Consider the following 55,738-nt stretch of genomic DNA (forward strand, 5'->3'; position numbering starts at 1 on the left):
GCGCGCAAGGCGGCGCCCGTCAGGCGGGCATCGATCGCGCGGCTGATAGCGTAGCCGACGATCATGCGCGACCAGACATCGAGAATGATGGCGACGTAGACGAAGCGGATCGGTAGCGCGACATAGGTGATGTCGCCGACCCAGAGTTGGTTCGGACCGGTCGGAACGATGTCCTTTGCCAGATTGGGGAAGATCGGACTGTTGTGATTGCTGTCGGTCGTAGCGACGAACCGGCGTCTGACCTTCGGTTGCAGGCCGTGGTCGCGCATCAGGCGGCGGATCTTCTTGTGGTTCACCACAAAGCCTTGCTGACGCAGCGCCGCGCCCACGCGGCGATAGCCATAAAACTCGAATTCGTCGCAGATCGAGACCATCGTCTCGACGATAGCGGTATCATCGGCCGGTCATTCCGGGCGGTCATAAAAGCTGGAACGCGCCAGATCCATCAGCCGGCAGCCTTTGGCGACACTGAGACCACGGGGCCGGTGATGACGGACGTAATCCCGCTTTTCGGCCGCGGAGCGCTTTTCAGAGCCCCCTTTAGAAACTCCAGTTCCAGAGCCTGCTTGCCGACAAGTCGCTCAAGCGCGGCAATCCGCGCCTCATATTCCGTGATCAGAGTGGCCGAAGCCGTATCTTCATCGAAGCCGCCTGCCTCATACTTGCCAATCCAGACACGGATCGGAGTACGGGTGATATCGTGCCGTTTCGCCAAACTGTGCAGCGTCTCGCCCGACAGATATTCCTGCACGACCTGACGCTTGAACGTGATGCTGTAACTACGATGTCTTGCCACGGTTCTCTCTCCGAAAACCCGACAGCCATGGTCAATTCCTCAGGACGATCTGTCCACCCCTAGGGGCGCACTCCAAACCGAGGTCACTTTTGGGCGACATGCATTAGGTGCCTGTTCCGTCCCGATAGATCGTGACCGGGAAAACTCGATTAGCAGGCGGTCGCCAACGGCCGCGAAGGCTGGAATGTTGCATTCGTCTCATCGATGGGGAGCGAGCACGTGACGCCAGGAGCGGTCATCCCCATCAGTTTTCGAATGACCGCATTCGGGCCAAAGCGACAGGCAGTTTCTGGCGTTCTCCGATTTCCCAAACTCTGCTATCTTGCCCGCAGACTCCGGCCAACAAGCCACGCACCTCAAGAATTAATTTGAGTTAATTTATATATACGTTCTTTAAAGGACGTGTATTTTTCACAAATACACAATTTTACTAAATTTACTTCGACCTGCAGCGGGTTCCATCCTCTTTATTCATTGTGTGTGCTCCAAATATTCAATACGATCTCGGATCGAATGACGATTCCGTGGAACGATCTCGTTCTTTGCAACGTTGCTTTGAAAGCGGTCGCCGGACCTTGCGCCGAATGATTTGACCAGGTCGGACACCATGAGGAAGGATTTCTGATGAGCACGGTCTTAAACGCCAAAGGCATCCCTCTTCCCTACACCGGCGCTTCCACTCATTGGTTCTCGGCCACCGGGTCCGGGCCGGAACTGCATGGCACCTCCGGCAACGACTCCTTCTGGGGAGACGCCGGCGTCAATGTCACGATCTACGGTGGCGCCGGCGACGACTACTATCACCTCTATTCCACCAACAATAAGGTGGTTGAAGATCCCGGGGCAGGGATCGACACGATCGACACATGGATGAGCTACAAGCTCCCCGACAATTTCGAGAACCTCGTCGTTACCGGCGCCAATCGATATGCGTTCGGAAATGCGTTGGACAACATCATCAAGGGCGGATCGGGTCATCAGACGCTGGATGGCGGCAAGGGAAATGATGTCCTGATCGGCGGTGACGGCGCCGATACTTTCGCCATCTCTAAAGGAAATGGAAGTGATCTTATCTTCGATTTCGGTGCGACCGATGCGGTCCGCCTTAACGGGTATGACTTCACTTCGTTCGATGCCGTCCGTTCGCAGATGGTCCAGGTGGAATCGAACGTGATGCTGAACCTCGGATCCGACGAGATCCTGGTGTTCAAGAATACGACCATCGACAAGTTGCAGCCCACCCAGTTCGAACTTCCGATCGACAAGTCCGGCATGACTTTGTCCTTCTCCGACGATTTCAACACGCTGAGCCTTCGGGACGGGCAGGACGGCACCTGGAATTCCAATTTCTGGTGGGGAGCGCCGAACGGCAGCACGTTGAGCAGCAATGGCGAGTTGCAGTGGTATATCGACGCCAATTATGGCCCGACCAGTTCCGTCCACCCGTTCAGCGTTGAAAACGGCGTCCTCACCATCACCGCCGCGCAGGCGCCGGAGGACATCAAGCCTCTGATCAACAACTACGAATACACCTCGGGGATACTGACGACCCACGACACCTTCGCGCAAACCTACGGCTATTTCGAAATGCGGGCGGACCTGCCTGAAACGGCCGGAGCCTGGCCGGCCTTCTGGCTGCTTCCTGAAGACGGCTCGTGGCCGCCGGAGCTGGACGTTGTCGAAACGCGCGGCCAGGACCTGAACACGCTCTACATGACGGCGCATACCAATGAGACGGGAGCGCACACGAAGGTTTCGTCCACGGTGAACGTTGCGGACACCGGCGGTTTCCACACCTATGGCCTGCTCTGGACGAAGGATGAGCTCGTCTGGACCTACGATGGTGTAAAGGTCGCTCAAGCGGCGACGCCCGCCGACATGCACGATCCCATGTATATGCTGGCCGATCTCGCGGTGGGCGGCATTGCTGGCCAGCCTCCTGACCATCTGGCTACGCCGGCGGAGATGAAGATCGACTACATCCGCGCCTATACGCTGGACGACCTGCAGCACCACCCCTTGGACATCGCCGGCGACCATTCGGTCTAAGCGACGCCCTCATGTTGGGCCATAAGCTGTTAGGAGCGCGGGAATGATTGCACAGTCTGGTCTGCGGGCAGTCTTGAGGCGCGCCATCGCCGATGTCGGTGTTTTCTCGTTCCTCATCAACATCCTGCTATTGGTGATCCCCCTCTATCTCTTGCAGGTCTACGACCGCGTCCTGCCTTCCTCCAGCGTCGAGACGCTTCTTTACCTCTCTGCTATCGCGGTTCTCGCACTCGCCTTTCTCGGCCTCCTCGATGCGGTCCGCTCCGTTTACACGCAGCGCGTTGCAGCCACTGTCGATAACAGACTGGGCGCGAGGACATTCGCCGTCTCGCTTGAGGCTAAGTACGCCGGCGGAGCAGCCCTGTCTCCACTACGCGACCTTGCCTCGGTATGCGCCTTCATCAGGTCACGCGGCGCGGCGGTCTTGTTCGACCTGCCGTTTGCTCCGTTCTTCCTCGCCCTGCTGTACCTCATCCATCCTTTGCTGTTCTGGCTTACGCTGGCGGGATCTGCGCTGTTGCTTGCGCTGGTCGTGGCAAATCAGTTTGCCACCGGCAGGAATGACGCCTTGTCGGCGGAACGCTCGGCTGTTGCCAGCCTGTCGGAGCAGGCCTTCGCCCGGAATGCGGAGACGCTGCGTGCCATGGGCATGGTCCAAAACGCCGCGCGAGTGTGGGGAAGGCACGTGGCGGAGGCGCTAGTCCTTCATGACCGTTCGTCGATGGCCAACGCGATTTTCAGTGGAACGTCGCGAGCCGTACGCATGATGCTTCAGCTGGCGATACTCGGTGTCGGAGCATGGCTCGTGCTGCAAGGGAAGATGACGGCCGGCATGATCTTCGCGTCTTCCCTGGTGTCGTCCCGCGCGCTGCAGCCGCTCGACCAACTGATCGGGTCATGGCGGCAGATCGTCGACGCCAGACGATCGTGGAAGCGGTTAGACAAGGCGCTTTCCGCCCAGCCGGCACAAGCGCAAAAACTGACCTTGCCGGATCCGTCCGGCGAAATTGTCGTGCAGGGCCTGATCTTTGTCGCGCCGAATGCCACGCCCGGCGCCGAACCTATCATCAAGAGACTGAACTTCCACATCGGCGCCGGCGAAGCGGTTGCGATAATAGGTCCGAGCGGAGCCGGCAAGTCCACCCTGGCGAGATTGATTGTCGGTGCGATCCAGGCGACCAGCGGCTGCGTCAGGATCAACGGCTCCGATCTCAGAACCTGGGACGAGAAGCAGCTTGGCGGGCATATCGGATATCTCGCTCAGGAGGTGGAGCTCTTTCCCGGATCGATCGCGGAAAATGTCGCCCGCTTTGAACCCGATGCGAATGACGCCTCGATCGTCGAGGCAGCAAAGAATGCCCGGGCGCATGAGCTGATATTGGAGCAGCGAGACGGCTATCAGACCAGAATAGGTCCGTCGGACAGAGCACTGTCGGGCGGCGAACGCCAAAGGATCGGACTGGCGCGCGCTTTTTACGGCAATCCGCGTGTTCTCGTTCTGGATGAGCCCAGTACCCATCTCGACGGCAGCGGCGAAGCCGCGCTCGAAGAAGTGCTTGCCGCCGCGAAAGCGGCGGGCATTACGACAATCGCAATAACGCACCGCCCTTCGATCGCCGCGGCCTGCGACCGCGTGATGCTTCTGCGCGCTGGAGTGATCGAAACCTTCGGTCCAAGCGGCGACGTGATGCGGCAGCCGATCGCCGGCATCGGCCTTCCCCCACAGCGCAACACGGCGGTGACAGGGTCTTTTGCCACGACGATCCGCAGCACCCCTCATAGCGTCCGCTTTGGATCGTAGAAGATGACAGCGCAGAGCCTCGCCTGGGAAGGCACAGCACGCACCGACATCCGGCGGGTGGCATTCGCCGGATACGCGGCAATAGCGATATTGGTGGGTTGCTTTGGCTATTGGGCGGTCAGTGCACCGTTGTCCGGCGCGGTTATCACGCAAGGCACCATCTCGGCGACAGGCGGAAACATCCTCATCCAGCATCCTGAGGGCGGCATCATCCAAGAGTTGCTGGTCCATGAAGGTGATCGCGTGCAGCAGGCCCAGGATTTGATCCTGCTGGATAGAACAGCCGCGCAAGCCGAACTCAACCGGCTGACGAGACAGTCGATCGCGTTGAAGGCCAGCGCGTCGCGGCTGGAGGCGGAACGCGACGGGTTGGATCAGCTTGCCCCAATCACAGAGGCTGCGCCAGCACCGTTCCAGGACGATTTCGAGGCTCTGGTTCGAGAACAGCAGAAGGAATTCAACGCCAGGCTCGCCCGGTTTCGATCGGAACAATCGATCCTCGCGCAGCGAGTTGCCATGCATCGCCAGTCTGTTGTCGGGTTGCAGGCCCAGAAGCAGGCCATTCAGCAACAGGCCGAAGTCGTGAAGAAAGAACTCGGCATCAAGACCAATCTGTTGGACAAGGGCCTCACCAATCGCACTGAATATTCGCAGCTTTTGCGTAGCGAGGCCGATCTCGTCGGGCAGGGAGGGGCGCTGGAGGCAAATCTTGCGTCGGCCAACACCCAGATCGTCGAAGCCCGGGAGCAGATCGAGCGCCTGACCACGCAACGCGTGGAGGAAGCCCTGACGAAGCTCGATGAGGTACGTTCTTCGCTGGCTGACATTGACGAACAGATGCGGGCATCCGAGGCAGTGCTGCGGCGGACGACGATCAAGGCGCCGGCGGCGGGCATCGTGGTATCGTCCACCTACAATTCCAAGGGCAGCGTGATTGCCCCCGGCGAGAAGATCATGGAGATTCTGCCTACGGCATCGGGCTTGGTCGTCGATGCACGGTTGCCGCCGAAAGACATCGACCGGGTTCGTGTCGGCCAGCCTGCAAAACTGCGACTATCAGCGTTGAACATGCGGCTCACCCCTGAGATTTCAGCCATCGTGACACAGGTTTCCGCAGACCGGCTCGTCGATCAGGCTACGCATGAACCCTATTTCCGCGCCAAGCTGAAGATTGCCGCCAACCTGCCGCCCGACGTGAAAGCGGAGCAGCTTTACCCTGGAATGCCGGTCGAAGCGTTCATCAGCACTGGCGACCGGACTTTCTTCGAGTATCTCGCACGACCGATGCTTGATTCCTTCGCTCGCGCTTTCACGGAGCGGTAGATATTGCGGACCGCGCAATTTTGACCCTGGTCCTCACGCAACGCTCTTGCCGGCGCTCCCTCTCGCCTGCGCGCCGGGCGCGAAAATTTCCTGGTCGACGAAGGTCAGCGCGCGCATGGCGCAGCCTTCGCGGATCAGCGGCAGTTCGTTCGGTTCGGTGTCGAAGGAAATCGACTTTGAATGCTGGCCGCCGGCGGTCTGGGCAATCGCCTTGCGCAAAGCTGGCTCGATCAGGTCGAAGGCGGCCGCGCTGGCGCCAACCATGGCGACGGGGGCCGGATCGATCAGGGCGAACAGGCTGCCGAGACCGTAGCCGAGCGCTTCGCCCGCCTTGCGATAGGCCTCGCGCTCGGGCCCATCCCGTTCGCGGGCTGCGGTCGCCAGGGCGCGCATGTCGGCGTCGCTGACATCGGCGACGGGTTCCGCGTCCTCACCCAATTGCCTTGCATTGCGCCAGATGGCGTAGTTGCCGGCATAGGCCTCGACGCAGCCGCGCCGTCCGCAGCGGCAGAGCGCGCCGTTCGGCTGGTGGATCATGTGACCGAACTCGCCGCCCGAGGAGTGGGTGCCGGTGAACAGCTCGCCCTTCAACACCAGGCCCATGCCGATGCCGTGCGACAAGAGGATGGCGATGAAATCGTCGCGGTAGCGATCGGGATCGCGCCAGCGCAGCGCTATCGCCATCATGTTGCAGTCGTTCTCCACGGTGGCGGGGATGGCGAACTCATCTTCGAGTATGTCGGCGAAGGCGATGTCGGTGTGCGGCGTGATCGGCGACCACAGCATGGCGCGGGCACGGGTGTCGGTAATGCCCTGGATTGCCAGCGCGATGCGGGCGATGCTGCGCACGTCAAGGTCGGGGTCTTCGAGGCGGCGCCGCACGATGGCGACGCATTCGCCGATCAGCGCGTCGCGCGACATGGTCAGCGTGTCCAGCCGCCGCTGTTCCTCGGCGACCACCTGGCCGGCATAGTCGATGACGGCGACGGAGAGAAAATTCAGCGACAGCACCACGGTCATCACCGCCGCCGCTTCCGGATTGAGGCTGAGGCCGACCTGCGGCCGGCCGCGTTTGAGCGAGCCGGCCTCGCTTGGCTTGCTTTCGGTCAAGATGCCCTCACCGATCAGGTCGGAGGAGATCGCCGATATGGTCGAATGGCTGAGGCCCGTGGTCGCGGCGATCTCGGTTCGTGACGGCTGTCCGGCGCGGCGTACGGCCGCGATCACCATCGCCCGGTTGCGGCGGCGCAAATCGTCGTGGCGGATTCCGACCGACATGTTTCTTCAAGTCCTCCCGGTCGCCGCGGTTCTCCGTGCCCTCGAACGCTGTCGGCAACGCAGCCAAATACTGGCAGAAGCCGCCCAATCTGTCATTTATTTATTCCGGAGCCCGAAAAAAATTCCCGAGCACATCAAAATCCATCAAGATCGATGTTGACAGCGTTCCGGTGTTGGATCAGTATTTTTTCGAGGCTCGAAAAAATAGAGCCTCTGTGCCGGCCTTCGGGTCAGTTTGGTCGCGCCATACGCGGCGCAGGGAGGATAATATGAAAAGATTCACAGCCGCCATCCTGGCGGGTGTCGCCATGTCGCTGACGCTCGCGTCGGTCGCGCAGGCGAAGGACAAGGTCATCGGCGTTTCGTGGTCCAACTTCCAGGAAGAGCGCTGGAAGACCGACGAAGCCGCCATGAAGACGGCGATCGAGGCAGCCGGCGACAAGTACATTTCCGCCGACGCGCAGTCCAATCCCGGCAAGCAGCTCACCGATGTCGAAAGCCTGATCTCGCAGGGTGCCAATTCGCTGATCATCCTGGCGCAGGATGCCTCGGCTATCGGCCCGGCGGTGCAGAAGGCGCTGGACGAAGGCATTCCGGTCGTCGGCTATGACCGGCTGATCGAGAACAAGGACGTCTTCTACCTGACCTTCGACAACAAGGAAGTCGGCCGCATGCAGGCCCGCGAAGTGTTCAAGGTCAAGCCGGAAGGCAACTATGTCTTCATCAAGGGCTCGGGTGCCGATCCGAATGCCGACTTCCTGTTCGCGGGCTCGATGGAAGTGCTCAAGGAAGCCATCGACAGCGGCAAGATCAAGAATGTCGGCGAGGCCTATACGGACGGCTGGCTGCCCGCCAACGCCCAGAAGAACATGGAACAGTTCCTCACCGCCAACGACAACAAGGTCGATGCCGTGGTCGCGGCCAATGACGGCACCGCCGGGGGCGTCGTCGCGGCGCTGACGGCACAGGGCCTTGCCGGCACCGTGCCGGTCTCGGGTCAGGACGGCGACCACGCCGCGCTGAACCGCATCGCGCTCGGCACGCAGACCGTGTCGGTGTGGAAGGACGCGCGCGAGCTCGGCAAGAACGCCGCCGAGATCGCCTCGCAGCTGGCCGATGGAAAGAAGACGGCCGACATTGCCGGCGCCAAGGACTTCACGACGCCGGGCGGCAATACCGTCAAGTCGCTGTTCTTGACCCCGGTTGCCATCACCAAGGACAACCTCAACGTCGTCATCGACGCCGGCTGGATCAAGAAGGACGAAGTCTGCGCGGGCGTTGCCGCCGGCACCGTTGCGGCCTGCAACTAAGAGCCGGTCTCTTCCTGCATTCTCAACGCCGCGGCCCAAAGCCGCGGCGTTTTCTCAAAAAGATTTGTGTTTCCGCATCGCGCGGATAGCTTCTAGGCTGGGTTCCGGTATCCACGTCGGACGGCCAGCCGGTGGGAGGAAATCATGACCGACACGACGTCCAACCCCGCGAATACGCCCGCAGACCAGGCGCGTGCGTCCGAACTGAGCGCTGTCGGACGCTTCCTCAAGGCAACCGAACTCGATACGCGCATGCTTGGCATGGTCGGTGCGTTGCTGGTCATCTGGGTCGGCATTCACATCCTGTCGGGCGGACTTTTCCTGACGCCGCGCAATCTCTGGAACCTGTCGGTGCAGACCTCCTCGGTCGCGATCATGGCGACCGGCATGGTGCTGGTCATCGTCATGCGCAACATCGACCTTTCGGTTGGTTCCGTCGAAGGCGTGATCGGCATGATCATGGGCGTGGCGCAAGCCGAATTCCTCATTCGCGTCATCGGCTTCCAGCTTGGAAATCCCTGGCTCTGGATCATCGCGCTGGCCGCCGGCGTGGTGCTCGGTCTTGTGATCGGCGCCTTCCAGGGCTTCATTATCGCGTATCTCGAAGTTCCTGCCTTCATCGTGACGCTGGGCGGTCTGTTGGTCTGGCGCGGCATGGCATGGCTGATCACCAACGGGCGCACGGTCGCGCCGCTTGATGCAACGTTCCAACTGATGGGCGGAGGACCGCGGGGCTCGATCGGCGCCACCGCCAGCTGGATCATCGGCATCGTCGCTTGCGTGGCTGTCGCCTTCGCGCTGCTCAACGGCCGGTCGCAGCGCAAACGGTTCAACTTTCCACTGCGCCCCGTCTGGGCGGAAACCTTTCTCGGTGTAGTCACCTGCGCTGCCATCCTTGGGGCCGTCTGGATCGCCAATTCCTATCCGTGGCCAATCGGCATCGTGCGCCAGTATGCGCAGCAGAACGGCATCACCCTTCCCGAAGGCGGACTGTTCATCGCCCATGGCATCGCCATACCGGTGCTGATGGCGGTCGCGGTCGGCATCGTCATGACCTTCATCACCAAGCGCACCCGTTTCGGCCGCTATGTCTTTGCCATCGGCGGCAATCCGGAGGCCGCCAATCTCGCCGGCATCAACACGCGCTGGGTGACCATGAAGGTGTTCATGATCATGGGCGTGCTGGCCGCGATCAGCGCGGCGATCTCGTCGGCCCGTCTCAACGCATCGACCAATGCGCTGGGCACGTTGGACGAGTTGCTGGTGATCGCCGCCGCCGTCATCGGCGGCACCTCGCTTGCCGGCGGCTCCGGAACGGTGCTGGGCGCCATGCTCGGCGCGCTGCTGATGCAGTCGCTGCAGTCCGGCATGGTGCTGCTTGGCATCGACTCGCCGCTGCAGAGCATCGTCGTCGGCGCAGTGCTGGTCATCGCCGTCTGGCTCGACACCGTCTATCGCAAGCGCGTCTAGGGAGGACAAGATCATGGCAGACAAGACCGCTCCCGTCGGCACCGCGCTCATCGATATGCGCAACATCTCGATCGCGTTCGGCGGCATCCGCGCCGTCGACGACGCCTCGATCGATCTTTTCCCCGGCGAGGTCGTGGCGCTGCTCGGCCACAATGGCGCCGGCAAGTCGACATTGATCAAGATCCTGTCCGGCGCCTACAAGCGCGATGCGGGCCAGATCTTCGTCAACGGCGAGGAGGCATCGATCTCCAACCCGCGCGATGCCAAGAAATACGGCATCGAGACGATCTACCAGACGCTGGCGTTGGCCGACAATGTCGACGCCGCCGCCAATCTGTTCCTCGGCCGCGAACTGATGACCGCCTGGGGCACGCTCGACGACGTTGCCATGGAGGCGGAGGCGCGCAAGGTGATGGGCCGGCTCAATCCGCGCTTCCAGCGCTTCAAGGAGCCGGTGATCAAGCTGTCGGGCGGCCAGCGGCAGTCGGTGGCGATCGCGCGCGCGATCCTATTCAACGCGCGCATCCTGATCATGGACGAGCCGACGGCGGCGCTTGGCCCGCAGGAAACGGCGCAGGTCGGCGAGCTGGTCAAGCAGCTCAAGTCCGACGGCATCGGCATCTTCCTGATCAGCCACGACATCCACGATGTGTTCGAACTTGCCGACCGGGTTTGCGTCATGAAGAACGGCCAGGTCGTCGGCACCGCCCGCACCACCGACGTCACCCAGGACGAGGTGCTCGGCATGATCATTCTGGGCAAATGCCCGCCCGGCGCGATCCCTGGACCAGGCGCGCTGAAGATCGCCGCTTGAGGTCAGACCCGGGCGCGGGTTGCCGGACGCGTGATGTGCCAGCCGTCACGATGGCTTGGCCTTGCCATTGTATTGGCACGGCGACTTGCCCATAAAGGCCCGACATGCCCAGGGATCGCATCATCCGTTGAAGAAGCTTTTTCCAATCGTCGCGTTCATCGCCGTTGCGCTGATCAGCATGACGATGGCGGGGTTTGCCTATTTCGCGACGCAGGAGGCCGCCCGCATCAAGTTCGAAGCGACGGCCGACGACGCGCTCAACCGGATCGAGAGCCGCATCGACCTGCATCTGTCGCTGCTGCGCTCGACGCAGGCCCTGTTCGATGCCCGCAACGGCGATATTTCCGGCAGCGAGTTCAACGCGTTCTTCAAAGCGCTCGATGTCGACAAAAATTTTGCAGGCTTGCGCGGCATCGGCTATCTCAAGCTGGCGAAGGCTGGAGACGAGGCAGCGATCGAACGCGATATGCTGCGCGACCATGGCGTCAGCCATCCAATCTATCCTGATACCACGCAGCCATGGCGCACCCCCGTCGTGCTGTTCGAGCCGCAGGACCCTTCAAACCAGGCCAGCCTCGGCTACGACATGTTCAGTGAACCGGTGCGGCGCGCGGCGATCGAAAAGGCGATGTCGGACGACCAGCAGCACGCCAGCGGGCTGGTGCAGCTGGGCCACGACACCGGCGCCGCGCAGACGTTCACCGGTTTCCTCGTCTTCGTGCGGCTCAATGTCGAAACCGCACCCGATGCCATCAATGCGCCCAGATCCTCCACAGCCGGTTTTCTCTATGCGGCCTTTCGAGCTCGCGACCTGTTCCAGACCGCGCTCAGCCGGTCCCCGCTGCTGCCGGTCAACACGGAAATCTACGACGGCGACGGCGCCGTGAACGGCGACAATCTGCTGTTCCGGTCGGAGACGCCACCGGCTTCGACCTTGGGGGACAGGCTGCTGGTCACCCGCAAGATCATTGTGGCCGGGCGGCCATGGACTGTGCTGTTCCGGCCGACGAGCGCCTTCTCGCAGCCGTCGTCGCGCGCCATTCCGGTGATGCTGGGGCTGTTCGGCCTGCTGTTGGCGGGCGCCATCGCGCTGGTGGCGCGTTATCAGGAGCGGGCCTATGAGGCGGCGGCGCGTTTGCACGAGACGACGGAAAAGAGCCTGCTCGAAAAAGACCTGATGCTGCAGGAGATGAAGCATCGCATCAAGAATTCGATCACCAGGGTGCTGGCGATCGCGCGCCAGACGGCGTCGCGGGCCACCGACGTCAATGAGTTTTCCGCATCCTTCTCGGCCCGGCTCCAGGCGATGGCGGCGTCCCAGGACATGCTGACGCGTTCGCGCTGGCAGAAGGCCGATCTTGGCGATCTCTTGCGCATCGAGCTTGGCCAGGTGTTCGGCAAGGAGCTGCCCGAAGAGCTGTTGTCAGGGCCGCAGGTGCTGCTCGACGAAACCACGACGCAAGCGCTCGGCCTGACTTTTCACGAACTGGCGACGAATGCACTGAAATACGGCGAAGCCGGCAATTCGGCCAATTCGCTCAAGGGGGACTGGGCGCTGAAAGTGGACTGGTCGCTCGAAGGGCGCGGGCGTGACAGGACGCTTGCTCTCAATTGGCGCGAAACCGGGCACAAGAAACTCGAAGCGCCTGTCAAGACCGGATTCGGCACCAGGCTGATAGACCTCAACGTCACGCGCGAATTGCGCGGCACGATCAAGCGCGATTATCAGGCCAATGGCCTGAACGTGGAAATCAAAATCCCCCTGGCGAACTGAGCGCGATCGTCAGGCGCAGAATCAACCATCCAAACAACGAAAAACCGGAGGCCGGCTAACCGGTCTCCGGATCAACGTTTCGATTATCGCCGAACTAGTTGCAGCGAGCCGTGTAGATCCGGCCGCGATGATCGCGATACTGGCAATAGCCATTGCGCAGATTGCGCACCAGCAGGCCGGAACCTGCACCCACGGCCGCGCCGATTAGCGCGCCCTTGCCGCCGCCGACCAAGCCGCCGACACCGGCGCCAATCAAGCCGCCGCCAACCACGTCCTGTTCGGTCGAGGTGCAGCCACTGACCGCCACCACCGCAACCATGGCAATAATCATCTTCCGCATAGAGTCGCTCCTCACTTTGTGTCCTCACTTTAATAAGCTCCAACCGCCATTTAGCATGAAATGGAGGCCTTTGCTGCTGCAATCTATTGTTGGCGAAGATAGTCTTTTTCTGGGCGTACCGTGTTCGACGCTATCACGACGCTGGAAATCGCCAGTGAAGCGTCGAGCGCGCCGTCCGGATGCACATTCCAGACGATCTGGTCATAGTCGTCTTCCAGAGCCGGATCCACCGGAAGGCACTTGGCCATGATATGCTGAGCCTGTCCCTGAACATCGCTCATCGCAAACGGCCGTTCGGCAACGCATTGGTCGGCGGTTTCAAAGACACTTACAGGAACCTGGAGTTCACGGCAGTCGGTCATCATGTTCGAGCAGCCGATGACCAGAACAATGCAGCGATGTGTTCCATGGCGGAAAAGTCCTCTCGCCACAGTAACGGTCCACAATCTGCAAAGTTCCTGCACCGCAAGGTTCTTCAACCAATTAAGATGAGCGGCCAGCGCGCGCGGGGCGCTGACGTCAGTAACTCAGCTGGAAGAGCATGACTGCGAGTATGACCGCGGCCAGACCTAAGGCGAGAATGCGCATCGAGGCATGGGGGACAGGAGGCGGTGGCACGGATGCCTCGGAGTCTTCAAACTCGCCCATGGAGATACGAGCGGCCTGCTCCAGTTTGTTCATGTCGGCAACCGTCAAAGGCATTCCTTCCACACCATGCTGCAAGTCCTGCTGCGGAAATGTCCGACGATGCAACAGGTTCCAGCGGTGTCTGGGAAAAACAGCATCCGCTTTTATGGTGAACAGCCGGTTAAGGAGCCGCTCATTCCGTCTCGAAATTGCCATGCGGAACGACGAGACGGTATTCGAGGCGACCAGCCGCGATTTCAAGCGTCGCCGTGCCGTTCAGCGATGCCGGCACGACCCGTTCGAGTGCGACGCTGCCGAAGCGCTTCTCGCTACGCTGGTTGTCATTGGCTCCGATAGTCTCGGCCCAGGTCAGAGACAGAGAGGGCCCGGTATCGGCGACGGTCAGGTTGGCTGTAACCTCGACGAACCCATCCGGCCGCGACAGGGCGCCATAGCTCACCGAGTTGACGGCGAGTTCATGCATGGCGAGGCCGATATGCAGGGCAGCGTTGGGATTGAGATAGGGGTTTGCCCCCTGAAAACGCAGGCTGCGCACCGGATCCCCGCCGTAGCGGCCAACCTGGCCCGATACCAGTTCGCGAAGTGCGGCGCCCCGCCAATTGGAGGAGGTCACGAGATCCTGGGACGAAGCCAGCGACTGCAGCCGGCCGCGGAAGCGTGTCAGGAAATCACCGATGCCGTCGGAGTAGCGCCCGGTCTGGGTGGCTATGCTTTGAATGATCGCCAGCAGATTCTTCGAGCGATGACTGACTTCGCGCAACAGCGTCGTCAGGGTCTGCTCACGGCGTTTCTGCTCGGTCGTCTCGACCATCGTGGTGACGACGCCTTGCACCGTGCCGCCATCGCCGTGGTCGGCATCGATCCAGACTTGAAACCAGCGGATGCCATCCTCGACGGGAACGCTGATCTCGAGACGTTGCGGGGTGCCGGATGCAATGACGTCGCGCTTGGCCGAGCCAATGCGATCGGCCTGCGCCGCCGGCAGGATGCCGTTGCTGTCGGCGGCGTCGGAAACCCAAGGCGCGCGCATGTTGCGCGCCCATACGGTTTTCATCTCGCGATCCTGATAGAGCACGGAAATGCCGGCATTGTGCAACGCGTGGAGAAGAGCCCGGCCAAGCTGCATGCCGCTTTCGGCAGGATGCAGGGCGATCACTTCATCGCTTTGCACGTCGTCTTTCCTATCTCCGGTTCTGGAACGCATCGGCCAATCTGTCCACCCAACTCAGGCTGAACGGCTCACTGTTGAATGGGTTCCAAAAGAGAATTCCCGAAAACCAGCTCCAAAAGCGGTCCGCCGGACGGTGCCCTTTGCAGGATACCGCCCGGCGGTGGCTGGAAACCGTTTGAGGGGTGCGGCTTCCAGTGTCCGGTCCTCACGACGCCCGTTTGAACAGGCCGGCGAGGAGGGAAATAATCAGGAAGGCGAGAAAGATGAAGAACAATATCTGCGCTATCCCCGCAGACGTGCCGGCGATGCCGCCGAAACCAAGCGCGCCGGCGATGATTGCCACAACGAGAAATACGAGCGCCCAGTAAAGCATGGTTCATCTCCTTCGAATGGTGCGATGAAAACGTGGGTGGATGCGGTTTGTTCCACCCTTTGCCGAAAAAGACGATGCTTGCAAATCGTTCGGAGCCGGAGGCGCAGGAATTTCGCCGTTGCCGCCCGATGCGTGCATCAGGGAGCACGAAGTGAAGAACTGATGAATTTGAAGATCTGGAGAAAATCGGCGAGCGAGGCTATCGCCTTGGGTTCGTCAATTCCTCCACTCCTCCATTCCCGACTATGCGGCGGCTTTCGCCTGGCGATCGAAGAACAGCGCCTGGCTGATCAGCGCCTTGACCATGTCGGGATTGAACGGCTTGGTGACCAGGAAGGCCGGTTCGGGACGTTCGCCGGTCAACAGACGCTCGGGAAAGGCGGTGATGAAGATGACCGGCACCGATGTCGACGACAGGATCTCGTTCACGGCCTCGATGCCCGAACTGCCGTCAGCGAGCTGGATGTCGGCCAGTACCATCTTCGGCCGTGTCTTGCCGAACATCATCACCGCCTCGGCATGGGTGCGCGCCGTTCCGACAACGCGGTGCCCGAGGCTCTCGACCATTTCCTCTATATCCATGGCGATCAGCGGTTCATCCTCGATGATCAGCACTTCGGTTGCCACCTGGCGGGATATCTCGTTGCTTGCCTGTGCCAGCAGCTCTGAAAACTCCTGATCGCCGACATCGAGGATCTCGGCTGCCTCGTCCTCGCTGAAACCTTCGACGGCGACGAGCAGGAAGGCCTGGCGGGGGAGCGGCGCAAGCGCATTCAGATTGGCGGCGGCGCGCTGTTCCCATGCCGATTGCGCCTGCTCCTGCGGGACGCGGATGGCGACCGATGTGAACAGCTTGGCGAAAACCTTGTACAGCGCGATGCGGTCGCTCGAGGCCTCGGGAAAGATATCGACATCGGCGATGATGGCTTCGAGCATCGCGGCGACCAGCGCGTCGCCACTTTCCTGCGATCCGGAAACGGCCCGCGAGAAGCGGCGCAGGAATGGCAGGTGTGGTGCGATGGTGGCGGATAAGCTCATGATAAGACGTCTCCCTCAGAATGACGTGATTGCATAGATTGCAGGTCAAGCTGATTGCAAGCCCAGTTAAGAAACGCCGTTCCTGAGAAAAAGTTCCGGTTTAGATGGAACTAATGCGGGGGAGCGGCGTTTGGATGCCGGGATGGGCAACCAGACGAGGGGGCCGCTTGCGTTGTGTTGAGTCTGTTGTGAGCGGCTTGGTGCTGGGAATATAAGGGCAAAATGAAGGATATGACGAAAGATATTCTAGCTGGCGCCGCGGGCAGGCGCCGGAACGGTTCCGGTGACGCCCTCGGGCCGAACTCCGAAATCGGACGCAAACTCAAACAATATTACGACGAGCTGGTCTCCGACGATGTGCCGGATCGCTTTGCCCAGTTGCTCAGCCAACTGGAACGGGCCGAACCCGCACAGAAGAAGGACTGAAGCATGGCAGCGGTCTCCCAAGGCTTCAAGACCGATCTGCTTGGGGCGATCCCGAGCTTGCGCGCCTTTGCCGTGTCGCTGACGCAGAATGCCGACAAGGCGGACGATCTCGTCCAGGAAACGCTGGTCAAAGCGTGGGACAAGCATGAGAGCTTCCAGCCCGGTACCAACCTCAAAGCATGGCTTTTCACCATCCTGCGCAATGAATTCTATTCGCAGATGCGCAAACGCGGGCGCGAAGTGCAGGATAGCGACGGCATCATGACGGCCAGGCTGGCCGTTCATCCGGCCCAGCATGGCCAGCTCGATCTGAAGGATTTTCGCGGCGCCCTCGAACAACTGCCGGAGGACCAGCGCGAAGCCATCATCCTTATCGGTGCGTCGGGTTTCTCCTACGAGGAGGCCGCCGAGATTTGCGGTTGCGCGGTCGGGACGATCAAGAGCCGCGTCAGCCGGGCCCGCACGCGCTTGCAGGAGATCCTGAAAATATCAGGCGAAGACGAGTATGGTCCGGATGCGATTTCGGCCCAGGTAACGGGCTCGCCGGCCAGCTGACCTGCGATCGCCAGGCGCGATCCGCAAGGGTCCGGATCTCAATTGGGAGAAGCACGTCCGCAGGCCGCCGCCACCGCTTGCACGAGGTCTTCACCCGAATAGGGTTTGCCGACCAGCCTGACGCCCGGAAACGATGCCTTGATTTCATCGGCATCCGAATAGCCCGACGCAAACACGAAAGGTACGCCTGCCGCGCGCAACCCCGAAGCGAAATCGAGTGTCGAGGCACCGCCCAGCATAAGGTCGACGATGGCGGCATCGAATTGCATGGCGACCTCCCTGCCATCGACCTCGGTCAGATCGCGGGCGATCACCACCTCACCGGCGCCGTGGTCACGGCAAAGCTGCTCGACATCCATGGCGATAAGAAATTCGTCCTCCAGGACGAGAATCCGCAATCCGTCAAGCAATGTGGGCACAGGCAAGGACTCCTCGAAACGCATAGACTCATGATCGCTAATTGGCGTGCTGTCATTTAAAAAAGACATGTGGCCGGCGGCGGAACCTCAATCCTTGCAACGCGTTGAAATGCAGCCTTCCAAAGAGCGGGCTTTCGAAGAGGGGCGAAATGTCAGCTCAGGAGAATCGCGCTTTCTCCAATCGTAAGTATCCTTGCGAGAACTGCCCATTGCGGTCGTTGCCGGTTTTCCGTGACTTCGAAAAACAGGAACTGGCCTTCATCGGCAAATTCAAGAAAGGCGAACTCGCCGTCGACAAGGGCGCAACCGTCCTGGTGGAGGGAAGCCATAGCGCCCATCTCTACACCGTGCTCTCGGGCTGGGCGTTCCGCTACAAGCTGTTGCGGGACGGCCGCCGCCAGATCCTCAACTATCTCATGCCCGGCGATCTGATCGGCCTGCAAGGCAGCGTGATGGGCGAGATGCAGCATTCCGTCGAGGCCCTGTCACCGATGCTGTTGTGCGTTTTTGAGCGCGAGTATCTGCACGAACTCTACCGCAATCATCCCGGGCTGGCTTATGACATCACCTGGATCGCATCGCGCGAGGAACGCATGCTGGACGAGAATCTGCTCAGCCTCGGGCGTCGCAGCGCAATCGAGCGCGCCGCCTATCTTCTCGCCTTCATCGGCAGCCGGGCCAAGGTCGTCGGGCTGAACGGCAAGCAGGCCATCCAGATACCGATCACGCAACAACACATCGCCGACACGCTCGGCTTGTCGCTGGTTCATACCAACAAGACAATCCGCAAGCTGATGGATCGCAAGCTGGTCGTCTGGCGCGACGGCGGCTGCGAGGTCATCGACGACGAAGGGCTCAAGCGGCTGGCCGGCTGGGAAGGGTTGGGGGAGGCGCGCCGGCCGCTGATCTGACCAAGCGCTTTTTTACCATATCGGCGGACGGGGTGCGCGCCGATGCGTTTTCGGCTAGTTTGTCCCTGGTGTCGGAACCTTGAGACATGCGGCGCGTTTGAAATCAAGCAATCACAAGGAGTTAAGCAATGGCAACTGCCGCAGGAAAGACCGCAAACGACGCCCGTGCAAATGCAGACCTTGAAGCCGACATCAGGCAGTTGAAGGCCGATATCGACAAGCTCACCAAGCAGTTGGCCAAGACCGGCGAGCATGGCTATGGCACAGCCCGCCGTGCGGCCACCGAAGGGGTCGAGCAGCTGCGTGCGCAGGGCGAAGCTGCCTTCGACAGTCTGCGCAGCAACGCCAAGGATATCGAAGCGCAGATGATGGCCAGCGTGCGCGAAAAGCCGGTGACGTCACTGGCGATCGCTGCCGGCGTTGGCTTCCTCTTCGCGCTTCTCGCGCGTCGCTAATCGCATCCTCAGATGGGAATGCTCGCATCCCTGATTTCCGGCCTGGCGTCGGGCGAAACCGTTGCCGCCATGCGCCGGGCGCGCACGGCGGCAATCGTCTATGGGCTCGCCCTGTCGGCAGCGCTCTGTGGTCTCGGGTTTCTGGTCGGCGCAGCCTATATCTGGGCGGCGATGCGCTACGGGTCGCTTGCCGCCGCGCTGGGCTTTGGCGCCGGTTTCCTGGTGCTTGCCGGGCTGATCCTGCTGATTTACCAGATATCCGCTGGTTCGCGCGCCCGGCGCCGGGCACAACGACGCAACGCGGAAATGAAAGCAATCGGCATCACCGCTGCGCTCGCCGTGCTGCCGACGCTGCTCAAGGGAAAGGGCGGTCTCGGCGTCATCCTGGGTCCGGCCGTAGCGCTCGCGGCTTACGCTATCTATCGTGAGAACGTGAAATCCGACGATCCGGATGAGAGCGAGCGGAAATGAGCCTTTTGGCCTTTCCGTTTGATCATGATCCCGAAACCGGCTCTTGCTTCGCCGATTTCGGGTTTGGGGTCAGGTCCGTCACTTCGACAGATCTTCCAGAGGCATCGATATTTCGGCAAACACGCCTTCCGGCCGGAACTCGTGGGTCACTTCGCTTGAAATCACCTTGGCAAGGCTGCGGCGGATGAGGATCGAGCCGAAACCGTGTCGCTCCGGCGGGGCGACTTGAGGACCGCCGCTTTCGCGCCAGGTCAGGACCAGGCGTCGAGCACCCTTCCTGCCCTGCGTCCTCCAGTCGAGATCAACCTTGCCTGATACCACCGACAGCGATCCATATTGCAACGCATTGCTGCCCAGTTCATGCAGGATCAGGCCAAGCCCGACGGCCTGGTCCGGCGACAGCAGCAAGTCATCGCCGGAGATCGTCATGCGCGGCTGCTCTGCCGTTTCGAAAGGCCTGACTTCGATCTGGACGAGTTCACGAATGCCGATGCCGCGCCACTCGCGGTCGGACAACAAATTGTGGGCGATGCCCAGGGCCTGAAGCCGGGCGCCAAAGGCTTCGAGGAATTCGCTCGGCTGGCGGGCATGGCGCACGGTCTGCGTCGCCAGTGCCTGGACGGTCGCCAGCGTGTTCTTGACGCGGTGGTTGAGCTCGCGCAGCAGCAGCCGTTGCCGCTCGTCGCCAAGCTTGCGCTCCGATATGTCGTAGTTGACGCCGAAGATCAGCGTCGGCTTGCCATCGCCGTTGCGCTCGATGACACGGCCGCGCGTGGCGAGCCAGCGTGGCGGATGAAAGCCCTTCACCCGGTATTCGCCGAAATAGTCGTCGCTGCCGGTCAAGGCGTCGCGAAAGCGGGTTTCGGTCTGGTAGACGTCGCGCGGGTCGATGGCGGTGAGGATGTCGCGTGCTCGCAGCCGGTTCGAGCGTGGCAGGTTGAACAGCTCCGACAGCAAGGTGTCGCATTCGATGGTATCAGTGCGGATGTCCCACGCCCAGCTGGCGAGCGACGCCGCATCGAGCGCGATGGCGCGCCGCTTTTCCTCCCGCACCAGTGCGGCCTCGGCGATGGCGCCGCTGCGAGTCGCGTCCTTCAAGGTGAGCAGGCTGGCGGCGAGGCCGGCGAGCGCCTTCAACTGGTCGAGCTCGGTGCGGGATGGAAAGGCACGCGGCTTGCGGTCGAGCACGCACAGCGTGCCGATGCGGGCACCTGCGACGATCATCGGCGCGCCGGCATAGAAGCGGACATGGTGCTTGCCGGTGACCAGCGGGTTGGCCTTGAAACGGGGGTCCGTCGTTGCATCCGCGACCACCATCGGCTCGTCGCCGGCGGCAATCGCATGGGCGCAGAAGGAGATGTCGGTCGCGGCTTCGGTCTCGTCCAGGCCGAGGCAGGATTTGAACCATTGCCGCTCATGGCCGACGAGCGTGACCAGGGCGATCGGCACCTGCATCGCCGCCGCGGCAAGGCTGCTGATGCGGTCGAAATCCGGGTCAGCAGCCGTATCCAGCATCTCCAGCCCGTGCAGCACGGCCAGCCGGTCTTGATCCTTGATCGCGCGTGCAACTTCGGCCGGCAGGCCCGGCAACGTTTCTGCCTTACTATTCACCAAGCCCCCAATGCCCCGTCTTGGCCTGCCCCCGTCTCGGCCTTCGTTCCCGCGCCGTCCTGCCGATCAGGAGCAGCCCGCCGATCCGGAACCATCCTAGCAAGGAACCGTTACCTGACCATGTCGTGCCAGATGCGTCAGCTGGTGCAAAACAAGACAAGGACCGACCATGGCCAAGATCATTCCCGAGAACAAAGCGCGTCAGGGGCGATGGGGCTGGCACGGCCTGCGCATTTTGATTGCCGCGCTGCTCCTGGCCTTCGCTGCCTGGGGCATCGCTGAAATCTATGGTGAATTGGTCAAGACGCCGGCGACGGAGCAAGGAAGCGCGCCAAGCGGCTAGATTTTCGGGCTTCGTCGTTCGAGGTCGCATCAGGCAGCCTTTGCCTCGGCGAGGCTGGCCGGCACCAGGACATTCAGTGCGCCAGGCCGGATTTCGATTGTCGTTTCACGATCGAGCTTGACCAGTTCTCCATCCATCACGGCGCGAAACTTGCTGCTCCCCGAATGGATTTTCAGGACCGTTCTGTTCGCCTGATGGATTTCGACATGTTCATTGTCGCGCCATTTGCCGCGCGCCATGTTGAAGAAGAACTTGACCAGCTCGGCGCGCTGCTGCGCCACCGTGACATAGACGCCAAGCACGCCGCCGGCCGGGTTGTCAGCGTAGGGCAGGTGGCCTTCGCCGAACAGATTGTTGGTGATGCCGATGCCGGTGATGCGGGCCGCCATCTCGGCTTCGCCGATGCTGAGCGTCACGTTCATCGCCGGTGGATTGTTGATTGTCGCCCAGGCTGCCTTGGCCGAGGCGCGGATCTTTCCCAGACGCGAACCGAATTCCATCTTCTGGCGCAGTTGCACCATTTTCGCGTGCATGCCGATCGAAAACTGATGAACGAAGGGCCGGCCGTTGGCCGTGGCCATATCGACTGCGATAATTTCGCCGTTGGCGAAGGACTCCAGCGCGGCATCGAGGGACTGCGGAATACCCAACCCACGAGCGAACAGGTTCATGGTGCCGGCCGGCAATATGGCAAGCGCCTTCTTCGTGCCCATCAGCCGAGCAGCCGCGGCGGAAATGGTCCCGTCGCCGCCACCGGCCAGCACGACATCGACGGAACGGCATGAAGCCGCTCCGTCGAGCGTTTCCACTACATCCTTGCCGGCGACAATCTCGATGCTGAGAGAGTGCCCCGACGCCTCCAGCGTCTGATGCATCCTTTCTGAGAAAGCGGCAAGGTCGATAGTGCGCAACGTGCCGCCATCCCGGTTCAGCACCGCTGCAAATTTCATGCCCCGCTCCGTCGCTCGGGCCGGCACAGACCCAGCCAACGGCTGAAACGCGACGAAGCGGGAAAGGTTCCGTTTTGAAAGCAGCCAATACCGGCTCCGTCCTTCAGTAGCCGCGCATCCGCGCCCGCGTTTTTGTCGGAACAACAGCATGCTCACAACGTTGTGAAATTGTAGATGACGCCGCGTCCGAACTCCCTAAGCGACGGTTGCGGCTCACGAAATTACGCACGAGGAGAGACTGACATGATCCGCAATCTTTTAGCCACGACTGCAATCGCAACCCTGGTCGCGACCGGGGCTTACGCGCAGACTGCGACAACCCCGGCGCCGGCGCAGACGCCCGCCGTTCAGGAGCCGGCCGCTGCCCCGGTGCGTGCCGAGGGCAGCATCGTCACCAATATCATCGGTGAATCCGTCTATAACGGCACCGGCGACGACGCCGAGAACATCGGCAAGGTCAGCGACGTCGTCTTCGACAAGGATGGACAGGCGAAATCCGTCGTCATCGGCGTCGGCGGCTTCCTGGGTGTCGGAGCGAAGAATGTTGCTTTCGACTATGCCAAGCTGCAATGGGCCGAAAAGAACGGTGACCGCTGGCTGGTTGCCCAGACGACCAAGGACGAGTTGGCGGCGCAGGCAGAATTCGACAGCAAGCCCTACGCTCCGCCTCCTGCGCCAACCGCATCGACCGATGCCACGGCGCCGACCGCGCCCGCGACGACGGATACAGCGCAGAAACCTGTCGACATGAATGCCCCTCCGGCGGAACCTGTGAAGCGCGCCGATGGCAACCTTGCCACCAACATCATCGGGGAAACCGTCTACAATGGCACCGGTGATGACGCGCAGAACATCGGCAGCGTCAACGACATCGTGCTGACCAAGGAAGGCAAGGCCGAGTCCCTGGTCATCGGCGTCGGTGGTTTCCTTGGCCTCGGAGCCAAGAATGTCACCTATGATTTCAACAAGGCCCAGTGGGCCGAGAAGAATGGCGACCGCTGGCTGGTAGCCCAGACCACCAAGGAAGAGCTGCAGGCGCAGCCGGATTTCAACCGCAAGGCCTATGACCCGCTGCCGGCAACGACGGCTTCCAATGCGCCTCCAGCAACCGCACCGGCCGCGGCGACGGCTCCTGATCAGACTCCTGACCAGACAAAGACCGCAGCCATCGACAAGTCCGCGCTGACCGAAATGCCGGTTGGTGAGATCCGCGCCGACGATCTGAAGGGCACCACCGTCTACGGTGCCAACGATGCCAAGGTCGGCGTGATCGGCGACGTCGTCTTGACCCCCGACAAAAAACCCGATGCCGTGATCGTCGATGTCGGCGGCTTCCTCGGCATTGGCGCGAAGGAAGTCGCGGTCGGTATGGATAATCTCAAATTCATGACCGACAAGGACGGCAACAAGTATCTCTACACGACCTTCACCAAGGAACAGCTCGAGGCTCAAACCGCCTATGACAAGGGCAGCTATGCCGAGAGGCGCGATCAGCAGCGCATGATTGTGCGGTAGGCAGTAGGCAGTAGGCAGTAGGCAGTAGGCAGTAGGCAAGCCCTATTCCCTACTGCCTATTCCCCTCACTGACATGTCCAACCACGCCGTGCTCCGTCAGCTCTGCCAGTGCCAGCGACTGGTCGAGATGTTCGGCTCGCCAGGCGAGCAGCCGTTCGGCGAACTCCAGGCGCACGACGAGATAGGCTGGATCGGCGGCCAGATTGTTCAACTCGCCCCTATCATTTTCCAGATCGAACAGCAGCGGCGGCAGGCCGCCACCGAAATGGACATATTTGAATTTTTCCGTGCGGATGACGGCGAGGTTGCATTGGCGTGAGTTGATGCCGAAATGGCGTTCGGCCTCACCATCGGCAATCGAGCGGAAATCGAACTCCCAATGCGCGGCATCGCGCCAGGCTGCAGGGTTCGCTCCGTCCAGGAACGACCTCAGCGAGTGGCCGTCGAGATGTGGCGCGGGAGCCTCGCCGAGCAGGTCGAGAAGCGTCGGCACAATGTCGACCGCTTCGGTGAAGCGGTCGACGCTGCCGCCGGCCGCCTTGCGGTGGTGCGGATCGCGGATGATCAGCGGAATGTGGTAGCTGCCATCGAAGTAGCCGCCCTTGCCCAGCATGAAATGGTCGCCCATCATCTCGGCATGGTCCGATGTCAGCACGATGATGGTGTCGTCCCACGCGCCCGCGGCCTTGACCGCTTGCCAGATGCGGCCGAGCTGCGCGTCGACCTCGGAGATCATGCCGTAGTAGATCCCGCGGATGCGGCGAAAGTCGTCATCGCTCCAGTCGTGCACCCTGCCACTGGCGTCGGGACGGAACTTGGCCTGCTTCTGCCGGCCAATGTCATAGGCGAGATAGGGATGGCTTTCCGCCTCTTCCTGCCAGCTTGCCGCCCGCTGGAAGGCGGGGCCGTCCGCTGGTTCATACAGCGTGTTGTAGGGCTCCGGGACGATGAAGGGCGGGTGCGGGCTGATGAACGAAAGATGCGCGAACCACGGCGCGGCGCGCTCCTGCTCGCCGAGCCAGCGCGTGAATTCGCCGGTCAGGAAGGCGGCCAGCGTTTCATCCCTGGCGTAAACGGGTGGCGCGTTGCTGACGGATGCGCTGGCCTTGCCTTGGGTCACCGGGCGGTGGATGTCGGGAGATCCGGCGCTGGTGTCGATACCTCGCTGCTTCAGCCAGGATAGCCACTGTTTCTGATGCTCGGGCAGCAGCTGGCGCACCGTAAAGCCCGGCAGCACGCCTTCATAGCTTTGCAGCCGCGGGTCGCCCGGCGCCAGCAGGCGCGGGTCGAGCGACACGTCGGTGTAGCCGAACAGCGTCGGATCATAGCCAAGGCCGCGCGCATGCAACGCGATGTTGCCGTGACGGGCGTCAAGCGGCGTGCCGTTGCGGCAGACGCGGTTGTTCATCTGGTAGAGGCCGGTGTAGAGGCAGGCGCGGGCCGGCGAGCAGGGCGCGGCGCCGCCATAGTGCCGCTTGAACAGCACTCCTTCGGCGGCGAGCGCATCGGCATTCGGCGTCTTCACAACCGGATGGCCCGCGGCCGACAGACAATCGCCCCGCCACTGGTCGCACGTGATCAGGAGAATATTAGGCCGCCTGGCTTTTCCAGTCACTCGCGATAGCCCTTGTCCCTGGATGGTCGAACGCCGCTCATGGAACCGAATTCCGGTGACGGCGCAAGCGTGTCCTGCGGGCTAATTGGTGAACAGTCTTCCTTCAATTGTTCACTTTTACAGCACAGTCCATTCTGTATTTGCCGCCTTTGCCTAAAGCGCTCGCATCCTCATATTGGCGTGGACAGCGGCGAGTGCCGCACAAGCACCAAGGGAAGGAGCAAGACAATGCTCGACCAGATCAAGGGCCTGCATCACGTCACATCAATGGCCAGGGATGCCCGGCAGAACAATGAGTTCTTCACCCAAAAGCTCGGCCAGCGCCGGGTCAAGAAGACTGTCAATTTCGACGCGCCCGATGTTTACCACCTCTACTATGGCGACGAATCCGGGACGCCCGGTTCGGTGATGACCTATTTCCCGTTCCCCAACATCGGCAAGGGCCGTCATGGCGTCGGTGAGGTCGGCACCACGGTCTATTCGGTGCCGGAAGGCACGCTTGCCTATTGGGAAAAGCGTTTTGCCGATGAAGGCGTCACCGGCGTGTCGCGCGAAGAGACATTCGGCGAGAAGCGTCTGGCCTTTTCCGGTCCCGATGGCGACGGTTTCGCGCTGGTCGAGGACAAGGCGGATAGCAGAGCGCCCTGGGCGAAAGGCGGCATCCCTGCTGATGAGGCGATCCGCGGCTTCCACTCGGTGTCGCTCCGGCTGAAGGATGGCGGTGCCACAGAGGAGCTTTTGAAATTCATGGGCTACGAGGAGATCGAGAAATCAGGCAACGTCAGGCGGCTCGCTGTGAAGAACGGCAACGGCGCCGATGTCGTCGATATCGAATCGCTGCCGACCACGGCCTTCGCCGATCTCGGCGCCGGCTCAGTCCACCATGTCGCCTTCGCCGTCGAGAACCGTGCCAAGCAGCTCGAAGTGCGCAAGGCGTTGATGGACACCGGCTATGGGGTGACGCCGGTGATCGATCGCGATTATTTCTGGGCGATCTATTTCCGCACACCGGGTGGCGTGCTGTTCGAAGTCGCCACCAACGAGCCGGGTTTCGATCGCGATGAGGATACCGCTCATCTCGGCGAGGCGCTGAAGCTGCCGACGCAGCACCAGCACCTGCGACCCTATCTCGAACAGCATCTGCAGAAGCTGGAAGGCTGAGACCATGAGCAAGGACGCGTACATCCACAAGCTGCTGCCCGGTTCGCCGGGCGGTCCGTTGCTGTTCGTCTTCCATGGCACGGGGGCCGATGAAAACCAGCTTCTGTCGCTGGGGCGCGATCTCGCGCCCCAGGCAACCATCGTCTCGCCGCGCGGCGACGTGTCGGAACAAGGTGCGGCACGCTTCTTTCGCCGCACCGGCGAGGGCGTTTACGATATGGACGACCTGACGCGGGCGACGGACAAGATGGCAGGCTTCGTCAACACGCATGTCGAGGCTGCGAAGCCATCGGCCGTGCTCGGTCTCGGCTACTCCAACGGCGCCAACATCCTGGCCTCGGTGGTGTTTGCGACACCGGCACAGTTCGACGCTGCGGTGCTGATGCATCCGCTGATCCCGTTCGAACCTGAGGTCAAGGGCAGTCTCGCTGGCCGCCATATTCTGCTGACCGCCGGCAAGCACGATCCGATCTGCCCACCGAACCTGACCACGCGGCTCGAAGCTTATTTGCGTGCCGACGGCGCCGATGTCACAGTGGAATGGCATGAAGGCGGGCACGAGGTGCGGCCAAACGAGATCGAGGCGGCACGACGGTTCTTTGCCGATGCTGCCCAAGGAGTATAGCGATGCCGGATCAACTGCCTGAGATCGAACTGGAGGATCGCGGTTCCAAGGGTCGCTACGTCCTTCGCGGGCCCGGTGGCGCCGAAGCCGAGATGACCTTCACCAAGATCGGCGAGCACCAGATCATCATCGATCACACTGAGGTGCCGGACGCGTTTCGCGGCCAAGGCGCCGGGCTTCGGCTCGTCACCCGCGCCGTCGAGGATGCGCGTGCGGCAGGCAAGAAGATCATCCCGCTCTGCCCATTCGCCAACGCCCAGTTCCGCCGCCATCAGGAATGGGCCGACGTGCTGAAGCGGTAGGGATTTCGTCGCTCGTAAACGGCGCGACAAGCGGCTGCCATCCCAGCGGGGGTGGCTTTGGCATTTGCGCGGGTGGCGCATCCTGCCTATGTAGATATGATCCATCTCAGCCCCTTGCCGACAAACCAACCGAATGATCCCCCTATGACCGAAACCGACCTCGTTCCCGTCTTCGACGGCCACAACGATACGTTGCTCAGACTCTATCAGTCGAAAGACACCGATGTCGAAAAGCTGTTCATCGAGGGGAAATCGGGCGGCCATATCGACCTGCCGCGTGCCAAAGCCGGCGGCTTTGCCGGCGGCATGTTCGCCATCTTTCCGCCGCCTGTCGAGAAATCCAGGCGCAGCGCCGTGCCCTTGGCGCCGAGTGATGCCGAGCCGTTGCCGCCCGAGGTTCCGCGCAATGACGCGCTGACCTCGACGATCGCCATGGCCTCGATCCTGTTTCGGCTGGAACGGGCCGGAGCGCTCACCGTCTGCCGCAGCGCCGGCGACGTGCGCAACGCCATGGCGCAAGGTTCGATCGCGGCGGTGTTCCACATCGAAGGGGTCGAGGCGATCGATCCCGAACTCACCATGCTCGACGTGCTCCACGCTGCCGGCCTGCGCTCGCTCGGCATCGTCTGGAGCCGGCCGAACGCCTTCGGTCACGGCGTGCCGTTCCGCTTTCCGTCCTCGCCCGACACCGGGCCCGGCCTGACCGATGCCGGCAAGGCGCTGGTCAAGGCCTGCAATCAGCTGAAGATCATGATCGACCTGTCGCATCTCAACGAGAAAGGTTTTCGTGATGTCGCCGCACTCAGCGACGCGCCGCTGGTCGCCACCCATTCCAACGTGCACGCGATCTGCGGTCATTCGCGCAATCTCACCGACTGGCAGCTCGGCGCGATCCGCGAGTCCGGCGGCATGGTCGGGCTGAACTTCGCCACCGGCTTCCTGCGCGAGGACGGGCGAATGAATGCCGACACCAGCCTCGACATCATGGTGCGCCATGTCGATTCGCTGCTGCAGGCGCTGGGTGAAGACGGCGTTGGCCTTGGCTCGGATTTCGACGGGGCCATGATCCCGGCCGTCATCGGCGACGTTGCCGGCCTGCCGAAGCTGCTCGATGCTTTTTCGGCACGGGGTTTCGGCCGTGCGCTGATCGAAAAGATCGCCTATCGCAACTGGCTCGGCGTGCTGGAAAAGACAATTGGATAGCGCTTAGCGCTACTCGAAGCCGATCCTTTTCAACCAGTCCTTGCCGACGCCGCGATCGCGAATGATCGGCAGCGGATCTTCCGAATCGAGCCGTGCGCAGATGCGGTAGACTTCGAGCGTTTCGGCGCTCATCTCGTCGCGCTTGTAGAAAAACATGGCCGCGGCATAGCGCGTGCGGCCGGACCATTTTTCGCCGAGCGGCGTGTTGACGAGCTCCCACTGCTCGGCGGCTTCCCGATCTTCTCTAGGCTTGTCGGCTTCGTCGGTCATGGTCAGAAGTCCGCCGGCGGGTTGGCGGTGCGGCGGTCGAGCTTGATGAACGGTCGCGCCACCACCTTGGCCCGCTTCATCAGCTTCTGATACTGCAGCTCGCGCATGGCGTAGATCTCGACCCAGAGGTCCTCGACAATTGTATCACCGTATGGCCGCGCCAGCGAGGCGATGGCGATGTTGCGCTTGGCCATCGGCGACCACATGGCGCCGCTGACCAGGCCAACCTCCTGGGCTTTCTTGTGGTAGACGATGGCGTGTTCGGCCGGGATGTTGCCCTCGATTTCCAGCCCGACCAGCACATGGCGCAGCTTGCGTTTGGTGCGAGCCTCGAGGATGGCACGACGGCCATTGAAATGGCCTTTTTCCAGGTCGATCATGAAGCCGAGCCCGATCTCGTCGGGCATGCGCAAGCGGTCGGCGCGGATGGCATGCTCGGCGGTGGTGAAATCCGCATTGGCAACGATTAGCCCGGCTTCGAGGCGGGCACGGTTGAGCGCGGTGTAACCGATAGCGCGGATGCCGCGCAGTTCACCTGATGTCATCAGCCGGTCCCACAGGCTCAGCGCCTTGCCGGCCGGCACGAACAGTTCGTAGCCGAGATCGCCGGTGAAGCCGGTGCGCGAAATCGTGACGCTATCCCCATCATGCGGGAAGTCGGCAAGATCGAATATTTTCAGCTTTTCGACGCCGGTGAAGCCGGCATCGCGCAGCACCGCAAAGGAAGTCGGCCCTTGCAAGGCGAGGCCCGCGATGGCTTCTGTCTCTTCCTCGACTGTGACGTCGAAGCCGCAGGCGCTGTCGAGCAGCCAGGGCAGATGCCGCTCCTGCGAACAGAGGCGGAAACGCGTCGATGACAGCCTAAACAGCATGCCGTCGTCGAGGACAAAACCCGCGTCGTCGCACCATGCGGTGTAGTGGACGCGGCCCGGTTTGAGCTTGGTGACGTCGCGTAGCGTCACACGATCTAGCAAGGCTTCGGCGTCCGGCCCTTCGATCCGGTATTTGATCATCGGCGAAATGTCGAACAGCGCCGCCTGGCTGCGGATGGCGAAATATTCGAGTTCCTCGTCCCACAGCGAGTGCGGCGCGCGGTAGCCGGCCCAATTGTACCAGTCCTGGGTTTTGGCCAGCGCGTCGATACGCGGCTGGAACGGCGTGCCCAGACGCAGCGTGCGGAAATGCGATTGGGCGGCGATGCGAGCTGCCGATGGGTCGATGGTGGGCTGGTGATTCATGATTGCGATCCTTCGCGCCCCCCTCTGTCCTGCCGGACATCTCCCCCACGAGGGGGGAGATTGGCCGTCATCGTGGCTTTCGCCAATCGCGAACGATCCAGGAATGAGTGAGGGCGCCGAAGCCTCTGATCTCCCCCCTCGTGGGGGAGATGTCCGGCAGGACAGAGGGGGGCGCCGTTGAGTGCCACGTTGGCCAGTCGAGAAACCATGTCACCCCTTCATCGCAATGATGCGTCGCGCCGCGTTGAGGCCAGGCGCACCGGACACACCGCCGCCCGGATGCGAGCCGGCGCCGGCCAGGAACAGGCCTTCGACCGGCGTGTTGTAGCCTGACCAGCCTGACACGGGCCGCGAGATCAGCATCTGGTCGGCCTGCAATTCGCCGTGGTGCCAGTGGCCGCCCGGCATGCGGTAGCGCGTTTCGATATCGGCTGGTGTCAGAAGCTCGGCATGGACGACGCTCTTGCCGATGCCAGGCGCGTGAGACTCGAGCTGCGCCATGATCGCCTTTAGGAATTTCGGCTTGCCGGCAGCCCAGCCCTGTTTCAACTGATAGGGCGCGTATTGCACGACCGCCGACAGCACGCAGGCGCCGTTGGGTGCTAGCGATGGATCGGCGAGGCTGGGCAGCGTGATCTCCATCACCGGCTCCGGCGAGAACTCCCCATATTTGGAGGGATTAAAGGCGCGTTCGACGTGATCGGGCGAGGGGGCGATGACCAGCCGGCCCTTGTGGCCGGCGGCATCGATGTCGCTGAATTGCGGCGGCCGGTCGAGCGCCAGGTTGAGCTTGGCCGCATCGCCCTTCATGCGGATGTTTTTCACCTTTCGCATGAAGCCGGTGTCGATCTCGCGCGGTCCAACGAGGTCGAGGAAAGTCGTCGCCGGATTGATGGCGGAGACGATCGTGCTGGCGCGCAGCACCTCGCCATTGTCGAGCGCGACGCCGACGGCGCGACCTTTCTCGACGATGATTTTTGCTACGGGCGCCGATGTGCGGATTTCGACGCCAGCCTTCTCCGCCGAGGCACGGATGGCGGCGACGACCGCGCCCATACCGCCCTTTGGCAGAACCTGGGCGCCGACCGCACCGGCGGTCTCGCCGGCCAGCCGATAGTAAAGGCCGAGCAATGAGGTCGGCGAAAGGGGGCCGAGGTGGCTGCCAAGCGTCGCATCGAAGGCTAGCAGACCTTTCAGCCTGATATCGGCAAGCTGCTCGTCGAGCAGGTCGGCAACGTTCATCAGCAGCACGCGCAGGAAGTCGCGCATGTCTTCCTTGCCGAGCTTCTTCAGCGCCAGCGCGGTCTGGCCGAGTGAAGCGGTTTCGAGCAGTGACATGCCGGCGAGATCGGGCGGTCGGCGGGAGAGGAACGGCTTCAGGATGCCGGCATAGCGCAGCAGCTGCGCGCGCAGGTCCTTCCATGCCGATTGCTCGGAGAGACTGGCGCCGGTCAGCACCTCGCCATAGGCGCCATGCAGGACCACCGGTGGGCCGTCCTTCGACAAAGCCACCGACGGCATGAAGTCGGCGCGTGCGACCCCTAGCCCATATTTCTCCAGCTCCAGCGTCTTCACCACGTCGGGATGTAGCCGGTTCAGCAGATGGGCGATCGAAGAGACCCGGAAGCCCGGTGCGAATTCCTCGGTGCGTGCGGCGCCGCCGACGTCGGCGCGGGCTTCCAGCACGAGCACCTTGCGGCCGGCGTTTGCCAACGTGGCAGCGGCGACGAGGCCGTTGTGGCCGCCGCCAATGACAATGGCATCAAATGACGTCATGGGCCGGGCTCATATGCGAGGTGGATTTGGCAAGATCGCGCAGGATTTCCGCAGCGGCGTTGCGGCCTGGGGCGCCCATGACGCCGCCGCCGGGATGGGTCGAGGAGCCGCACATGTAGAGGCCGCCAACCGGCGAACGGTATTGCGCGTAGCCCGGCACCGGCCGGTTGAACAGAAGCTGGTCGAAGGTCAGTTCGCCCTGGAAGATATTGCCTTCGGTGAGGCCGACTTCCGCCTCGATCTCGCGCGGCGTGCGCACCTCCATGTGGACGATGCGGTCGCGGAAGCCTGGCGAATACTCCGCGATCTGCGCAATTACGCTTTCGGCGAAGCCGTCTCGGTCGGCATTGGTCCATTCGCGGCCGTTCACCTTTGGCGGGGCGTATTGCACGAAGCAGCTCATGAAGTGCTTTCCGGGTGGCGCCATGGTCGGGTCGAGCGTCGTTGGGATGACCATGTCGAGGAAGGGGTCGGCCGACCAGCGCCCGGCCTTCCAGTCGTCATAGGCGCGCTCCATGCGCTCCATCGAATCGGTGAAATGCATGTCGCCGCGATAGACCGGCGAATCCTTCGGCAGTGCCGGGAATTCCGGCAGCGAATCGAGCGCGATGTTGACCTTGCCGGAGGAGCCGCGGATCTTGAAGTTCCTGACCCGGCGCAGGAAAATGTCGGGCAGTTCCTTTTCCTCGACCAGTTTGAGGAAAGTGCGCTTCACGTCGGCATTGGAGACGACGAGCTTGCCGTAAATCTCCTCACCGCCGGCCAGCACCACGCCCTTGGCCTTGCCACGTTGGACAAGCACATGGTCGACCTCGGCGCCGGTGCGGATGGTTCCGCCCGACGCCTTGAAGGATGCGGCCAGTGCCTTGGTCACCGCGCCCATGCCGCCGCGCGCATAGCCCCAGGCGCCGACCGAGCCGTCGACCTCGCCCATATAGTGGTGCAAAAGCACGTAAGCCGAGCCCGGCGACATCGGCCCGAGTGCGGTGCCGATGATGCCGGACAGAGCGAAGTTCGCCTTGATGACGTCGGTCTCGAAATACTCGTCGAGGAATTCCGAGATCGACATGGTCCAGAAGCGCAGCGTCAGCGCCATTTCCTCAGCCGACAGGCCGGCGAATTTCTTGCCGAGATAAAGCAGCTCACCAAGGTCGCGCGGCCGCAGGCTGGTCGGGTCGGGCGCGGTGCGCATCAGCAGCGGTTGGATGAAGCGGCACTGCCGCGTCACGTCGCGGGCGTAACGGTCATAGGCTTCGGCGTCGCGCTTGGAAAAGCGGGCGAACTCGCGCCGGTGGGCGTCGTGATCGCGGTAGTTGGCAAGGTAGTCGCCGTCGCGGGTGAACACCGCGCCACCCTCGTAGGAGATGACCTGCAGGCCGAAGCGCGGCAGTTCGAGGTCGCGCATGATCTCGGGGCGAAACAGCGAACAGACATAGGAGCAGTTGGAGTAGAGGAAGCCCGGCGTCAGTTCGCGGCTGGTGGCGGCGCCGCCGACCCAGTCGTTCTTCTCGACCACCAGCACGTCGAGGCCGGCGCGCTGCAGATAGCAGGCGTTGACAAGGCCGTTATGTCCGCCGCCGATGATGATCGCGTCCCAAGCTTTCATTTTGGCCAAGTCTTCCCGTGCGACCCGCTCTTCATTTTTGCGTGATCTGTTCCCGAATGCGTGGAATTTGGCATGGCAGCCGGCATTTTGTCCAGCCATATTGAATGAATGTTCAACAAATGGTGTTGCGTTTTCCCTGACATGCGCTACGCTTTGCCGGCGTTCTAAAGTTCTGAAATCGGCTGACGGGACGACATCCGATGATCGAAAGGGCAGATGCCGAGCCGGAGTATGACGACACCGCCATCCGCTTCCTCGAGGCGCTGTGGGGCGATGGCTATCTGTCGCCCGGCGGGCCTGATGAGGTCGACCGGGTGGTCGAAGGGCTTTCGCTCAAGGGCAAGACGATCCTCGACATCGGCTGCGGCTCAGGCGGTATCACGCTGCATCTGGTCGAGCGCCACGGTGCCGCCCAGGCCACCGGTTTCGATGTTGAACAGCCGGTGATCGAGACGGCGAGACAACGGGCCGCTGCGCGAGGGCTCGCGGATCGTGTCAGCTTCATCCAGGCACCGCCGGGGCGGCTGCCTTTCGCCGATCGCTCCTTCGATATCGTGTTCTCCAAGGATGCACTGCTGCATGCGCCGGACAAGGACGCGCTGTTTGCCGAAATCTTCCGGGTGCTCAGGCCGGGCGGCGTCTTTGCCGCCTCCAACTGGATGATCTCGCATGACAGTGAGCCATCGCCCGAGATGAAGGCCTATATCGCGGCCGAAGGGCTCTCCTTCGCCATGGCATCGCCGGCACGCTATGCGCAGGCGATGCGTCGCGCCGGCTTCGCCGATGTCACCGTCAGGGACCGCAATCCCTGGTATCGCGATGTCGCGCGCGGCGAGTTGGAGAAGCTGAAGGGGCCGCTCTATCCAACGGTCGCGGCCGCTGTTGGCGCAGCCTATGTCGACAAGAACATACGAACCTGGGAAGCCATGCAGAAGGTGCTTGACAGTGGTGAACACCGTCCCACTCATCTTCGCGGTCGAAAGCCGGTTGGATAGCCGGCGATGCTGGAGACCATCAGACCCATGAAGACAACAGTCGCCAAGGAAGCCCTCCTTGAATCGGCGCGGAGAAGCGAGGCCGAAAAGCGAGGGCGCAAGGCCTCGAAGGAGGTCAGGCAGCTTCAGCTCATCGAGGCGACGATCGATTCACTGGCCAAGCGCGGCTATTCGGAAACGACGATGGCCGATGTCGCCGACGGCGCGGGCCTGTCGCGCGGCATCGTCAATTTCCATTTCGAGAGCAAGGAAAAGCTGCTCATCGCGACCTTGCAGCATATGTATGACGAGTATTCGGCGCACTGGCGCAACGCCCTGCAGAAGGCTGGGAATGACCCCGCCAATCAGCTCCAGGCCCTGGTCGCGGCCGATTTCGACCGTTCGATTTGTAACAAGCGAAAGCTCGCCGCCTGGTGCGCCTTTTGGGGCGAGGCCAAGTCGCGGCCGACCTATCAGGCGCTGAGCAGTGCGCGCGATGCCGTCTATCAGACCATCTTCATCGACCTGTGCGTGACGCTCAAGCAGAGCGGCGGTTATGCCTATGAACCGCAGGTGATGGCACTGGCGCTCAGCGCCATGCTCGAAGGGCTGTGGCTGCGGTTGATGATGGGGACCGAGGACACCACCCGCGAGAGCGCGCTGCAAGCAGCCAACGAATTCCTGTCGGCGGCCTTCCCGAAACACTATCCGTCGAAGGCCGCCGGCACCACGAAACCATAAGAACACCAGAACAAAGCAGAGGATGGAACAATGAAAAAACTGACCCGACGCCTGACATTGACCCTGGCGCTGACTGGTGCGCTGGCGGCTTCGGCCGCAGCACAGGCAGTCGCCGCCGACAAGGACCTGGTCGTGTTCGACTGGTCCGGTTACGAGGACCCCGGCTTCCATCCGAAATATGTCGAGAAGAACGGCGACTCGCCGACCTTCGCCTTCTTCGGCGACGAGGACGAGGCGTTCGAGAAGGTTCGCTCCGGCTTCAAGGCCGATCTCGGCCATCCCTGTTCGCAGAGCGTGGTGAAATGGCGCGAGGCCGGCCTGCTGCAGCCGCTCGACACGTCGAAGATCACAGGCTGGAAAGACCTCAATCCCGGCATCATGGCGATGAAGGACCTTGCCACCACGCCGGACGGCAAGGCGTGGTTCATGCCCTGGGACTGGGGCAATACCCAGCTCACCTACAATACCTCCAAGATCGACGCCAAGGACGTGCAATCGCTGAAGGCTTTTGCCGATCCCAAGTTCAAGGGCAGAGTGTCGATCGGCGACAATGTCGACGACGCCTATGCGCTGGCGAGCCTCGCCATCGGCGTCAAGGACTGGACCAAGATGACCGACGACCAGTTCAAGCAGGCATCCGATTTCCTGCGTCAGGTGCATAAGAACATCCGCTCCTACTGGACCGACACCACCGACGTCGTGCAGCTGCTGAGCGGTGGCGAGGTCGACCTCGCCTGGGCCTGGAATGACGCCACCGTACAGTCGGTCGCCGCCGGCGTGCCGATCATGGCGAAGAAGGACACCGACGAAGGCATCTCGACCTGGGTCTGCGGCTATGTGCTGTTCAAGGACGCGCCCGGCAACATCGACAAGGCCTATGATTATCTGAACGCGGTCGACGATCCGGAGACCGCCAAGGTGCTGGTCAAGGACTGGGGCTATGGCCAGGCCAACGCCAAGGGCATGGCCGGCGTCGATCAGGCGGTGCTGAAGGAAAAGGGCTATGACGACGTGCAGAAATTCGTCGACAAGACGCTGTTCCAGTCGCCGGTGCCGTCCGACCTCAAGCTGAAGATGATCGCCGAGTTCGAGAAGATCAAAGCCGGCTACTGAGCCCAGTTCTGGGCGTCCCGTCTGCGCGCCCATCGGGCGGCAGACGGGCTCGCCAAAGTCTGGGAATTCTCCTAACCTGGCGGTGATGTTTTCGCGACCGGGGGAATTCTCAGCCATGAAATCGATGCTACGCCGCCTTGCCCTTGCCGCCGCGTGCATGATCGGTGCCGGCGCGGTCTATGCCTCCGCCGAAGGCGGCGGCGATCTCGTGGTGTTCGACTGGTCGGGCTATGAAGATCCGCTGCTGTATCCCGCCTACACCGCCAAATACGGCGCCGAACCGACCTTCGCTTTCTTCGGCGACGAGGACGAAGCGTTCGAGAAGATGCGGGCGGGCTTCAAGGCCGACATCGCCCACCCCTGCTCGCAAAGCGTTGTCAAATGGCGCGAGGCCGGGATGCTGCAGCCGCTCGACACCTCCAGGATATCAGGCTGGAAGGACCTCAATCCCGGCATCATGGCGATGAAGGATCTCGCTGTCACCGCTGACGGCAAGGCCTGGTTCATGCCGTTCGACTGGGGCAATACCTCGCTGCTCTACCGCACCGACAAGGTGACGGCGGAAGAGGCGCAATCGCTCAGGATCTTCGCCGATCCCAAGTTCAAGGGCCGCGTCACCATCGGCGACAATGTCGACGACGCCTATGCCTTGGCGAGCCTGGTGATCGGCCTCAAGGACTGGACCAAGATGACCGACGCGCAGTTCCAGGAGGCATCCGCCTTCCTGCGCGACGTGCACAAGAACATCCGCTTCTACTGGACCGACGACACCGACCTCAACCAAGCTTTTATCGGCAATGAGGTCGATCTCGTCTGGGGCTGGAACGAGACCTTCGTGACGCTCAAAGGGCAAGGCACGCCGATCGCCATGAACCGCGACACCAAGGAAGGGATTTCCACCTGGGTGTGCGGTTATGTGCTGATGAAGGACGCGCCCGGCAAGCTCGACGAAGCCTATGAATTTCTGAGCGCCGTCAATGCACCCGGCGTGTCGGACTACCTGGTCAAGACCTTCGGCTACGGCCACGGCAATGGCGCCGGCATGGGAGCGATCGACCACAAGGTGCTGACCGAGCGCGGCTTAGACAATCTCGACAAGTTTCTCGACAAGACGCTGTTCCAGCAGCCGGTGACGCCGGAGCTTAAGCAGCGCATGGTCGCCGAGTTCGAGAAGATGAAGGCCGGCTATTGAACAGCGAACCGGAAAGAACCGATGTCGTCATCGTCGGCGCCGGCTTCACCGGCCTGTCGGCAGCACTTGAGCTGAAGGCAGCCGGCATCGATTTCTTCCTGCTCGAAGCACACGATCGCGTCGGCGGGCGGGTCGAGTCCATGGAGATAGGCGACGGAGAGCGTATCGACAGCGGCGGTCAGTTCCTGTGCGAGGATATGCCGGCGCTGATGGCGTTGGTTGAGGAGCACGGCAAGACGCTGGTCGAGACCTATGTCGACGGCGAATTCGTCGCCCAGCCGGCCATGTCTGCCCGAGAGGCGGAACGAACCTATGTCGGCTCGATGGGGATCCGCGATCGCATGAACGCGATCGCGCCTGATGATCCTGATATCGCCGGCTTATCAGTCGCCGCGTGGCTCGATCGCCAGGACGACCCCGAGGACGGCAAGGCAGCCTTTCGCTCGATGATCGAAGGTCTATGGTGCCAAGCACTGGAGAAGCTGCCGCTTTGGCACCTCATCGACAATGATCGCCGTATCACCAACGAGGTGTCGGAGCTGCAATACTTTCTCGCAGAGACGATGCATTCGCTGGCGGAGGATTTGGCTCGAGATCTGGGCGGCCGGGTGCGGCTTGGCGCGCATGTCACGCGCATCGAGCAAGACGCAAATGGCGTGTCCGTCCATGCCGGCGCGGGTTCGATAGGGGCTCGTTGCCTGCTCGTCGCCGTGCCGCCAGTCATGGCGTCGAGGATCGACTATTCGCCGCCACTGCCGGCGGCCCTGGAGAAAGCACTCGGCGTCTGGCGGAGCGGTACGGTGATCAAGGTACTGGTGCGCTATCCCACCGCCTTCTGGCGAGCCAAGGGCTTGAGCGGCATGGTGATGTGGCGCGACCAGCCGGGTTTGTTTGCCTGCGACGCCAGCAAGGATGACGATCATCCGGCGCTGGTGGTTTTCATTGGCGGTCCGTCTGCCATGGAATGGCGTGGCTTTGGGCAGGAGGGCCTCCGCACCAGAATTGCGGCGCGTCTCGTTGCGGCACTCGGTCCAGAAGCTGCAAAATGGGTCGGCTTTGCCGTCCGATACTGGTTCGACGACGAAGGCAGCGTTGGCGGCTACAGCGACCTCATCGTCGACATGGATGCGACCGACGCCGAGCGTATAATCCGAGCCGGCGCGCCAGCGATGCATTTCGCTAGTTCAGAACTGTCGCCGTCATTTCCGGGCTATGTCGAAGGCGCGGTCGTCGCCGGGCGGATCGCCGCGCGCAATATCATCACGGAAGTTCAGTCGGCCATCGCCACCAGCGCTTCCGGGTCGTAGGCGAGGCGGATAGAGGTTCCCACCGGTATGTCGTCGGCACCGAAATCGTTGGTTTCGGTCACCGACAGCGGCTTTTCCAGGCCCGGTATCTCGACAATCAGATGGGTGATCTCGCCGAAATAGTGGCGTTCGACCACCTTGCCGGCGACCTCGAACTTGGCCGTCGCATTGTCCCACAGCACGCGCAGGCGCTCGGGCCTGATGCCGAGCGTGGCGCCGCCGCCATTGCGCACAAAAGCCTTCGGCTTGTCGGTCTTGATCCGGCCGAAGCCCAGCGTATCGACGACCAGCGACGCGCCGTTCTCCTCGACAATCTCCGCCTTGACGAAATTCATGCCGCCGAGGAAGTCGGCGACCTGGCGGGTGACCGGCCGCTGGTAGATTTCTTTCGGCGAAGCGACCTGCGCGATCCTGCCGCCGAACATCACGGCGATGCGGTCGGACATGGCGAGCGCTTCATACTGGTCGTGGGTAACTAGCACGAAGGTGATGCCGACGGCCTGTTGGAGGCGGCGCAGCTCGACCTGCATTTGCTCGCGCAATTTCTTGTCGAGCGCCGACAGCGGTTCGTCGAGCAGCAGCACCTTGGGGCGCATGACCAGCGCGCGGGCGAGGGCCACGCGCTGCCGCTGGCCTCCGGAAAGCTCGGTGGCCAGGCGCTTGCCGAGCCCGGTCAGCGAGACCTGCGCCAGCGCCTCCTCGACGCGGCGCTTTTCCTCGCCGCCCTGCAGCTTCAGTCGCTTCAGCCCATAGGCGACGTTCTGCTCGACATTGAGATGCGGGAAGATCGCATAGCTCTGGAAGACCATGTTGGTTGGCCGGCGATTGGCCGGGATGCCTTCCATCGGCTGGCCGCCGACCGAGATCGAGCCGCTGGTCGGATTGTCGAAGCCGGCGATCATGCGCAGCAGCGTGGTCTTGCCGCAACCGGAGGGACCGAGCAGCGAGAAGAACTCGCCTTCGCGGATGGTCAGGGAGGCGTCGTCGAGCGCCTTGAACGCGCCGTAGCTGCGGGTGACGTTCTTGATCTCGATCATGGATCGCTTCTGCTGCTCAGGCATAGAGGCCTCCCTCGTTCTGGGTGCGTCTGGCCGCACGGCGACGCAGGATTTCGGCGACGGTCATCAGCAGGAAGGAGGCGACCAGCAACAGCGTGCCCAGCGCCAGCACGCCGGGCAGCTTCGCCGCGAAGCGCAGCTGGCCCCAGATGTAGATCGGCAGCGTCGCCTCGGTGCCGGTGAGGAAGAAGGCGATGATGAATTCGTCGAGCGAGATGGTGAAGCAGACGAGCAGGCTGGAGATGATGGCCGGCGCCACCATTGGCAATGTTACCCGCCGGAAGGTGCCGAAGGCGCTCTCGCCGAGGTCGGCGGAGGCTTCCTCCAGGCTGCGGTCGAAGCCTTCGAAGCCGGAGGTCAGCACCGTCATCGAATAGGGAATGCAGACGAGCACATGGCCGAGCACGACGGTGAACAGCGACAGGCTCAAGCCAAGCTGCAGCATTACCAGCAGCATCGAGATGGCGACGATGATTTCCGGCAGCACCAGCGGCGCCATGATCAGGCCGTTGATGGTGCGACGGCCGGGATAGCGGTAGCGGGTGATCGAGCGGGCGGCGAGGATGCCGAGCACGGTGGACAGGATCGCTGCCGAGACGCCAACGATAAGGCTGTTCCAGGTGGCGTCGAGCAGCGCCGGCGTGCGCGGCAGGTCCTCGTACCAATGCAAGGTGAAGCCGGTGAGCGGAAATTTTGGTGTCGCCGCGGTGTTGACCGAGAAGATCGGCAGGAAAATGACAGGCAGATAGAGGAACACGACGTAGAGAAACGCATAGGTGGCCAGCCAGCCGCCGGATAGGAAGCGCCGCATCGCAATCATCGCGCCAGCCTCTGGACGGCGCGAATGATCAGCACCGTGGCGCCCGCCATCAGCGTCACGATCAACATGGTGGTGACGGAAAGGGCCGCACCCAGCGGCCAGTTGGAGGCCTTGCCGAACTGCGCCTGTATCGCGTTGGCGATCATAACGCCGTCCTTGCCGCCGACCAGCTTCGGCGTGACGTAGTCGCCGACGGTCGGGATCATGACGATCAGCGCCGCCGAGATGACGCCTGGCGCCGACAATGGCAAGGTCACGCGCAGGAACGAGCGCAGCGGGCCGTCACCGAGATCGGTGGCTGCCTCGACCAGCGTGCGGTCGACCTTTTCCAGCGAGACGAAGATCGGCAGGATGGCGAAGGCCGCCCAGGCATGGGTGAGCGTGATGATGACGGCGCTCGAATTGTAGAGCAGCGCCGTTGACGGCTCGTCGATGATGCCTAGGCCCATCAGGCCGGAATTGAGGACGCCGTTGTAACCGAGGATGACCTTCCACGACATCACCCGCAGCAGATAACTGGTCCAGAACGGGATGGTGATGAGAAACAGCCACAGGCTCTTATGGCGACCGCCATGGAACGAAATGAAGTAGGCGACCGGATAGGCCAAAAGGACGGTGAGCAGGCTGACCGTCAGCGATATGTAGAGCGAGCGCCACAGGAGATCACGGTAGATCGGCTCGGTCAGCGCGACGCGGTAGTTTTCCAGCGTGAAGGTGCGGTCGATGGTCAGGTAGTGCTGTGTCCAGAAGGAATGCGCGATGACCACCAGGATCGGCAGGACCAGAAGGATAAGCGCGTAGATGAAGGTCGGGCTGATCAGGGCGAGGCCCTGCACGGGTTCGGACTGCAGAAGGGCATTTCGTCTGGCCCGCGTCATGCGCAACGGGGGTGCCCCTTCCGCAGCCGCCGTCATTGCCAGGCTCCGGGAGACAGGGGCCCGGGTGCGATCTCGGTTGCTGGCCTGGACTGTCCCGCCATGCGGCATCCCATTGTGCTGGTGCCGGCTGCTTGTTCCCCTTGCCGGCTTTCTTTCATCATGCGCGCATCCTTGGATTGAAATCAAGCTCTAATTCTGCAATATTGATTGAACGGACATTCAAAATGAAGTGAAGAAAGCCGCTGTTTCCAATGCTTGGCATCTCATTTCATGATCGATGAAATTCTGTGAAGCAATGTGAGGCGACAATGGCTGCGGCAAGAGACCTGAAGGCGACCGGGATGGCCGGTACGGAGCCCGGCGACGATGCCGTCGAACTGGCCAAGCACCATCTCATCCAGCCCTGGCCGTTCGCCGGCTCAGTCGGCGCTGAGGCGCGCGCGCTGATCGGCGAGGGCGACGGCATCTACATCACCGACAGCACCGGCAAGCGGCTGATCGACGGGCCGGCCGGCATGTGGTGCGTCAATGTCGGCCACCGCCGCGAGGAACTCGCCAGGGTGATGTACGACCAGGCGATGGCGCTGTCCTACAACACGCCGTGGTACACGATGAACGCGCCGTCGGCGGAACTTGCCAGGCGCATCGCCGGCCACGCGCCAGGCGATCTCAGCCATGTCTTCTACACCACCGGCGGCTCTTCGGCCGTGGAGACGGCGCTGCGCTTCATGCAGTTCTACAACAATGTGCGCGGCCGGCCGGAAAAGAAGCTGATCCTATCCCGCGGCGGCGCCTATCACGGCTCGACCTATCTGTCGGCCTCGCTCAACGGCCGCCCGCGCGACCGCGACTGGATGGACGGCGCCGACGAACTGGTGATCAAGCTGTCCTCGCCCGATCCGTTCCGCCGTCCGCACGGCATGAACCTAGCCGCCTTCACCGATTTCCTGGTCGATCAGTTCCGCGACACGCTCGCCCGTGTCGGCGCCGACAGAATCGGCGCCTTCGTCGGCGAGCCGGTGCAGGCATCCGGCGGTGTCGTCGTGCCGCCAGACGGCTATCTCAAGCGCATCCGCCAGATCTGCCGCGACAACGACATCCTCTATGTCTCCGACGAGGTGGTGACGGCCTTCGGCCGGCTCGGTCACGTCTTTGCTTCGGGCGAAATGTTCGGCATCGATCCTGACATGATCACTTTCGCCAAGGGCGTCACCTCGGGCTATTTCCCGCTCGGCGGCGTCATCATCTCGGAGCGGCTGCTGGAAGAGCTGCGGCGCTCGAACCATCCCGATGCGATGTTCGGCCACGGCCTGACCTACACCAGCCATCCCGTCGGCTGTGCCGTGGCGTTGAAGAACCTCGATCTGCTGGAAGAGGGCGTGCTTGCCCACACGCAGGCGGTCGCGCCTTATTTCCAGGCGCAGCTAAAGACACTGGAAGAATTGCCGCTGGTCGGCGAGGTGCGAGGCCTCGGCCTGATGGGTTGCGTCGAGTGCGTGGCGGACCGCGAAAGCAAGGACCCGCTGCAGCTCGACAAGGATGTAGGAAAACGCATCGACGCACATTGCCATGAGCTCGGCCTTTTGGTCCGGCCGCTGATCAACATGTGCGTGATGTCGCCGCCGCTGGTCATCACCCGCGAGCAGATCGACGACATGGTCGGCATTCTGCGGGAAGGCATTTCGAGGACGATGGATGATTTGAGGAAAGAGGGCGTGTGGCGGGGGTGACAGCCAATCTCCCCCGGGGAGATCGGCAGCTTGGCTACGACCGCGACCTCAGCGCGTCGTTCAAGTTCCACATGTCCTTCTCCTCGGGCGCGGTCTCCAAGGCCAGCACCGGCAGCATCTTGCGCAGATGGTCGTGGTGGGTGCGCACGCCGTATTCGAGGTCCGAGAGATAAAAGCCCTCGAAGGCTTCGGACAGCATGGATTCGTTCGACCACACCGAGAGCTGGACGTCTTCCGACATGGTGTCGCGGTCGATGCGGAAGGAGAGGTAGCGGGCGGCGGCCTGTTCGCGGCTTTCATCGCGGTAGCGGTATATGGCGCCGCGCAGCAGGGTCTGCCCGGTCGACAGCGGGAACTCCTGATAGAACTGCACCGATTCCGGCATCACCGAAATGACCGCATTGGGGAAGATGCCGTAATAGACCCAGGCCTTTTTCAGATAGTCGGGCAGATGCGCTGGTTCGGGCGCGATCTTGACGTAGTTCTTGACGCTCCAGCGCCGGCCGGCATGCGGGTTGTAGGTGGCGAATGAGCGTGACACGCCGTTGATGAAGGGCTCGTCGAAATAGGTGGCGCCATAGAGATCCTGCAAGGCAGGATGCGCCATGGCGACGTGATAACCCTCATTGTCGACATCGCGCACCGACTTCCAGTTGACCGGCGTCTTCTGGCTCCAGGTGCCCCAGGAGGGCACCATGTCGGTGGCGTTGTAATGCGCGAATTCCGGCTCGATCGGCTTCATCAGTTCGGCGACCGACGGCTGCGGCCCGCCATTGCGAAAGCGGATGAAGATGAAGCCCATCCAGACTTCCAGATCGAGCGGCATCAAGCCGAACTCGGTCTTGTCGAGGTCGGGGAAGGAACGCGGGCGTGCGGCACCGCGTAGCGTGCCGTCAAGATTGTAGACCCAGCCATGGAACGGGCACACCAGCGCGTTCTTGCAATTGCCCTGGCTGTCGGCGACGACGCGGCTGCCGCGATGGCGACACATGTTGTTGAAGCCGCGCACGACGCCATCCTTGCCGCGTACGACCAGGGCACGTTCGCCAACCACATCCATGGTCAGGTAATCGCCGGCATTTGGTATGTCGCTGACATGTCCGACGATCTGCCAGTGATTGCGGAAAACATGCTCCTTCTCGAGCTCGAGAAGGGCATCCGAATGGTAACTCCAGCCCGGCAGTCCCCGCCGGTCCCAATCGTTGGGGATCGCCACGTCGCGGAGGTGCGGGTTCATAAAACGTCTCTTCTTTTTATTGAATACTTATTCAATAAAATCATATTTCTCATTGAAATGCAATGGTTTGTGAAAATTCGGCTGCTTCCGTGCCGGAATCTCCATGCTGTTCGAGGCCGAAATACACACAAATGTCGGCCCGGAAAATCCCGGAGAATCCGGGTGTTAGTCGGAGTTTCGGGCATGCCGTCTGGGCCCGACTTTGCGAAGCGAACAGAGTGCAGGACAAACGCTTCCCCGAGGGCGAAAATGGCTTCGCTATTCTTCGATCGGTCCGCTGGTTCACAGGCATTCGGATCAGCACGGTCGGCCGTAACTAGGCCGAAAATCGCCCGCCGGCATGATGAGCGCGTCGATGTGCCCGGTTTCGCCCGATTTTGCCCGAAATACTGTTTCAGGCTCGTTACATTGTCAGTCTCGCACCACCGTTGCCTTGTTACAAAGCGCGGCTAAGTTCGATTCATCACCAAAAAGAAACTCAGCGAAGGGGAAGGCAATGCATGCGAAAATCCAGACGATCCGCGGCGAGTGCCGCCTTCAGGCTCCAGGGCGCAATGACCGCCGTCCGAAACTGGCGCTGCGCCAGCGGGCCAGCGACCACCCCATGGCGATGTTCATGGTGCTGGCTGCTTGCGCCTTCGTCGGCATGGCGTTTACGCCGACAATCGGGCCGGCCTTTGCTTCGTTGACTCCGCCGGCCAACCTCGTCGAGGGCGCGCAGACGACGACCAGGACCGCGCGTCTGCCGATGCCGGTGACCGACTTCGCCTGCAAGGGCCAGGCCTGGGGCGCCGAGAGCATCGATTGCCTGCGCGCCATCGCCGAGCAGTCCGGAGCGCACAAGACCCGCGCGATCCGCATGATCGCCAACGCCGCGCCGTTGACCGGCACGCCGAATATTTTCTGATTTTTCGTCGAAGCCTGATCCCGAAACCGGTTCCCACTTTGGGATCATGCTTTGAACTCCCCGAGCGCTCCCTCCAGCGCGCTCTTCTTCGGCCCCCGCCCCCGGGGGCCTCTTTTTTATCCTTTCAAGGCCGCCTGTTCGGCGATGGCGGACAGCACACTGCGCACATCCAGCGTACTGAACGGCTTTTCCAGGATCTGCGGCCGTTGCTGCGCCGGCAGGGCCTCGATTTCGGCTTTTGCGCCGATCAGGTCGCCGGTGACCAGCACGAAACGACGCGCCAGGTCGGGCTTTTCGGCAAGCAGTTCGCGATAGATCGATATGCCGCTGATGCCCGGCATGCGTAGGTCCGAAAAGACGATGTCCGGCGGCATGTGGCCGCCCAAGGTGGCCGCGCCCGATTCCCAGACAGGAACGATCCGCGACTTGATGCCCATCAATTCGAGAATATCGGAGAGCGAGCCGGCAACATCCGGCTCGTCGTCGATGATCAAGGCGTGGCGCAGGCCGCTCGATCGCGGCTGGTTATCGCCGGCGGTGGCGAGGCCGGCTACAATGGTGGGCAGCTGGACGACGAAACGCGCGCCCCTCGGCAACACTTCCTCGAACCAGACATTGCCATTGTGCCGCTCGATGATCGATTTCGAGATCGACAGGCCGATGCCGGTGCCGACGCCGACCGGCTTGGTGGTGAAATAGGATTCGAAGATGCGGCTGCGGATCGCTGCCGGCACGCCGGGCCCATTGTCTTCGACCGAGAAGCAGGGGTGACCCCGGTCGCTGCGGAACGTCCGCACCTTGATCAGCCGATCGCCGGCAATGCCGGCCAGCGCATGCTGGCTGTTGATGAGGAAGTTGGCCGCTACCTGCGTCACATGGTCGGCGTCGGCCATGGCCAGCAGCGGGCCGGTGGCGAAATCGGTGTCGATGATGATGCCGCTCGAGCGCGCGCCATAGGCGGTCACTTCCAGTGCCGCCCGGATCACCTGGTTGAGGTCGGTCTCGGCTTGTGCCGCGGGATGGAGCCGGACCATCGACAGGAAGCTCTTGACGATGCGGCCGCAGCGCTCAGCGGCCGCACGCACTTTCTCGGCGCGCACCTTGGTCTGCGGATCGGAAGCGAATTCGTGCAGCAGCGTCGATTGCGCCACCACCACGGCCAGCGGGTTGTTGAGTTCGTGCGACACGCCGGCCAGCAACGAACCCATCGCCGCCATCTTCTCGTTCTGGTGCAGCTTCTCGCGCTGGCGGCCGATCTCCTCCTCGGCGCGCAATTTGTCGCGCAGGTCGCGGATGGAGCCGAAGATCAGGCGACGGTCTGCGACCCGCATCTCGGTCGCCGTCAGTTCGATCGGGAACACTTCGCCGGCGGCATTCTGGGTCACCGTCTCGAGCCGCTGGCCGACCATCGGCGCGCCGCGGCCGGACATGTATTCGGCCCCCGAAGCATAACCCTTACGATAGTAGATCGGCACGATGGTATCGAGCAGGTCCTTGCCGAGGATGTCGCTGCGCTGGAAGCCGAACATTTTTTCGGCGGCCGGATTGAATTCTATGATCGAGCCGGTCTCGTCGATGACGACGATGGCGTCGAGCGAGGCCTGCAGCATGGTGCGGCGAATGACCTCGCTGGCATGGGCCTCTGAGGGCGAGCGTTCGATGGCATCGCCGATGGCGAGCGCGATGATGTGCAGCGTCGCTTCTTCCTCGTCGGTCCACTCGCGCTCGTTGACGCAGTCATTGACCGCCAGCGTGCCCCACAGATGGCCATGCGCGAAGACCGACACCGACAGGAACGACTTGATGTTCTGCTTTTCGAAGTCGGTTCTCAGAAAGCCTTCGAGATCGCGCGTATGCCCGGCGAAGATCTTGCCTTGCCTTTCGTCCTCGGCCAGCCGCTCCAACAGCGGATCCGAATTGACGATCGACTGCATGATGACGGTCGGCGACGCCAGTTCGCCACCGAAAAGAGGGTCGATCCAGTAAGCTGCGACGGATTGGGCGAAGCCCTGGCCGGGCAGCTCGCGCAGGCGAAACAGGATGCCGCGCTGGCAATCCATGGCTCGGCAGAGCGTTTCGAGAATGCCGTCCATCTCGCGCTGCCAGTCGCCGGCCTCACGCAGCCGGCGAACGACACGCACGGCCGCCATCGCCGCGCCCTGCCTGAACCCTTGCATATCCGTGCTTGCTGCTTCAGCGATCATCTTCTGCCGTCATTCCGGAGTCGTGCCAATTCGATCGGCGAGCAAGGGCTGCGAATCCGAACCTGTGGCCTCGGTGCTCAGTTGCCGTCGCCGGTCGGCAGCGAGAAGATATAGCCCTCGCCGCGCACCGTGCGCAGGAATTTCGGATTTGCCGGGTCGGTCTCGATCTTCTTGCGCAGCCGCATGATGCGAATGTCGACCGCGCGCGACGATTCCGGGTCTTCGGTGAAGCCGATCGCCTCGGAGATCGCGGCGCGGGTCAGCAGCCGGTTGGCGCGGGTGAGGAAAACCTCCAGCACGTCGAATTCGCTCTTGGCCATGTCGATCACCGCGCCATTGGCGCCGGTGACCAGCCTGCCGTCGAGATCGGCCTGGAAAGGGCCGAAGGCAACGGCTCGGCGATCCGTCCTGGCCTTCTTGTCCTGAAGCTCCTGCGGCTGGGGAACCCGGCGCAACACGCTGCGGACCCTCGCCAGCACCTCGCGCAATTCGTAGGGCTTGACGATGTAGTCGTCAGCGCCGAGTTCCAGCCCGACGATACGGTCGAGCGCGGTGCCGGCGGCGGTCGCGTAGATGATGCCGATCGGCAGTTTCGAGCGCAGCCAGCGGCCGAGCGAAAGGCCGTCCTCGCCGGGCATGGCGATGTCGAGGATGGCGAGATGGAACGACTGCGTTTCAACGAGGCTGCGCGCGGCGGCGGCGCTTTCAGCGGTGACTACGTCATAGCCGGCGGCGCCAAGATATTCGGCGACCGCATCCCTCAAATCGGGCTCATCCTCGACGATGACAATTCTTGCCCGCACGATGTTTGCGCTCCCACTTTCAGTGGAAAGTAGATTGGGTATAAACATGATGTCCAGCACTCATATCCGGTTGCCAGGGAACGGTTGGAAAACATGGCCGCACGATCGATCATCGCGCTTGTTTCCGTTGCCGAAGTGGTCGCGACCGAGCTCGCCGACCATCTCGAGCGCCGTGGCCACGATGTGCATCAGGCGCGCCAGCCCTGGGAGGCCGAATCGCTGCTGTCGGGAAGGGGTATCGATGTCGTCGTCGTCGGCGACAGTCTCAGCCAGGCGGAGGGGCGGGACCTGCTCCGGCGTTATGGCGGCCAAGGCGGGGGTGGCGAGGGCGGGCCGGATTTCATCCTGATCTGCCGGCCGGCCGATCTCGTCGACAAGGTGCTGGCGCTGGAGCTTGGTGCGGCCGATGTCGTCGAGAGCCCGCTCAATGTCAGGGAGCTCGCCGCCCGTGTTGGCGGTCTGCTTTCGCGACGCGGCAGGGGCACCCAGGAGTTGATCGTGCTGGAGAACGCGACCGTCGATCTGAGGTCGGCCATGGTCATGCATCGCTCGGGCACGGAAGAGCAGCTTTCGCCTGGGCAGGTGGCGCTGCTCAGGCTGTTCCTGGCCAGTCCGCGCAAGGTGTTGACGCGTGACGACATCATCGCCGCGGCACCGGCGGAAAACGCCGACGCCTTCGATCGCTCGATCGATTCGCGCATCGTGCGGCTGCGCCGCAAGCTCGACACCGAAACCATCACCACCATACGTGGCGCCGGCTACCGGTTCGATCCGCCGCGGCAATTCGCCGACTGATTGTCCGGCGCTGACGCAGTCTCTTTTGTCGGGCATCGGATTTTCCATCTCTGGGCCCGATGCTCCCGGCGCTCAGCGTACCAGCAGAAGTGATGGGCCCACCGGCATGTCGCCGCCCATGGTGAGCTCACTGGCATGGGCGCGGTCCCTCAGGAGCACGGTGGCAAGCCCGGCAAAGCCGAGCAGACCCTGTGCGTAGAGCAGTGCGGACAGCACCGAAGCGGCAAATTTCGTGTTCATCGTAGCAGTTCCCCAAAATTGAAACGTGTTGCCGATCGTTTCAGGACACCCCCGAAGTGCCCGCGCCGCCCACGGAATCCCCCGTCGCGGCGCGGGCCTTCGGTCCTCTCGGCAGCAAGTTGCCGGAGGGGCCGCGCAAACCCGTCAGCCTAAGACCGACCCGCCAGAGGGCCTTGAGCCGAGCAATGCGCAGGCTGGAGACAATCCAGACCAAGGCGAAAAACAGTGCGGCATGCAGCGTCGAAATCTCGCCTGAAGTCATCGCACCGAGTCTGGCCACTGGGGTGCCGGCAACCGTGCCGACGCCCCCGATGACCGCTGCCGCGATGCTGATCCTGAGAAGCCAGGCAGCGCGTTCGATTTCGTTCCCATGTTTCGTTACCGGCTGTTTTCGTTACGTCAACTTTGCTTGCGGCCCGTATCCGGATCATGCCGCTCGAAGCCGCGCTTTGTTGCAATTCGGTTTCGAGATTGCCGGATTTTCTTCGAATAATGATAATTCGACTTTCGTTTAGAGGCAGATACCCATGTTCCTGACCTTGGCCTAGCCGGCCGGAATACGGAACCGACTCTTATTGGGTTCTATGAAGGGCTGCGTTTGTTAACCAGTGGAAACGGCTTCGAAACACAAACGAGTATTTTGCGAAATCTGCTCGAAACATGACGTTGGGATAAGCAGCCCATCGAATTGGAGCCGGCCGGAACCGGCAGAGAGAGGGGACATCATCATGCATACCGCCATTTCCGCCAAGCTCATCGACATCACCGCCGCCGCCTTGACGGGTGCCGCACTGCTGTTTGGCTCGGGCGCCGCGCACGCCGCCAACAAGATCGTGGCGCGCGTTTCGCTTTCACAGCAGATCATGGAAGTCTCGGTCGACGGCCGCCCGACCTTCGCCTGGAAGGTTTCCACCGGCGACCGGGCCCATGTGACGCCGACCGGCTCGTTCAAGCCGACGCGCATGCATGAGATGTGGTACTCGAAGAAATACGACAACGCGCCGATGCCGCACTCGGTCTTCTTCAGCGGCGGCTATGCGGTGCACGCGACCTATGCGATCAAACGCCTCGGCCAGCCGGCTTCGCATGGCTGCGTGCGGCTGCATCCCGACAACGCCGCCGATTTCTACCAGCTCGTCGAAACCTTCGGGGCGACCAACACCAGCATCGTCATCGTCAAGTAGCCTGACGGGGTCGCTGCCTTTGGCCTATTGTGCCGAAGCTGTGGAGCGACCGTCAGAAAAAAGAGGCCGGGAAAATCCGGCCTCTTTTTATTTCCAGCTATTTTTGACGCATCTCCGGACGGAAAACCGTTTCACACTTTTCCTGGAATTGCTCTTAGCTCGGCAGCGCCGGCATCAGCTTGGGATCCGGTTTCTCGGCCAGGTGAGGCAGGTCCTTGCTGGCGATGAAGGTGTAGAACATGGGCACCACGAAGAGCGTGAACATGGTTCCGACCAAGATGCCGGTGAAGATCACCAGGCCCATCGAGTAGCGGGCCGCGGCACCGGCGCCGCTGGACGTGATCAGCGGCACAACGCCAAGCGCCATCGCCGCTGTCGTCATCAGGATCGGCCGCAGGCGCACCTTGGCCGAGGCGATGATGGCGTCATGCCGCCGCATGCCATGGATTTCGCGCTGCTGGTTGGCGAACTCGACAAGCAGGATGCCGTGCTTTGTGATCAGGCCGATCAGCGTGATCAGGCCGACCTGCGTATAGATGTTGAGCGTGCCGAGGCCCAGATTGAGCGGCACGATCGCGCCGAAGATCGACAGCGGCACCGCCATCATGATGATCAGCGGGTCGCGGAAGCTTTCAAACTGCGCCGCAAGCACCAGATAGATGACGACAACGGCCGCCGCGAAAGCGATCAGGATGGTGTTGCCTTGTTCCTTTTCCTGTCGCGATTGACCGGAATAGTCGATGAAGAATGTTTCGGGCAGGCTCTCCCTGGCAATGTCCTCCAGCGCCTTCAGGCCGTCGCCAGTGGTGACGCCGGGCAGCGGAAGTGCTGAAATCGTCGATGAATTCAGCTGGTTGAACTGCTCGATGGCGGCAGGTGCCGCATTGGTCGAAATCTTGACCACCGCCGACAGCGGCACCATCTCGCCCGTTACGCTGCGCACGAAGTATTCGCCGAGCTTGTCGGGGTTGTCGCGAAATTCCTGCGGCACCTGCGGGATGATGTCGTAGCTGTTAGAGTCGCGGTCGAACTGCGCCACTTCGGCGCCACCGACCAGCAGTGTCAGCGTGCGGCCGATATCGGCGATCGGCAGGTTCAGTGCCGCAGCGCGGTCACGGTCGATGGTCACTGTCACTTCCGGTGCGTCATAGGCCATAGAATTCTGCACCACGATGAAGCGGCCGGAGGCTTGCGCCTTTTTCTTGATCTGCTCGGCCACCTCGTACACTTCCGATGAAGCGCCGGTCGATCGCACCACCATGGAAATCGGCAGACCGCCGCCGGAGCCCGGCAGCGTCGGCGGCGCGAAGACGAAGGCCTCGACACCGGCGACTTTGGCGATACGGGCCGTGATGTCGGCCTGCAGTTCCTTCGAATTGCGCTTGCGTTCCGCCCAATCCTTGAAGGCATAGCCGACGAAGGCGCTGTTTGTCGTGCCGCCGAAGGCAACGGCCGAGAACTGCGCCCGTGTCTCGGGAATATCCTTCACCAGACCGAGGATCTGATTGACGTATGTCTCGGTGTAATCGGACGTCGCATAACGTGGTCCTGTCACGATCGAGAGCAGAAAGCCCTGATCTTCTTCCGGCGCCAACTCGGTCGAGGTCTTGGTGAACATGAAACCGGTCACACCTGCAAGCGCAAGCACGATGATCAGCGTCAAGGGGCGATAGTTCAGCGAGCCAGTGACCGCACGTTCGTAGACATGCTCGACACGCGCGAAGGCGCCGTCGACAATACGCTGGAAAAGGCCCGGCGTGCCGGACTTCAAAAGGCGCGCCGACATCATCGGGGTGATAGTGACGGCGATGACGCCCGACAGGACCACCGAGCCGGCGAGGGTGATCGCGAATTCGCGGAACAGCGCGCCGGTGAGGCCGCCGGTGAAGGCCAGCGGCGCGAAGACCGCAGCCAGCGTCATGGTCATGGCAACGATGGCCGACGCAATTTCGCGCATGCCGCTGAACGCAGCCTGCATCGGCGACATGTGGTCTTCTTCCATGTGGCGATGGATGTTCTCCACCACCACGATGGCGTCGTCGACAACCAGACCGATCGCCAGCACCATGGCCAGCAGCGACAAAAGGTTGATCGAATAGCCGACCGCGAACAAAAGGAAGCAGACGCCGATCAGCGACAGCGGGATGGTGACGATGGGCATCATCACCGAACGGAAGGAGCCAAGGAACAAAAGGATGACGACGACGACGATGGCAACCGCCTCGCCTATGGTCTTGAACACTTCTTCGATGGAGGCGCTGATCTGCCCGGTCGCGTCGTAGACCACCTCGATCGTCATGCCTTTCGGCAGCGTCTCCTGAATCTGCGGCACCAGCTTGGTGAGCGCCGCCGCCGTGGTCAGCGGGTTGGCCGCCGGCGTCGGGAAGATGGCGAGGAAGGTGCCGGGCTTGCCGTTGAAGCTGACCCTGGTGTCGGTGTTCTCGGCGCCGAGCTCGACGCGCGCGACGTCGCGCAACCGCACCACATTGCCGTCGGTCGAACGCAGCGGCAGCTCGGCGAACGCCTCCGGCGTCTGCAATGTCGAGCGTACGGTGATCGATGAGACGACGTATTCGTTCTCGGTATTGCCGGGCGCCGACAGGAAGTTGGAATTGTTGATCGCCGTCAGCAGTTCGGAAGCCGTCACGCCGCGCGCGGCAAGCTTGATCGGATCGATCCAGACGCGCATCGAGTATTCCTGGGCGCCGAAGATCTGCACATCGGCGACGCCTTCGACCGTCGACATGCGCGGCCTGATGACGCGCTCGATATACTCGGTCAGCTGCTCCTTGGTCATGTTCGGATTCTGCATCGAGATGTACATCATCGCGAACTGCTGGCCGGTGCCCTTGACGATAACGGGGTCCTTCGATGCGTCCGGCAAGGTGCCGCGCACACCCTGGACCTTGGACAGCACCTCGGTCAGCGCGACATCGGGGTTGGAGCCGAGCTTCATCTGCACCGTCACGGTGCTGGAAGACGGGCGGCTGGACGAGGTGACGTAGTCGATGTTCTCGGTCGAGGCGACGGCGCGGGCGATCGGGGCGGAAATGAAGCCCTGGATCAGATCGGCGCTGGCGCCTGGATAGGCGGTCGTGATGGTGATCGCCGTTTCATCGACCTTCGGATACTGCCGGATCGACAGGTTGAAGATGCCCTGGAAACCCAAGAGCAGGATCATGCAGGCAAGGACCGTCGAAAGGACGGGCCGGCGAATGAAGAGATCGGAAAAGCTCATTGCTGGTCGGCCTGCTTGTTCGCCGATTTGGTCGGGTCGATGGTGTTGTCCACAACGACGGACATGCCGTTGAAGAGGCGGTTCTGACCGGCGGTGACGACCTCGTCGCCAGCCTTTAGCCCCTCGACGATCTCGACCATGCCTTGATTGCGGCGGCCTGGCTTGACGAACACCTGCGACAGCACCAGCGCGGGCTTGTCACCGTCCGCCGCCGGACCGGCAGCCTTGTCCGCGGGCTTTGCCGCATCGGCGGCAGGCTTGGCTGCATCAGCCGCCGGCTTCATGGCATCAGCCGGCTTGGTATCAGTCGGCTTGGTGTCAGTCGGTCTGGCGTCCGCCGATTTGTCGGCTGCCGGCGCGGCGGGTTTTTCATCCGGCTTGGCCGGCTGCGCCGGGGCTGCCTCGGCGGGTTTCGCCGGCTGTACCACGAAGATGTAGTCGCCATAGAGGCTTGTCGTCAGTGCCGTCTGAGGCAGCGTCAGCACGTTCTGCTGTTCGGGCAGTTCGACACGCACCTGCACGAACTGGCCAGGGGTCAGCTTGCCGTCGGGATTGGCGACTTCCGCCCTGATATTCACCAGACGGCTGGACGAGTCGATTTTCGGGTCGATGCCGCGAATGGCGCCGGCAAACGGCATATCCTCGCCGCCGAAGCCCAACCGAACCGTCTGGCCGATCTTGAGCAACGGGAGTTGCTGTTCGGGAACCGAGAAATCGACCCGCATCGTGTCGAGATCCTGCAGCGTCACCACTGCGGTGCCGGGTGCCAGATACTGGCCAATATCGATCCTGGGAATGCCCACCGTGCCGCCGAACGGTGCCGTCAGCCGCTTCTGGTCGAGCAAGGCCTGCAGCTTGGTGACCTGGGAGGCCGAGGCCGAGGCCGCCGCGCGCGCCGTGTCCAGCGTCGAGTCGGAGCCGACGCCACGCTTCGTCAGTTCGATGGCGCGGGCCAGCGACGTCTGATCGAGCGCGGCCTGCGCCTTCTGTGCGTCGAGATCGGCGCGCTCGACGGCATCGTCGAGCTGCAGCAGAACCACATTGTCCGCCACCTTCTGGTTGGCATGGAAAAGGATGTCCTTGACGATGCCGGTGGTCTCGACCGTCAGGTCGACACCGCGCACCGCCTTGACCGTACCGATGGCCTCGACGCCCGGCTTCCAGCTCGACGGCTTGGCAATGACCGTCGACACGGTTGCCGCCGGCGGCTTCATCGATGCGAAATACTGCTTGATGCCGTTGTCGCGTAGGAAGTTGAAGCCGACGATGCCGCCGACCACGACGACGAGCACGGCCAGAACAAGAATGATGATAACGATACGAAGTATGCGCTTGAACAAGGAAGTCCCCTCAGTCGAAATCCGGCGCGAAGCGCGGACATCGGGACACATATCGACTGCGGGTCCCGATTTCAAATAATGGCGATCTTACTGTACCGTCTGGACGGTCTTGTCAATTGGGCCTAAGCTTGCGAAGGGAGGCGCCATGAGAGCCCAACGAACGAACTCGCGCGAGAAAATTCTCGCTGCGGCGGCCGATGTCGCACGGGAATCGGGGCCTGGCAGCCTGTCGCTGGAAGCGGTCGCCAGCCGTGCCGGCGTATCGAAGGGCGGGCTTCTCTATAATTTCCCGACCAAGGCCAAATTGATGCAAGGGCTGGTCGAAGACTATCTGCGCGAG

At 62.3% G+C, this 55,738-nt stretch carries 55 protein-coding genes (2 of these 55 only partly in view); 29 read left to right on the forward strand and 26 right to left on the reverse strand.

Annotated features, from left to right (window positions below):
- Together NKI38_RS01175 and NKI38_RS01180 are read right to left on the reverse strand one after the other, a co-directional pair.
- Positions 1–386: the 5' portion of an IS3 family transposase gene (locus tag NKI38_RS01175; RefSeq protein WP_352654222.1), read on the reverse strand. The gene continues 352 nt to the left of window position 1, outside the view; the window shows 386 of its 738 coding nt (coding positions 1–386); it begins with the start codon at positions 384–386; its stop codon lies off the left edge, out of view.
- A 59-nt stretch (positions 387–445) separates the two neighbouring features.
- The gene (locus tag NKI38_RS01180) at positions 446–796 is read right to left on the reverse strand and encodes a transposase (RefSeq protein WP_352654085.1); all 351 of its coding nucleotides are present in this window, start codon (positions 794–796) and stop codon (positions 446–448) included.
- Positions 797–1,420: 624 nt separating this feature from the next.
- Between NKI38_RS01180 and eglC the strand changes: the two genes are divergently transcribed.
- From eglC to NKI38_RS01195, 3 genes are read left to right on the forward strand one after another with little or no spacing between them, the layout of a single operon-like run.
- Positions 1,421–2,845, forward strand: coding sequence for an endo-1,3-1,4-beta-glycanase EglC (eglC, locus tag NKI38_RS01185; RefSeq protein ID WP_352654087.1), 1,425 nt, complete (start codon positions 1,421–1,423; stop codon positions 2,843–2,845).
- A 43-nt stretch (positions 2,846–2,888) separates the two neighbouring features.
- Entirely contained in the window at positions 2,889–4,646 is a 1,758-nt protein-coding gene (locus NKI38_RS01190) for a type I secretion system permease/ATPase (protein ID WP_352654089.1), read from the forward strand.
- 3 nt (positions 4,647–4,649) lie between these two features.
- Complete coding sequence (locus NKI38_RS01195; protein ID WP_502899227.1) at positions 4,650–5,969, forward strand: HlyD family type I secretion periplasmic adaptor subunit; 1,320 nt, start codon at positions 4,650–4,652, stop codon at positions 5,967–5,969.
- Between the two features lie 33 nt (positions 5,970–6,002).
- Here NKI38_RS01195 and NKI38_RS01200 read toward each other — a convergent pair whose 3' ends face one another.
- Positions 6,003–7,247, reverse strand: a complete 1,245-nt coding sequence (locus NKI38_RS01200; RefSeq protein ID WP_352654093.1) for an ROK family protein — start codon at positions 7,245–7,247, stop codon at positions 6,003–6,005.
- Between the two features lie 269 nt (positions 7,248–7,516).
- Here NKI38_RS01200 and xylF point away from each other — a divergent pair, with 269 nt between their 5' ends.
- The 4 genes from xylF to NKI38_RS01220 all read left to right on the forward strand — a co-directional run bounded on the left by xylF (position 7,517) and on the right by NKI38_RS01220 (position 12,615).
- Positions 7,517–8,557 carry a D-xylose ABC transporter substrate-binding protein gene (gene xylF / locus NKI38_RS01205; RefSeq protein ID WP_352633382.1) on the forward strand — a complete coding sequence of 347 codons (1,041 nt, stop codon included), beginning with the start codon at positions 7,517–7,519 and terminating at the stop codon, positions 8,555–8,557.
- Positions 8,558–8,701: 144 nt separating this feature from the next.
- Positions 8,702–10,027: a sugar ABC transporter permease gene (locus NKI38_RS01210; protein ID WP_352654095.1), complete on the forward strand. Its 1,326-nt coding sequence runs from the start codon at positions 8,702–8,704 to the stop codon at positions 10,025–10,027.
- 13 nt (positions 10,028–10,040) lie between these two features.
- Positions 10,041–10,841: an ATP-binding cassette domain-containing protein gene (locus NKI38_RS01215; RefSeq protein ID WP_352654097.1), complete on the forward strand. Its 801-nt coding sequence runs from the start codon at positions 10,041–10,043 to the stop codon at positions 10,839–10,841.
- 127 nt (positions 10,842–10,968) lie between these two features.
- Entirely contained in the window at positions 10,969–12,615 is a 1,647-nt protein-coding gene (locus tag NKI38_RS01220) for a CHASE domain-containing protein (RefSeq protein WP_352654099.1), read from the forward strand.
- A 94-nt stretch (positions 12,616–12,709) separates the two neighbouring features.
- Here NKI38_RS01220 and NKI38_RS01225 read toward each other — a convergent pair whose 3' ends face one another.
- The 6 genes from NKI38_RS01225 to NKI38_RS01250 form a co-directional block, all read right to left on the reverse strand.
- Positions 12,710–12,955 (reverse strand): YMGG-like glycine zipper-containing protein, encoded by a 246-nt coding sequence (locus NKI38_RS01225; protein WP_023757387.1) that lies wholly within the window; start codon positions 12,953–12,955, stop codon positions 12,710–12,712.
- Between the two features lie 83 nt (positions 12,956–13,038).
- Positions 13,039–13,401 (reverse strand): hypothetical protein, encoded by a 363-nt coding sequence (locus NKI38_RS01230; RefSeq protein WP_352654101.1) that lies wholly within the window; start codon positions 13,399–13,401, stop codon positions 13,039–13,041.
- Positions 13,402–13,474: 73 nt separating this feature from the next.
- Positions 13,475–13,798 carry a hypothetical protein gene (locus NKI38_RS01235; protein ID WP_352654103.1) on the reverse strand — a complete coding sequence of 108 codons (324 nt, stop codon included), beginning with the start codon at positions 13,796–13,798 and terminating at the stop codon, positions 13,475–13,477.
- Complete coding sequence (locus NKI38_RS01240; RefSeq protein WP_352633372.1) at positions 13,776–14,807, reverse strand: sensor histidine kinase; 1,032 nt, start codon at positions 14,805–14,807, stop codon at positions 13,776–13,778. Before NKI38_RS01240 ends, NKI38_RS01235 begins: the two co-directional genes overlap by 23 nt.
- A gap of 172 nt (positions 14,808–14,979) precedes the next feature.
- The gene (locus NKI38_RS01245; RefSeq protein ID WP_091578592.1) at positions 14,980–15,147 is read right to left on the reverse strand and encodes a DUF1328 domain-containing protein; all 168 of its coding nucleotides are present in this window, start codon (positions 15,145–15,147) and stop codon (positions 14,980–14,982) included.
- Positions 15,148–15,390: 243 nt separating this feature from the next.
- A complete protein-coding gene (locus NKI38_RS01250; RefSeq protein WP_352654105.1) occupies positions 15,391–16,185 on the reverse strand; it encodes a response regulator in 795 nt (264 codons plus the stop codon).
- A 222-nt stretch (positions 16,186–16,407) separates the two neighbouring features.
- On the opposite strand from NKI38_RS01250, the gene NKI38_RS01255 reads away from it, so the two are divergent.
- Together NKI38_RS01255 and NKI38_RS01260 are read left to right on the forward strand one after the other, a co-directional pair.
- Positions 16,408–16,611, forward strand: a complete 204-nt coding sequence (locus NKI38_RS01255; RefSeq protein ID WP_352633368.1) for a NepR family anti-sigma factor — start codon at positions 16,408–16,410, stop codon at positions 16,609–16,611.
- 3 nt (positions 16,612–16,614) lie between these two features.
- Positions 16,615–17,166 carry a sigma-70 family RNA polymerase sigma factor gene (locus NKI38_RS01260; protein WP_027037058.1) on the forward strand — a complete coding sequence of 184 codons (552 nt, stop codon included), beginning with the start codon at positions 16,615–16,617 and terminating at the stop codon, positions 17,164–17,166.
- A gap of 38 nt (positions 17,167–17,204) precedes the next feature.
- Here NKI38_RS01260 and NKI38_RS01265 read toward each other — a convergent pair whose 3' ends face one another.
- Positions 17,205–17,609, reverse strand: a complete 405-nt coding sequence (locus NKI38_RS01265; protein ID WP_502899229.1) for a response regulator — start codon at positions 17,607–17,609, stop codon at positions 17,205–17,207.
- A gap of 125 nt (positions 17,610–17,734) precedes the next feature.
- Between NKI38_RS01265 and NKI38_RS01270 the strand changes: the two genes are divergently transcribed.
- The 3 genes from NKI38_RS01270 (at position 17,735) to NKI38_RS01280 (ending at position 19,422) form a co-directional block, all read left to right on the forward strand.
- A complete protein-coding gene (locus NKI38_RS01270; protein WP_352654109.1) occupies positions 17,735–18,496 on the forward strand; it encodes a Crp/Fnr family transcriptional regulator in 762 nt (253 codons plus the stop codon).
- Between the two features lie 128 nt (positions 18,497–18,624).
- Positions 18,625–18,951, forward strand: a complete 327-nt coding sequence (locus tag NKI38_RS01275; protein WP_352654111.1) for an ElaB/YgaM/YqjD family protein — start codon at positions 18,625–18,627, stop codon at positions 18,949–18,951.
- A 12-nt stretch (positions 18,952–18,963) separates the two neighbouring features.
- Complete coding sequence (locus NKI38_RS01280; RefSeq protein WP_352654113.1) at positions 18,964–19,422, forward strand: hypothetical protein; 459 nt, start codon at positions 18,964–18,966, stop codon at positions 19,420–19,422.
- A 78-nt stretch (positions 19,423–19,500) separates the two neighbouring features.
- On the opposite strand, the gene NKI38_RS01285 is transcribed toward NKI38_RS01280, so the two are convergent.
- Positions 19,501–21,033, reverse strand: coding sequence for a sensor histidine kinase (locus tag NKI38_RS01285; RefSeq protein ID WP_352654115.1), 1,533 nt, complete (start codon positions 21,031–21,033; stop codon positions 19,501–19,503).
- Between the two features lie 169 nt (positions 21,034–21,202).
- On the opposite strand from NKI38_RS01285, the gene NKI38_RS01290 reads away from it, so the two are divergent.
- Positions 21,203–21,376: a hypothetical protein gene (locus tag NKI38_RS01290; protein WP_352633362.1), complete on the forward strand. Its 174-nt coding sequence runs from the start codon at positions 21,203–21,205 to the stop codon at positions 21,374–21,376.
- Positions 21,377–21,405: 29 nt separating this feature from the next.
- Here NKI38_RS01290 and NKI38_RS01295 read toward each other — a convergent pair whose 3' ends face one another.
- Positions 21,406–22,326: a diacylglycerol/lipid kinase family protein gene (locus NKI38_RS01295; RefSeq protein ID WP_352654116.1), complete on the reverse strand. Its 921-nt coding sequence runs from the start codon at positions 22,324–22,326 to the stop codon at positions 21,406–21,408.
- A gap of 243 nt (positions 22,327–22,569) precedes the next feature.
- Between NKI38_RS01295 and NKI38_RS01300 the strand changes: the two genes are divergently transcribed.
- Positions 22,570–23,841 (forward strand): PRC-barrel domain-containing protein, encoded by a 1,272-nt coding sequence (locus NKI38_RS01300; RefSeq protein WP_352654117.1) that lies wholly within the window; start codon positions 22,570–22,572, stop codon positions 23,839–23,841.
- Positions 23,842–23,890: 49 nt separating this feature from the next.
- On the opposite strand, the gene NKI38_RS01305 is transcribed toward NKI38_RS01300, so the two are convergent.
- On the reverse strand, positions 23,891–25,456 hold the full coding sequence (locus tag NKI38_RS01305; RefSeq protein WP_352654118.1) for an alkaline phosphatase family protein: 1,566 nt from the start codon (positions 25,454–25,456) through the stop codon (positions 23,891–23,893).
- Positions 25,457–25,684: 228 nt separating this feature from the next.
- Between NKI38_RS01305 and NKI38_RS01310 the strand changes: the two genes are divergently transcribed.
- The 4 genes from NKI38_RS01310 (at position 25,685) to NKI38_RS01325 (ending at position 28,747) form a co-directional block, all read left to right on the forward strand.
- The gene (locus NKI38_RS01310) at positions 25,685–26,617 is read left to right on the forward strand and encodes a VOC family protein (protein WP_352654120.1); all 933 of its coding nucleotides are present in this window, start codon (positions 25,685–25,687) and stop codon (positions 26,615–26,617) included.
- Between the two features lie 4 nt (positions 26,618–26,621).
- Positions 26,622–27,242: an alpha/beta hydrolase gene (locus tag NKI38_RS01315; RefSeq protein WP_352654121.1), complete on the forward strand. Its 621-nt coding sequence runs from the start codon at positions 26,622–26,624 to the stop codon at positions 27,240–27,242.
- A 2-nt stretch (positions 27,243–27,244) separates the two neighbouring features.
- Positions 27,245–27,544 carry a GNAT family N-acetyltransferase gene (locus NKI38_RS01320; RefSeq protein WP_109665182.1) on the forward strand — a complete coding sequence of 100 codons (300 nt, stop codon included), beginning with the start codon at positions 27,245–27,247 and terminating at the stop codon, positions 27,542–27,544.
- Between the two features lie 144 nt (positions 27,545–27,688).
- The gene (locus tag NKI38_RS01325; protein ID WP_352654123.1) at positions 27,689–28,747 is read left to right on the forward strand and encodes a dipeptidase; all 1,059 of its coding nucleotides are present in this window, start codon (positions 27,689–27,691) and stop codon (positions 28,745–28,747) included.
- A gap of 9 nt (positions 28,748–28,756) precedes the next feature.
- On the opposite strand, the gene NKI38_RS01330 is transcribed toward NKI38_RS01325, so the two are convergent.
- From NKI38_RS01330 to NKI38_RS01345, 4 genes are all read right to left on the reverse strand, one after another.
- Positions 28,757–29,017, reverse strand: coding sequence for a hypothetical protein (locus NKI38_RS01330; protein ID WP_352654125.1), 261 nt, complete (start codon positions 29,015–29,017; stop codon positions 28,757–28,759).
- Between the two features lie 2 nt (positions 29,018–29,019).
- Entirely contained in the window at positions 29,020–30,255 is a 1,236-nt protein-coding gene (locus NKI38_RS01335; protein ID WP_352654127.1) for an aminomethyl transferase family protein, read from the reverse strand.
- 210 nt (positions 30,256–30,465) lie between these two features.
- Positions 30,466–32,031 (reverse strand): phytoene desaturase family protein, encoded by a 1,566-nt coding sequence (locus tag NKI38_RS01340; protein ID WP_352654128.1) that lies wholly within the window; start codon positions 32,029–32,031, stop codon positions 30,466–30,468.
- Positions 32,018–33,637 (reverse strand): phytoene desaturase family protein, encoded by a 1,620-nt coding sequence (locus NKI38_RS01345; protein WP_352654130.1) that lies wholly within the window; start codon positions 33,635–33,637, stop codon positions 32,018–32,020. Before NKI38_RS01345 ends, NKI38_RS01340 begins: the two co-directional genes overlap by 14 nt.
- A gap of 200 nt (positions 33,638–33,837) precedes the next feature.
- Between NKI38_RS01345 and NKI38_RS01350 the strand changes: the two genes are divergently transcribed.
- From NKI38_RS01350 to NKI38_RS01370, 5 genes are all read left to right on the forward strand, one after another.
- Complete coding sequence (locus tag NKI38_RS01350) at positions 33,838–34,632, forward strand: class I SAM-dependent methyltransferase (protein WP_352654132.1); 795 nt, start codon at positions 33,838–33,840, stop codon at positions 34,630–34,632.
- 6 nt (positions 34,633–34,638) lie between these two features.
- Positions 34,639–35,352: a transcriptional regulator BetI gene (betI, locus tag NKI38_RS01355; protein WP_502899230.1), complete on the forward strand. Its 714-nt coding sequence runs from the start codon at positions 34,639–34,641 to the stop codon at positions 35,350–35,352.
- A gap of 30 nt (positions 35,353–35,382) precedes the next feature.
- Positions 35,383–36,465 carry an ABC transporter substrate-binding protein gene (locus NKI38_RS01360; protein ID WP_352654136.1) on the forward strand — a complete coding sequence of 361 codons (1,083 nt, stop codon included), beginning with the start codon at positions 35,383–35,385 and terminating at the stop codon, positions 36,463–36,465.
- Between the two features lie 115 nt (positions 36,466–36,580).
- A complete protein-coding gene (locus tag NKI38_RS01365) occupies positions 36,581–37,657 on the forward strand; it encodes an extracellular solute-binding protein (RefSeq protein WP_352654138.1) in 1,077 nt (358 codons plus the stop codon).
- A complete protein-coding gene (locus tag NKI38_RS01370; RefSeq protein WP_352654139.1) occupies positions 37,654–38,964 on the forward strand; it encodes a flavin monoamine oxidase family protein in 1,311 nt (436 codons plus the stop codon). Before NKI38_RS01365 ends, NKI38_RS01370 begins: the two co-directional genes overlap by 4 nt.
- Here the strand turns inward: NKI38_RS01370 and NKI38_RS01375 are convergent.
- Genes NKI38_RS01375 through NKI38_RS01385 form a run of 3 tightly spaced genes read right to left on the reverse strand, consistent with a single transcriptional unit; the run spans position 38,928 to position 41,756 of the window.
- A complete protein-coding gene (locus tag NKI38_RS01375) occupies positions 38,928–40,001 on the reverse strand; it encodes an ABC transporter ATP-binding protein (protein WP_352654223.1) in 1,074 nt (357 codons plus the stop codon). The two genes, NKI38_RS01370 and NKI38_RS01375, sit on opposite strands and share 37 nt — an antisense overlap.
- A 16-nt stretch (positions 40,002–40,017) precedes the next feature.
- Positions 40,018–40,842, reverse strand: a complete 825-nt coding sequence (locus NKI38_RS01380) for an ABC transporter permease (RefSeq protein WP_352654141.1) — start codon at positions 40,840–40,842, stop codon at positions 40,018–40,020.
- On the reverse strand, positions 40,839–41,756 hold the full coding sequence (locus tag NKI38_RS01385; protein ID WP_352654143.1) for an ABC transporter permease: 918 nt from the start codon (positions 41,754–41,756) through the stop codon (positions 40,839–40,841). Before NKI38_RS01385 ends, NKI38_RS01380 begins: the two co-directional genes overlap by 4 nt.
- A 272-nt stretch (positions 41,757–42,028) precedes the next feature.
- Between NKI38_RS01385 and NKI38_RS01390 the strand changes: the two genes are divergently transcribed.
- Positions 42,029–43,450: an aminotransferase gene (locus tag NKI38_RS01390; RefSeq protein WP_352654145.1), complete on the forward strand. Its 1,422-nt coding sequence runs from the start codon at positions 42,029–42,031 to the stop codon at positions 43,448–43,450.
- A 34-nt stretch (positions 43,451–43,484) separates the two neighbouring features.
- Here NKI38_RS01390 and NKI38_RS01395 read toward each other — a convergent pair whose 3' ends face one another.
- Complete coding sequence (locus NKI38_RS01395; RefSeq protein WP_352654146.1) at positions 43,485–44,687, reverse strand: aromatic ring-hydroxylating oxygenase subunit alpha; 1,203 nt, start codon at positions 44,685–44,687, stop codon at positions 43,485–43,487.
- A gap of 496 nt (positions 44,688–45,183) precedes the next feature.
- Between NKI38_RS01395 and NKI38_RS01400 the strand changes: the two genes are divergently transcribed.
- Entirely contained in the window at positions 45,184–45,594 is a 411-nt protein-coding gene (locus NKI38_RS01400; RefSeq protein ID WP_352654148.1) for a hypothetical protein, read from the forward strand.
- A 116-nt stretch (positions 45,595–45,710) separates the two neighbouring features.
- Here NKI38_RS01400 and NKI38_RS01405 read toward each other — a convergent pair whose 3' ends face one another.
- Positions 45,711–47,798: an ATP-binding protein gene (locus NKI38_RS01405; RefSeq protein WP_352654150.1), complete on the reverse strand. Its 2,088-nt coding sequence runs from the start codon at positions 47,796–47,798 to the stop codon at positions 45,711–45,713.
- A 77-nt stretch (positions 47,799–47,875) separates the two neighbouring features.
- Positions 47,876–48,649 (reverse strand): response regulator, encoded by a 774-nt coding sequence (locus NKI38_RS01410; protein ID WP_352633339.1) that lies wholly within the window; start codon positions 48,647–48,649, stop codon positions 47,876–47,878.
- Between the two features lie 45 nt (positions 48,650–48,694).
- Here NKI38_RS01410 and NKI38_RS01415 point away from each other — a divergent pair, with 45 nt between their 5' ends.
- Positions 48,695–49,396 carry a winged helix-turn-helix domain-containing protein gene (locus NKI38_RS01415; protein WP_352654152.1) on the forward strand — a complete coding sequence of 234 codons (702 nt, stop codon included), beginning with the start codon at positions 48,695–48,697 and terminating at the stop codon, positions 49,394–49,396.
- Positions 49,397–49,468: 72 nt separating this feature from the next.
- On the opposite strand, the gene NKI38_RS01420 is transcribed toward NKI38_RS01415, so the two are convergent.
- Complete coding sequence (locus tag NKI38_RS01420) at positions 49,469–49,636, reverse strand: hypothetical protein (protein ID WP_023757353.1); 168 nt, start codon at positions 49,634–49,636, stop codon at positions 49,469–49,471.
- A gap of 185 nt (positions 49,637–49,821) precedes the next feature.
- Here NKI38_RS01420 and NKI38_RS01425 point away from each other — a divergent pair, with 185 nt between their 5' ends.
- Both NKI38_RS01425 and NKI38_RS01430 read left to right on the forward strand, forming a co-directional pair.
- Positions 49,822–50,151 carry a hypothetical protein gene (locus NKI38_RS01425; RefSeq protein WP_352654154.1) on the forward strand — a complete coding sequence of 110 codons (330 nt, stop codon included), beginning with the start codon at positions 49,822–49,824 and terminating at the stop codon, positions 50,149–50,151.
- 213 nt (positions 50,152–50,364) lie between these two features.
- Complete coding sequence (locus NKI38_RS01430) at positions 50,365–50,820, forward strand: L,D-transpeptidase (protein WP_352654156.1); 456 nt, start codon at positions 50,365–50,367, stop codon at positions 50,818–50,820.
- Positions 50,821–50,974: 154 nt separating this feature from the next.
- Here the strand turns inward: NKI38_RS01430 and NKI38_RS01435 are convergent, their stop codons facing one another.
- Together NKI38_RS01435 and NKI38_RS01440 are read right to left on the reverse strand one after the other, a co-directional pair.
- Entirely contained in the window at positions 50,975–54,058 is a 3,084-nt protein-coding gene (locus tag NKI38_RS01435; RefSeq protein ID WP_352654158.1) for an efflux RND transporter permease subunit, read from the reverse strand.
- Complete coding sequence (locus NKI38_RS01440) at positions 54,055–55,398, reverse strand: efflux RND transporter periplasmic adaptor subunit (RefSeq protein WP_352654159.1); 1,344 nt, start codon at positions 55,396–55,398, stop codon at positions 54,055–54,057. Before NKI38_RS01440 ends, NKI38_RS01435 begins: the two co-directional genes overlap by 4 nt.
- Positions 55,399–55,543: 145 nt before the next feature.
- Between NKI38_RS01440 and NKI38_RS01445 the strand changes: the two genes are divergently transcribed.
- Positions 55,544–55,738, forward strand: partial view of a TetR/AcrR family transcriptional regulator gene (locus tag NKI38_RS01445; protein WP_502899231.1) — the start only. It continues 339 nt past the right edge of the window; only the first 195 of its 534 coding nucleotides appear in the window; its start codon is at positions 55,544–55,546; its stop codon lies off the right edge, out of view.

The organism is Mesorhizobium sp. M0621, from assembly GCF_040320745.1.
Taxonomy (GTDB): domain Bacteria; phylum Pseudomonadota; class Alphaproteobacteria; order Rhizobiales; family Rhizobiaceae; genus Mesorhizobium.

What these genes read in the sequence shown, in the direction of transcription:
- eglC (WP_352654087.1), top strand. Translation starts at nt 1,421, where the DNA reads ATGAGCACGGTCTTAAACGCCAAAGGCATCCCTCTTCCCTACACCGGC.
- NKI38_RS01190 (WP_352654089.1), top strand. Translation starts at nt 2,889, where the DNA reads ATGATTGCACAGTCTGGTCTGCGGGCAGTCTTGAGGCGCGCCATCGCC.
- NKI38_RS01195 (WP_502899227.1), top strand. Translation starts at nt 4,650, where the DNA reads ATGACAGCGCAGAGCCTCGCCTGGGAAGGCACAGCACGCACCGACATC.
- NKI38_RS01200 (WP_352654093.1), bottom strand. Translation starts at nt 7,247, where the DNA reads ATGTCGGTCGGAATCCGCCACGACGATTTGCGCCGCCGCAACCGGGCG.
- xylF (WP_352633382.1), top strand. Translation starts at nt 7,517, where the DNA reads ATGAAAAGATTCACAGCCGCCATCCTGGCGGGTGTCGCCATGTCGCTG.
- NKI38_RS01210 (WP_352654095.1), top strand. Translation starts at nt 8,702, where the DNA reads ATGACCGACACGACGTCCAACCCCGCGAATACGCCCGCAGACCAGGCG.
- NKI38_RS01215 (WP_352654097.1), top strand. Translation starts at nt 10,041, where the DNA reads ATGGCAGACAAGACCGCTCCCGTCGGCACCGCGCTCATCGATATGCGC.
- NKI38_RS01225 (WP_023757387.1), bottom strand. Translation starts at nt 12,955, where the DNA reads ATGCGGAAGATGATTATTGCCATGGTTGCGGTGGTGGCGGTCAGTGGC.
- NKI38_RS01235 (WP_352654103.1), bottom strand. Translation starts at nt 13,798, where the DNA reads ATGGCAATTTCGAGACGGAATGAGCGGCTCCTTAACCGGCTGTTCACC.
- NKI38_RS01240 (WP_352633372.1), bottom strand. Translation starts at nt 14,807, where the DNA reads ATGCGTTCCAGAACCGGAGATAGGAAAGACGACGTGCAAAGCGATGAA.
- NKI38_RS01245 (WP_091578592.1), bottom strand. Translation starts at nt 15,147, where the DNA reads ATGCTTTACTGGGCGCTCGTATTTCTCGTTGTGGCAATCATCGCCGGC.
- NKI38_RS01250 (WP_352654105.1), bottom strand. Translation starts at nt 16,185, where the DNA reads ATGAGCTTATCCGCCACCATCGCACCACACCTGCCATTCCTGCGCCGC.
- NKI38_RS01255 (WP_352633368.1), top strand. Translation starts at nt 16,408, where the DNA reads ATGAAGGATATGACGAAAGATATTCTAGCTGGCGCCGCGGGCAGGCGC.
- NKI38_RS01260 (WP_027037058.1), top strand. Translation starts at nt 16,615, where the DNA reads ATGGCAGCGGTCTCCCAAGGCTTCAAGACCGATCTGCTTGGGGCGATC.
- NKI38_RS01265 (WP_502899229.1), bottom strand. Translation starts at nt 17,609, where the DNA reads ATGCGTTTCGAGGAGTCCTTGCCTGTGCCCACATTGCTTGACGGATTG.
- NKI38_RS01270 (WP_352654109.1), top strand. Translation starts at nt 17,735, where the DNA reads ATGTCAGCTCAGGAGAATCGCGCTTTCTCCAATCGTAAGTATCCTTGC.
- NKI38_RS01275 (WP_352654111.1), top strand. Translation starts at nt 18,625, where the DNA reads ATGGCAACTGCCGCAGGAAAGACCGCAAACGACGCCCGTGCAAATGCA.
- NKI38_RS01280 (WP_352654113.1), top strand. Translation starts at nt 18,964, where the DNA reads ATGGGAATGCTCGCATCCCTGATTTCCGGCCTGGCGTCGGGCGAAACC.
- NKI38_RS01290 (WP_352633362.1), top strand. Translation starts at nt 21,203, where the DNA reads ATGGCCAAGATCATTCCCGAGAACAAAGCGCGTCAGGGGCGATGGGGC.
- NKI38_RS01295 (WP_352654116.1), bottom strand. Translation starts at nt 22,326, where the DNA reads ATGAAATTTGCAGCGGTGCTGAACCGGGATGGCGGCACGTTGCGCACT.
- NKI38_RS01300 (WP_352654117.1), top strand. Translation starts at nt 22,570, where the DNA reads ATGATCCGCAATCTTTTAGCCACGACTGCAATCGCAACCCTGGTCGCG.
- NKI38_RS01310 (WP_352654120.1), top strand. Translation starts at nt 25,685, where the DNA reads ATGCTCGACCAGATCAAGGGCCTGCATCACGTCACATCAATGGCCAGG.
- NKI38_RS01315 (WP_352654121.1), top strand. Translation starts at nt 26,622, where the DNA reads ATGAGCAAGGACGCGTACATCCACAAGCTGCTGCCCGGTTCGCCGGGC.
- NKI38_RS01320 (WP_109665182.1), top strand. Translation starts at nt 27,245, where the DNA reads ATGCCGGATCAACTGCCTGAGATCGAACTGGAGGATCGCGGTTCCAAG.
- NKI38_RS01325 (WP_352654123.1), top strand. Translation starts at nt 27,689, where the DNA reads ATGACCGAAACCGACCTCGTTCCCGTCTTCGACGGCCACAACGATACG.
- NKI38_RS01330 (WP_352654125.1), bottom strand. Translation starts at nt 29,017, where the DNA reads ATGACCGACGAAGCCGACAAGCCTAGAGAAGATCGGGAAGCCGCCGAG.
- NKI38_RS01335 (WP_352654127.1), bottom strand. Translation starts at nt 30,255, where the DNA reads ATGAATCACCAGCCCACCATCGACCCATCGGCAGCTCGCATCGCCGCC.
- NKI38_RS01340 (WP_352654128.1), bottom strand. Translation starts at nt 32,031, where the DNA reads ATGACGTCATTTGATGCCATTGTCATTGGCGGCGGCCACAACGGCCTC.
- NKI38_RS01345 (WP_352654130.1), bottom strand. Translation starts at nt 33,637, where the DNA reads ATGAAAGCTTGGGACGCGATCATCATCGGCGGCGGACATAACGGCCTT.
- NKI38_RS01350 (WP_352654132.1), top strand. Translation starts at nt 33,838, where the DNA reads ATGATCGAAAGGGCAGATGCCGAGCCGGAGTATGACGACACCGCCATC.
- betI (WP_502899230.1), top strand. Translation starts at nt 34,639, where the DNA reads ATGCTGGAGACCATCAGACCCATGAAGACAACAGTCGCCAAGGAAGCC.
- NKI38_RS01360 (WP_352654136.1), top strand. Translation starts at nt 35,383, where the DNA reads ATGAAAAAACTGACCCGACGCCTGACATTGACCCTGGCGCTGACTGGT.
- NKI38_RS01365 (WP_352654138.1), top strand. Translation starts at nt 36,581, where the DNA reads ATGAAATCGATGCTACGCCGCCTTGCCCTTGCCGCCGCGTGCATGATC.
- NKI38_RS01375 (WP_352654223.1), bottom strand. Translation starts at nt 40,001, where the DNA reads ATGATCGAGATCAAGAACGTCACCCGCAGCTACGGCGCGTTCAAGGCG.
- NKI38_RS01380 (WP_352654141.1), bottom strand. Translation starts at nt 40,842, where the DNA reads ATGATTGCGATGCGGCGCTTCCTATCCGGCGGCTGGCTGGCCACCTAT.
- NKI38_RS01385 (WP_352654143.1), bottom strand. Translation starts at nt 41,756, where the DNA reads ATGACGGCGGCTGCGGAAGGGGCACCCCCGTTGCGCATGACGCGGGCC.
- NKI38_RS01390 (WP_352654145.1), top strand. Translation starts at nt 42,029, where the DNA reads ATGGCTGCGGCAAGAGACCTGAAGGCGACCGGGATGGCCGGTACGGAG.
- NKI38_RS01395 (WP_352654146.1), bottom strand. Translation starts at nt 44,687, where the DNA reads ATGAACCCGCACCTCCGCGACGTGGCGATCCCCAACGATTGGGACCGG.
- NKI38_RS01400 (WP_352654148.1), top strand. Translation starts at nt 45,184, where the DNA reads ATGCATGCGAAAATCCAGACGATCCGCGGCGAGTGCCGCCTTCAGGCT.
- NKI38_RS01405 (WP_352654150.1), bottom strand. Translation starts at nt 47,798, where the DNA reads ATGATCGCTGAAGCAGCAAGCACGGATATGCAAGGGTTCAGGCAGGGC.
- NKI38_RS01410 (WP_352633339.1), bottom strand. Translation starts at nt 48,649, where the DNA reads ATGTTTATACCCAATCTACTTTCCACTGAAAGTGGGAGCGCAAACATC.
- NKI38_RS01415 (WP_352654152.1), top strand. Translation starts at nt 48,695, where the DNA reads ATGGCCGCACGATCGATCATCGCGCTTGTTTCCGTTGCCGAAGTGGTC.
- NKI38_RS01420 (WP_023757353.1), bottom strand. Translation starts at nt 49,636, where the DNA reads ATGAACACGAAATTTGCCGCTTCGGTGCTGTCCGCACTGCTCTACGCA.
- NKI38_RS01425 (WP_352654154.1), top strand. Translation starts at nt 49,822, where the DNA reads ATGCGCAGGCTGGAGACAATCCAGACCAAGGCGAAAAACAGTGCGGCA.
- NKI38_RS01430 (WP_352654156.1), top strand. Translation starts at nt 50,365, where the DNA reads ATGCATACCGCCATTTCCGCCAAGCTCATCGACATCACCGCCGCCGCC.
- NKI38_RS01435 (WP_352654158.1), bottom strand. Translation starts at nt 54,058, where the DNA reads ATGAGCTTTTCCGATCTCTTCATTCGCCGGCCCGTCCTTTCGACGGTC.